Raw genomic sequence first — 55,628 nt, forward strand, 5'->3', positions numbered from 1 at the left:
CGCCCCTGGGCCTCAGGGGCGCGGGGAACTGCGCGCCCAGCCACGACGACAGCCGCGGACTGCGCAGCACGGCACGGGGCAGCCCCTGCCCAGCAGTCACGCCGGGCTAGGCATGGAAGGACGTCGTCGCGGCAAGGGGCGCCCGGCCGGAGGCCACGTGATTCACGGGGGCGCTCTCGTCGGCGTACCCGAAGGAGACGCCGACCAGCAGCTTGCCCTCGGTGACGCCGAGCTCGGCGCGGACGGTGTCGGCGTAGAAGCTGAGCAGGCCCTGGGGGCAGCTCGCCACGCCGTACGCGGCCATGGCCAGGAGCAGCGTCTGCATATAGGCGCCGACGTCGGCGGCCAGGCGGGGCCCGCCGTCGCCGGTGACGAAGAGGAACGCGGCGTGGGGCGCGCCGTAGAAGCGCAGGCTCTCCGCGTCGTAGGCGGAGCGGGCCGCGTGGTCCTCGGGGCCGATGCCCAGCGCCCCGTACAGGCCCGCGCCGAACTCGGCCCGCCGCTCCTGGTGGACGGGCGCGTACATCTCCTCGCGGTACGGGAAGTCGGCCGTCATGCGCTGCTCGGCGTGGGCGGCCACCAGCGCTTCGGCCAGGCGTTCGCGGCGCTCACCGCCGACGACCTCGACGCGCCACGGCTGCGCGTTGGAGTTGGACGGGGCGGCGCCCGCGAGGGAGAAGACCGCGCGCAGGGTCTCGTCGGGCACGGGTTCGGGGCGGAAGGCGCGCGTCGCGCGGCGGCCGCGTATCAGCTTCTCCGCGTAGTCGTGGTCCATGGGTCGCTCCTTACGATCGTCGACACAAGTAAACGGTAGCGTTTACCTACGGCGAGCCTAGCAAGCCGCCACCCCTTAAGTAAACGAGGGCGTATACTTCCCGCATGAGCGCGGAGCCGGAGACGGAGACGGAGAGGGGCGCGGAGACCACGGCGTCCCCGCGGCGCGGGCGCGGCGGACGCGGCGGGCGCGAGCGCGTCCTGGCCGCCGCCGCCCGCCTGTTCGCGGCCCAGGGGATCAACGCGACCGGCATGGAGCAGGTCGCCGAGCAGGCCCCGGTGTCCAAGCGCACGCTCTACGCGCACTTCCGGACCAAGGACGAGCTGGTCGTCGCCCACCTCCACGACCTCGCCGCGACGGGCCACACCCTGGAGAGCGCCCTGACCCGCGAGGACGTCCCGCCGCGCGAGCGGATCCTCGCGCTCTTCGGCCCGCCGCCCGCCACCGGGGCGGCGCCGGTGCGCGGCTGCCCGTTCATCGACGCGGCCGCGGAGTTCCCCGACCCGGACGGCGCCGTGCACTCCTACGCGCGCGAGCAGAAGCTGCTGATGGCACGGCTCGTGACGGAGCTGCTGACGGAGCTGGGCTGCCGCGAACCCGACGCGCTCGCCGAGCAGTTGGTCACCCTCGCGGACGGGGCCGCCAGCCGCGCCATGGTGCTGGACGACCCCGACTACGGACGGCACGCGCGGGCGGCGGCCGAGGTCCTCCTCGACCACGCGCCGCGGGCCTGAGAAGGGCGGCCTACGTCCGGCGGGCCACGAGGAGGAGGCGGGCGGTGGACTCGCCGTGCAGCCCGGACACCCGGTCGGCGCGCTCCTCCACCACCTCGAAGCCGTGCGCCCCCAGCATCGCGCGCAGATGCTCCGGCGGGTGGTGCCGGAAGTACCCGCCGTCCGGCGTGCCGAAGAGGCCGTACGGGGCGCTGCCGCCCGCCTCCCGCACGGAGCGCGCGTGCTCGACGTACCGCCGTACGTGGAAGTCGTCGCTCTGGAGCGGCACTTCGCTCACGTAGAGCACGCCGCCCGGCCGCAGGACGCGGGCCAGCTCGGCGAGGAGGGCGTGCTGCGCGGCGTCCGTGGGGATGACGTTGAGGATCACGAAGAGCAGCGCGGCGTCGAAGTGCCCTTCCCCGTACGGCAGCGGCAGCTCGGCGTGGTGGACGAGCGGCAGCCCGGGGTGCTCGCGGTGCCCGCGCGCGATCAGCGCCGCCGAGGGGTCGATGCCGACGACGTCGGGGTAGCCCAGCTCCGTCAGCTCGGCCGTGAGGCGGCCGTAGCCGCAGCCGTAGTCCAGGACCCGGGCCGTGCGCGGCACATGGGCCTCCAGCAGCGCGCGGTCGAGGGTGTGCGTGAAGGTGTGACCGGCCCCGGCGCCCGACCCCACCCAGAACGGGTGCGGCCGCACCGGCAGCACCGGCCGGGCCAACGCCTCGCGGAAGAAGTCCAGTTGGTGGGTGAGCAGCCGGGTGACGGCCGTCTCGTCCGTGGGCGAGTGCGCGGCGCCCGAGAGCGGCAGCACGCGGTGCGGGCGGCCCGCGGCGAGCAGCGCGGCGGACATCCGCAGGGTGTGAGCCGCCACCACGTTGTCGTCGGCGAGGCCGTGGACGAGGAGGAGCGGGCGGGTGAGCGAGGCGGCCTCGGTGATCGGCGACGAGCGCGCGTACGCCTCCGGGTTCTCCTCGGGGCGGCCGAGGAAGCGCTCGCGCCAGTGCGTGTCGTACAGCCGCTGGTCGCTGGGCGCGGCGCCCGAGACCGCCGCGTGGAAGACGTCGGGGCGGCGGAGCACGGCCGCGGCGGCGAGGGTGCCGCCGTAGCTCCAGCCCCGTATCGCGACCCGGCCCAGGTCGAGGTCCGGGCAGTGCGCGGCGGCGGCCCGCAACGCCTCGACCTGGTCCTCCACGACGGGCGAGAGGGTGTCGCCGTGCACCGTCTTCTCCCACGCGGGGCCGCGTCCGGGGGTGCCCCGGCCGTCGGCGATCACCACGGCGAAGCCGCGCTCGGCGAACCACTGCGCCTCGCACAGCCACCAGCCCCGGACCCGCAGCACGAGCCGCATCGCGGGCCCGCTGTACGGATTCATCAGTACGGGGAGTTTCCGCGCGCCCTCCTCGTACCAGGAGGGCAGGAGCAGCGCCGTACGGACGCCGTGCGGCCCGGCCTCCAGCCAGGTGACGCGCGGGGTGACGACCGGCTCGGCGTCGTACGAGGCGATCGGCGTCGCCGTGCCGTCCGGCCGTACGGCGGTGAAGCGGCGGCCGTCCTCCGTGTGCGAGGCCAGCACCAGCGTGCCGTCGGACGCGGGCGACGCGCGGTGCAGGCCGGGCCCCTCGCTGACCCGTACCGCCTCGTGCCCGGCCCCGCAGCGCCAGACGTGCTCCTCGGTCGGCTCGTCGCAGGCGGTCACGTACACGGACTCGCCCACGGCGCCCAGCACTTCGCGGACCTGGAGCCCGGCGGGCGTGACGGGCCGCCCGCCGACGGTCAGCGCGCGTGTCTCCCCGTCGTCCGCGACGTGGACGAGCGCGCCCGAGGCCGTGCGCAGCGGCGCGCCCGGCACCAGCTCGACCCACGCCGGGTCGCGCTGCTCGTGGAGCGTCTCCGTGGCGCCGGTGTCCGGGTCGGCGGCGAGGACGCGCAGCGTGCGCTGGTCGCGGGACTGGACGGAGAGCAGCGGGCCGTGCGCGTCCCACGCGGCCGAGACCAGGTACTCGAACGCGCCCCGGTCCCACACGACTTCGGTCCGCGCGCCGTCCGGAGTGCCCGGACCGGCCGGGCCGGCCGGGCCGACCGGGCCGACCGGGCCGACCGGGCCGCCTTCCACCGGGACGACGAAGAGGGACACGTCGGCGTTGGCCGTACCGGCGGCGGGGTAGCGGATCGCGCGCGGCGGCCGGTCCGGGTGGGCCGGGTCGGCGATCCACCAGCGCCCGACCGGCGCCTCGTCGACGCGCGCGACCAGCAGCCGCCGCCCGTCGGGCGCCCACCAGAAGCCCGCGTGCCGGTGCATCGACTCGGCGGCGACGTGCTCGGGCAGCCCGTACGTCACCTCGTCGTTCTCCGGGGCCGCGAGCACGCGCGTGGTGCCGTCGGCGAGTTCGGTGACGTGCAGCGCGCCGTCCGTCACGTACGCGACGCGGCTGCCCGTCGGATCGAGGCGCGGCGCGGCGACGGGCCCGTCGGTGGGCACGGGCCGCGGGCGGCCCCCGCCGACGTCCATGACCCACAGCCGCCCGTCGAGCGCGAAGGCGACGGTCGTCACGGCCGCGTCGGCCGAGTACGCGACGATCCCCGTGGCCTTCTCGCGGGCCCGCTCCCGCCGTACGCGCTCGGCCTCCGGCAGCTCGCCCCGCTCCTCCTCCGTCCCCGCCGGCCGCCCCGGATCGACGAGCAGCCGCTCCTCGCCGTCCGCGTCCAGGAGCCAGAGGCAGGAGACGGGGTCCTCGCCGTCGCGCGTGCGCAGGAAGAGCACGCGCGCGCCGTCCGGGGAGACGGTGAAGTCACGCGGGACGCCGAGCGAGAAGCGGCGCGTGCGCGCGAACTGCCGTGGAAACGCGGTCAGATCGGTGTCACTGTCCATGGGAAACATGGGCATACAGTCCTCCATCCATCCGTCATGTTCGTCGTCCAGGGCACGAAACGCGCCACCCGATCGGGCGAGCGCAGCGCCCCGTGGGGTGGGTACGGCCTCTGTGCGCGCGGGCGAAGACGTCCGCGCGATCACCGAGATGCTTCTGTGAGAAGCGAGAAGAGGCTCGATGTACCGCACAACCATTGCTGCCACGCTGCTGGCCGGTGCCGTCGCCCTCGGCGCCGCCGCGCCGGCCGTCGCCTGCCCGCCCGACCACCATCACCAGGGCAACCAGGGCAACCAGAGCGCCCCGGCCCACCAGGGACCGCAGGGACCCCAGGGCAACCAGGGCAACCAGGGCACTCCGCACTCCCACGGGAAGCAGAGCCCGCAGGAGAAGCCGGTCGCCCCGGGTCAGTCCGCCGAGCCCATCCAGGCGCACACGGACCCGCTGCACGTCTCGGAGCCGCTCGCGGGGATGCCGATGCCCCACTAAGGCATCACGAAGGGCGAAGGCGCGGCCAGGACGTCCTGCCGGCCGCGCCTTCCGCATGCCATGGCCGTACGCACGGTCGTACGCTGGAGGTATGACGCCTCCGATCGTCGTACATCCGCCCTCCCCCTCGGGCGAACGGCGGGTGACGGCGCACACCGAACTGCTGGGCATGGCCCGCAGCGCGCAGGACGTGGTCGATCTGCTCCGGCGCGCGGGGCTGAAGCCGGAAGACATCCAGATCGAGGACCCCGCCCTCGTCGAATGGCGCGGCGGCGGTCCCGAGACATGGGGTCCGGCGCCGGGCGGCTGAGCGGGCCCCGGCATGTTACGACGCCCCGGCGGGATTCCGCAGGCGTTCAGCGGGCCTCGACCACGGTGAGGTCCTCGGGCGGGCACTCCGCGGCCATGTTCTTCAGCGCCGCGATCTCCTTCTTGTCGGCGGTGAGACCCCAGCGGTGCTTCACGGCCGTCCACTCCGCGACGTAACGGCAGTCGGCGCCGTCGTCCGAGGGCTCCCAGCGCGCCGGGTCGCTCGTGTCGCCCTTCGCGCGGTGCTCGGCGGCGGTGACGGCGGCGAGCGTACGGGGATCGTCGACATCGTTCGCGTACGCCTCGCGCTCCTCGGGCTTCCAGGAGGCGGCGCCGCTCTCCCACGCCTCGCCGAGCGGCACCATGTGGTCGATCGCGAGGGCGTGCGCGCCGGTGTGGTCCTTCTTGTCGTAGTACGAGTGCCACTTGCCGCCTGTCACCACGCAGCGGCCGTCCACGCCGGGCGGCGTCGTCGCCTCCTCGATCAGGACCTCGGCGCGCGTGGAGCAGCCGTCCTGGTCGGGGTCGGACCAGTGCGCGAACTTGTCGCGCGCGAACCCGCGCGGTTTCTCCCCGGCGACGGGCAGCGTGGCGACGGCCCGCGCGAGCGAGACCGTACGGGAGTCGCCGGGCGCGGCGGTCGCCGCGGGCACGGGTCCCGCCACGAGCGCGGAGCCCGCCAGGAGCGCCGCCGCCGTCATCGTGATCGCCAGAGTGCCGGAGACATAACCGGAGACAGAGCCGGAGACAGAACCGGAGCCGGGTCCGCGCATGCCGGGACCTCCTCGCCGTAGGAGCCGCAGAACGGGACCAGTGGTAGCGGCACGGGGCGTGACCGGCGGCCCTGCCCCCCGTGGAGTTCACCCGCACGAGACCGGGTGTGCGGTGACGGAACGTGCCGGAGTACCGTCATACGGACCCTGGGGTCGCACAGTGAGGGAGTTTGATCGCCGATGCCGACGACGTCGCCGCAGGAGGGCCGCACAGCCCTCGTCGAGGACCTGATGGAGCGCTTTCCGCACATCCCGCGGGAGGCCGTCATCAAGGAGGACCTGCTCAGGGGCGGGATGGCCTTCGACGACTCGGCACTGAGCGACACCGCCGACGAGGCTTCCGGGGACGTCAAGCCGAAGTCGTACTTCATCTTCTCCTTCGACCACCGCACCCTGCCCGAGCTGGGCGAGGCCGCGCTCCGGCGGCCCCCGGAGGAGATCGTGCTCACGGGCGGCGCCTACGACCTGCGGCGCACGGTCGTCTCGGTGCGGGTCAACCCGGACTCGCCGTACCGCGTGCGGGCGGGCGAGGACGGCTCGCTGGGCCTCTACCTCGACGGACAGCGGATCGCGGACGTCGGCCTGCCGCCCATGCCGGACTACTACCGGCACACGCTCGCCAACGGGAAGTCGGTGATGGAGGTCGCCCCCACGATCCAGTGGGGCTACCTGATCTATCTGACCGTCTTCCGGGTGTGCCAGTACTTCGGCGCCAAGGAGGAGTGCCAGTACTGCGACATCAACCACAACTGGCGCCAGCACAAGGCCGCCGGGCGGCCGTACACCGGCGTGAAGCCGGTCGAGGAGGTGCTGGAGGGGCTCCAGATCATCGCCGACCACGACACGCTGGGCGCCTCCCGCGCGTACACCCTCACCGGCGGCTCGATCACCTCGCAGGTGCAGGGCAAGGACGAGGCCGACTTCTACGGGATGTACGCGAAGGCCATCGAGGAGCGCTTCCCCGGCCGGTGGACCGGCAAGGTCGTCGCGCAGGCCCTCCCGAAGGCGGACGTGCAGCGCTTCCACGACTACGGGATCAAGATCTACCACCCGAACTTCGAGGTCTGGGACAAGCGCCTCTTCGAGCTGCACTGCCCCGGCAAGGAGCGGTACGTGGGCCGCGAGGAGTGGCACCGCCGCATCCTCGACTCCCGCGACGTGTTCGGCGCCCGCAACGTGATCCCGAACTTCGTGGCGGGCATCGAGATGGCCGAGCCCTTCGGTTTCAAGACGGTGGACGAGGCCATCGCCTCCACGACCGAGGGCCTGGACTTCTTCATGGGCAACGGCATCACGCCCCGCTTCACCACCTGGTGCCCCGAGCCGACGACGCCGCTCGGCAGGACGAACCCGGCGGGCGCGCCGCTGGAGTACCACATCCGCCTGCTGGAGGCCTACCGCGACGCGATGGAGCGGCACGGCCTCTCCTCGCCCCCCGGCTACGGCCCGCCCGGCGCCGGGAACGCGGTCTTCTCGGTCAGCTCCTTCATGGACACGCTGCCCGCCGACGCGACGATCGAGGCGAACGCGGAGACGGCGGAGAGCGCGAAGGGCGTGCAGGGCGCACAGAGCGTGCGCGCGTAACGCCTGGCGCGTAGCGCGTCACGCGTTTTCTTCCGTCCGCCGATGAATTCCGGTCCCCGTCCGGGTCTGCCTCTGTGCAGCCCCGGACGGGGACCGACCTCGGAGGACGGAACCATGGCCAAGATCACGCTCACCACCTTCCTCACGCTCGACGGCGTCATGCAGGGGCCCGGCAGCCCCGACGAGGACACCAGTGGCGGCTTCGACCTCGGCGGCTGGCTCGTTCCGTACGCGGACGAGGGCATGGCACGCCACATCGCCGGCTGGTTCGACCGCGCCGACGCCTTCCTGCTCGGCCGCCATACGTACGAGATCTTCGCCGCGTACTGGCCCCATGTGAGCGACGCCGAGGACCCGGTCATCGCCAAGCGGCTCAACGGCCTCCCGAAGTACGTCGCCTCGACCACCCTCGACCGGCTCTCCTGGAACAACTCCACGCTGCTGAGCGGCGATGTCGCGGACGCGGTCCGCAAGCTGCGGGAGCAGCCGGGCCGCGAGATCCAGATCCACGGCAGCGGCGCCCTGGCCCGCTCCCTCATGGCCCACGACCTGATCGACGAGTTCCGCCTCCTCACCTACCCCGTCGTCCTCGGCAAGGGCCGCCGCCTCTTCGCCCCCGACGCCGTCCCCACGGCCCTCCGCCTCACGTCCTCCTCCACCACGGAGTCGGGCATCGCCATCCACACCTACGAACAGGCGGGCCGCCCCACGTTCGGCACGATGTGACCCGGCTGTGACCCTCCCCGGGGCAACCCGGAGATCAGTCCGGGTCGTCACCCCCGGTACGGGATCGGTGAGGGAGGCCGGTTCCGGGTCGTACGTGGGTGAGGGGAACGTCGGGGATGAGCGCGGTGTACGGGCGACGGGGGCTGGTGCGTGTGGGGATCGGGGCCGGGATCGCGGTCGCGGGAGGGGGTGCGGCCGTGTCGGGTTGGGCTGCCACCGGCGCGACGCGGGACTCCGCGTGGACCGCGCTCGGCAAGGGGCTGGACGGTTCGCTGGTGCGGCCGGGGGACGGGGACTACGGGGCGGCCAGCAGGCTGTTCAACCCCCGGTTCGACGGGACGAGGCCCGCGGGCGTCGCGTACTGCGCGGGGCCGCAGGACGTGCGCGAGTGCCTGGAGTTCGCGCGGCGGCACGGGATACCCGTGGCGATACGCAGCGGCGGGCACTCCTACGCCGGGTGGTCCAGCGGTCAGGGCAAGCTCGTCGTCGACGTGCAGCGGATGGCGAAGGTGAGCGTGTCGGGGCGGAGCGCGTCCGTCGGCGCGGGGGCCAAACTCATCGACGTGTACGACCGGTTGCACGACCGCCGCAGGACGATACCCGCCGGTTCGTGCCCGACCGTGGGCGTCTCCGGGCTCGCGCTCGGCGGCGGGGTCGGCGTCGTGGCGCGGGCGTACGGGCTGACGTCGGACAGCGTGACGGGCGCCCGGATCGTGACCGCCGACGGGAAGATCCGGGACGTGGACGGCGAGCGCGACGCCGACCTGTTCTGGGCGCTGCGCGGCGCGGGCAACGCGAACTTCGGGGTCGTCACCTCGCTGGACTTCCGTACGCACGTGGCGCCGTCCTGCGTCACCTTCTTCCTCTCCTGGCCCTGGTCGCGCGCCGAGGCGGTGCTGCGCGAGTGGCAGCGCTGGGCGCCCGTCGCGCCGGACGAGATCTGGGCGAACCTGCACCTGGCGGCGCCCGTCGGCGGGCGGCCGGGAAGCGTGCGGGTGGGCGGGCTGTCGCTGGGCTCCCGGACCGAGCTGGAGAACCAGCTCGACCGGCTCGCCGACCGGATCGGCGCCCCGGCGTCCTCGCTGTCGGTGCGCCCGCACGCGTTCCTGGACGCCATGAAGATCATGGGCGGCGTCTCCGGCTGGTCGGTCGCGCAGGCGCACCAGAAGGGCACGCTGCCGGGGCGTACGGCGCAGGGGAAGGTGGCCCGCGAGTCGTACACGGCGCGGTCCGACTTCTACACCCGCAACATCCCCGCCGACGGCATACGGACGCTGCTCGCGCGCGTGGAGCGGCTGGCGAAGCTGCGCGGCGGCGGCACGGGCAGCGTCGCGCTCGACGCGCTGGGCGGGGCCGTGAACCGGGTGAAGCCGGGCGCGACCGCCTTCGCGCACCGCGACGCGCGCTTCCTCGCCCAGTACCTCGTCTCGTGGCCGGACGGCGCCCCGGCGAAGACGGTCGCCGCGCACCGCGCCTGGCTCGACGACACGCACACGGCGATGCGCCGCTGGGCCAGCGGCGCCGCGTACCAGAACTACGCGGACCCGGCGCTGCGCGACTGGCGGCGGGCGTACTACGGGGAGAACGCCGCACGCCTCGCGGAGATCAAGAAGACCTACGACCCGAAGCGGCTGTTCTCCTTCCCGCAGGCCCTCTAGGGGCAAGCGGCGCGCACGCCCGCCCGGGACGCACGCGTACCCTTGCGGGCGCAGTCACCACACCGTGCGCCACTAGGAGAAACCCGTGCTCGTCCTCCTCCCCCCGTCCGAAGGGAAGTCCGCAGGCGGCCGGGGCAAGCCCCTCGACCTGACCGCGCTCTCCCTTCCCGAACTGGGCGCCGCCCGCGCGACGGTGCTGGACGAGCTGGTGGCCCTCTGCTCGGGCGACGAGGACGACCGGGAGAAGGCCCGCGAGGTGCTCGGCCTCAGCGAGGGGCTGCGGGGCGAGATCGCCAAGAACGCGGAGCTGCGCACGGCGCCCGCGCGCCCCGCCGGGGAGATCTACACGGGCGTGCTCTACGACGCGCTCGGCCTCGCCACCCTCTCCCCCGCCGCCAAGCGCCGGGCCGCGCGCTCGCTGCTCGTCTTCTCCGCGCTGTGGGGCGCGGTGGGGATCAAGGACCGGATCCCCTCGTACCGGCTCTCCGGGGGCGTGAAACTGCCGGGTACGGGCGCCCTGGGCACGTACTGGCGCGGGCATCTGGACGCCGCGCTGCCCGAGGCCGCGGGCGGCGGACTGGTGCTCGACCTGCGCTCGTCCGCGTACGCGGCCATGTGGAAGCCCAAGGGCGAGCTGGCGAAGCGTACGGCGACGGTCCGTGTGCTCCAGTCGAAGACGGTGAACGGGGTGGAGAAGCGCTCCGTCGTCAGCCACTTCAACAAGGCGACCAAGGGCCGCATCGTCCGCGCGCTGCTGGAGGAGGGCGCCGCGCCGCGTACGCCCGCGGCGCTCGCGGCGACGCTGCGCGACCTCGGGTACGCCGTCGAGGAGCCGTCCCCGACGGGGCTCGACGTGGTCGTCACGGAGTTGTGAGACCGGACCCGCGGTGTGAACCTGGAGGAGTCTCGGGGACGCCGTCACGCCCAGGAGCCGCACCGTGAGCACCTCCGTCCTCCGCCCCTCGCACCCCGCCGTGCGCGCGTTCGTCACGGCCGTCAACGCCCACAACAGGGACGCGTTCCGCGCGGCCCTCACGCCGGACGCGACGATGTCCGACGACGGCTCGGAGCGCGACCTGAACGAATGGACCGAGCGCGAGATCTTCGCCTCCAACGGCCAGATGGACGTCCAGTCCGAGTCGGCCGACGGCCTGTCCCTCACGGTGCTCTACAGCAACGACACCTGGGGCGCCATGCCCACCGCCTGGCGCTTCACGGTCGACGAGAGCACCGGCAGGATCAGCCGCTTCGAGACCGGCCAGGCCTCCTGACGGATCCGCATTGCAGCATGCGCAACGCCCGTTGCGCATGACATGGCCGCCCGGCAGGATACGGGCATGACCTCCTCCGTGCTCGCCCTCGCGCCCGTCGTCCCCGTCGTCGTGATCGAGGACGCCGCGGACGCCGTGCCGCTCGCGCGGGCACTGGTCGACGGCGGGCTCCCCGCCATCGAGGTCACGCTGCGCACACCCGCGGCCCCCGACGCGATCCGGGCCGTCGCCGCCGAGGTGCCGGACGCCGTCGTCGGCGCCGGCACGGTGATCTCGCCCGAGGGCGTACGGACGGCCGCCGACGCGGGGGCCCGGTTCCTGGTCAGCCCCGGCTGGACGGACACGCTGCTGGACGCCATGCGGGACTCGGGGCTGCCGTTCCTGCCCGGCGTCTCCACGACCTCCGAGGTCGTGGCGCTGCTGGAGCGGGGTGCGACGGAGATGAAGTTCTTCCCGGCGGAGGCCGCCGGAGGCGTCCCGTACCTGAAGTCGCTCGCCTCGCCGCTCCCCGGGGCCCGGTTCTGCCCGACCGGCGGCATCGGCGCGGCCAACGCGCCCGCGTACCTCGCGCTGCCCAACGTCGCCTGCGTGGGCGGCACCTGGATGCTTCCGCAGGACGCCCTGGCCGCGCGCGACTGGGACCGGGTGCGCCGCCTCGCCGCCGAGGCCAAGGCGCTGGGCGAGGCGTGATCGCCACCCGCTAGCGTGCCTCCATGGCAACTGATGAGACGGCGCGGCCCGTTGGGGTGATATGTCCGCGCTGCGGGAGTTCCGAGGCGCGTACGGTCGACGAGGCGCGCGTCGGCAAGGGCGCGCTGCGCAAGGAGCTGAACTCCCGGCTCCAGAAGGGCCCGGAGAAGTCCGGCGACGGCTGCGTCCACTTCATCGAGGGGATGGTCCTCACCGGCATCGGCGCCGCCCTCGCCTACACGGGCGTCGACCAGGACAAGCCGCTCTATCTCGCGGGCGGCGTGGCGCTGGCGCTGATCTGCTTCTTCGGCACGATCGCGGTCGTACGCGGTGACCGGCGCGAGAAGAGTGCCGAGGAGGACGGGCTCGCCAAGGCCGACTGGCTCTGGCGGCCCGCCCATTACTGCTACGCCTGCGAGGGCGTCTTCTGCCCCGGCGGCACGCCCTGGCCGGGTGTGCTGACGCCGGACCAGTTCAAGAAGATGGTCTGGACGGAGGCCGGTTACGGCGACCAGCTCACCGACAAGGCCAAATCCGCCGAAATCCCTCCGGGCACCTTGCCCTGGTATTGAGGCCCGTCAGGGGCGCGGGGCACCCCGAACCCGGCCCCGTAGTGCACGCACCCGGCGCAGAGGGCTGCGCTTGCCAGCCCTGCGCCTCCGCGCAGACCTCCCAAGCGCAAGGGGAGAAGGGCGCACCCCCTCCTGGCGGGGCGCAGACCTCCCAAGCTTCGCGGGAGGGAGAAGCGGGGGCCCTCTCCGGGTCAGCGGAGGTGGGCTGTGTCGTTGAGGAGGCGGAGGGACGCGTTGCCGTCGGCGTAGTAGGCCACGGCCGACAGCGAAGCTGCCGACAGCTCCATGCGGAACAGCGATTCCGGCGGAGCCCCGAGCGCCAGCCGGACCAGGGTCTTGACCGGGGTCACATGTGTGACGAGCAGCACCGTGCGGTTGGCGTAGCGCGCGAGGATCTTGTCGCGGGCCACCGCGACCCGGTGCGCGACCTCGGCGAACGACTCGCCGCCGCCCGTAGGGCGCGCCTCCGGCGAGGCCAGCCACGCGGCCAGGTCCTCCGGATACCGCTCGCGGGCCTCGGCGAACGTCAGCCCCTCCCAGGCCCCGAAGTCCGTCTCGCGCAGCCCCTCGTCCGTACGGACGTCGAGGCCGAGGCGGGCGGCGACGGCGGCGGCGGTCTCCTGGCAGCGCCGCAGCGGCGAGGCGACGATCGCCTGCACGGTGCCGCGCGCCGCGAGGGAGGCGGCGACGGCCTCGGCCTGCTTGCGCCCGGCGGGGGAGAGTTCGGGGTCGGTGCCCGAGGCGCCGCTGCCGGAGAACCGCTTCTCGGGCGTGAGCGCCGTCTCCCCGTGCCGGAGGAGCACGAGCGTGGTGGGCGTACCGAGATCGGCGGCCCAGCCCGCGGCGGGCGCGGCCGGGGCGGGGGCCAACTGCTCGGGCCCGGAGTCCGGTTCGGCCTCCGGCCCGGCCTCCAGCTCAGCCGTCGACGCGCCCGCCTCCCACTGCTTGCCGGCCTTGCCCGCGTCCATGGCCTCGTTCGCGAGCCGGTCCGCGTGCTTGTTCTTCGCGCGCGGGATCCACTCGTACGAGACGGACCCGGGCGGGAAGATCCCCTGGGCCTCCGTCGCGAGCGGGCGCATGTCCGGGTGCTTGATCTTCCAGCGCCCGGACATCTGCTCGACGACGAGCTTGGAGTCCATGCGGACCCGCACGAGGGCGTCGGGGTCGAGCGCGTGCGCGGCGCGCAGCCCCGCGATCAGGCCCTTGTACTCGGCGACGTTGTTGGTGGCGTGGCCGATGTACTCGGCGGTCTCGCGCAGCGTCCCGCCGTCGGCGTCCTTGACGACCGCCCCGTACCCGGCGGGCCCGGGGTTGCCGCGCGAGCCGCCGTCGGCCTCGACGACGAACGTACGGGTCACAGGCCGGACTCCGGCGTACGGACGAGGATGCGGCGGCAGTTCTCGCAGCGGAGGACGGCGTCGGCGGGGGCCTCGCGGACGTCGTTCATCTCGGTGATGTTCAGCTCCAGGCGGCAGCCCTCGCAGCGGCGCTGGTAGAGCTTGGCGGCGCCGACGCCGCCCTCGCGCTCGCGGATCTTGTCGTAGAGCTTGAGGAGGTCGCCGGGGACCGCGCCCGCGATCGTCTCGCGCTCGCGGCGCACGGACTCGGCCTCGCGGTCGATCTCTGCCAGCGCCTCGTCCCGGCGCACGGTGGCGGCCTCGGCCTTGGCACGTACGGACTCGACGCGCTCGGTCAGCTCGGCGGCGCGCTCCTGCGCGGACTCGCGGCGCTCCATGACCTCCAGGACCACGTCCTCCAGGTCACCCTGGCGCTTGGCCAGCGAGGCGATCTCGCTCTGCAGGCTCTCCAGGTCCTTCGGATTGGTGACGGCGCCCGAGTCCAGGCGCTTCTGGTCGCGCGCCGCGCGCTGGCGCACCTGGTCGACGTCCTGCTCCGCCTTGGTCTGCTCGCGGGCGGTGTCGCTGTCCTCGGTCTGGGCGGCCACGAGCAGGTCGCGCTGCTGCGCGAGGTCGGCCTCCAGCCGGGTGATCTCCTCGTGCTCGGGCAGGTTCTTGCGCTTGTGCGCGAGCTGCGTCAGGCGGGTGTCGAGGGCCTGGACGTCGAGAAGTCGGATCTGGTCGGCGGGCTCGGCGTTCAGTTGGGGGCTCCCGGGGTCATGTCGGTGTCGGAAAGGGAAGTCGAGGGGGCGGCGGCGGCCGGGGCGTGCGCGGTCCACGGGTCGGTCACCGTGCGGGAGACGTGGGTGCGCAGGTCCCAGCCGTTGCGCTCGGCGACGGCGTCGAGCTGGGCCGCCGCCTGCTCGCACCACGGCCACTCGGTGGCGTAGTGCGCGGCGTCGACCAGGGCCAGCGGGGAGTGCTCGCGGGCCTCGGAGGCGGGGTGGTGGCGCAGGTCGGCGGTGAGGTACGCGTCCACACCCGCCGCCCGTACGTCCGCGAAGAGGCTGTCGCCCGAGCCGCCGCACACGGCCACGGTGGAGATCCGCGCGTCCGGGTCCCCGGCGACGCGGACGCCCTGCGCGGTGGCGGGCAGCCTCGCCGCTGCGCGCTCGGCGAACTCGGCGAGCGTCAGCGGCTCGTCGAGCGCGCAGATACGGCCGAGGCCGCGCCGCCCGTCGGGGTCGGTGGGGTCGGCGGCGTCCGGGACGAGCGGACGCAGGACGCGCAGCCCGAGGGCGCCGGCGAGGGCGTCGGAGACGCCGGGGTCGGCACGGTCGGCGTTGGTGTGCGCGACGAGCAGCGCGACGTCGTTCTTGATCAGCGTGTGCACGACGCGGCCCTTGAAGGTGTCGGCCGCGACGGTCGTGGTGCCGCGCAGATAGAGCGGGTGGTGCGTGACGAGGAGGTCGGCGCCGAGTGCGACGGCCTCGTCGGCGATCTCCTGGACGGGGTCGACGGCGAACAGGACGCGGCCGACGCGCGCCTCGGGGTTCGCGACGTCGCCGCACACCGGGCCGACGGCGTCCCATGCCTCGGCGCGGTCGCGCGGCCACAGGGTGTCCAGGGCGGCGATGACATCGGGGAGCGTCGGCATTACGAGCACGCCCGCAAGGCTACCTGGGCCCACCCACCGAAAGACCTCGCCCCTTTCCAGGCGAAAGAGCTCGCCCCTCCAGGGGCGCGAGGAACTGCGCGCCCAGCCCCGACGCGGCCGCACCCCGCAAACCACAGCCCGGGGCACCCCGAACCGGCTCTGTACGCGGGACACCCGGCGTGGGGGGCTGCGCTTGCCAACCCTGCGCCTTGCGCAGACTTCCCAAGCACAGTGGGGTTGAGGGCGAGGCGAAGGTGCCCCGTCAGGGGCGCGGGGAACTGCGCGGCAAGCCACAGCGCGGCGGCAGCCCGCAAAGCACAGCCCGGGGCACCCCGAACCCGGCTCTCGTTACTTCGTGAGGTGACCTCGCAGGTCGTCGAGGACGACGTTGGCGGCGGTCACGCCGAGGCCCAGGTACCAGGTCTCGTCGTCGACGTCCTTCGCCTGGCCGTCCTCGACGGCCCCCAGCTTCTTCCAGAGGGGGCTGTCCTGTGCCTTGGCGCGGTCCGTCTCCTTGGGGTCGCCGTAGGCGCCGGTGAAGATCCAGTCCGCGTCGGCCTCGTCCATCCGCTCGGGGCTGATCTCCGTCGCGAGGTCGTTGACCTGCTGGTTCTTCGGGCGCGGGACTCCGACGTCCTGGAGGATCGTGCCGATGAAGGACGCCTTGGCGTAGAGCCGGATGGTGTCCGGCATGTAGCGGACCATGGAGACGGTCGGCTTCTTCTTCCCGAGGTCCTCGCCGAGCTTCGCCGCCTTCTCCTCGTACGCGCCGAGCGAGGCCTTCGCCTGCTTCGTACGGTCGAGGGCCGCGGCGTTCAGGAGGTAGTTCTCCTTCCAGGTGAAGCCGGGGCGGATGGAGAAGACGGTCGGCGCGATGGCCGAGAGCTGCTTGTACTTGTCGGCGGCGCGGAGCTGGCTGCCCAGGATCAGGTCGGGCTTGAGCGCGGCGATGGCCTCCAGGTTGAGGTTGTTGATCGTGCCGACGTTCTTCGGGTGGCCCGCCTTCTTCTTCAGGTAGGAGGGGATCCCGTTGTCGCCCTCGGTCGGGGCGAGCCCGACGGGCTTGAAGCCGAGCGAGACGGCGTTGTCGAACTCGCCGACGTCGAGGACCACCACGCGCTTGGGCTGCTTCTTCAGTTCCGTCTTGCCCATGGCGTGCGTGACGGTGCGGGGCCACTCCCCCGGCTTCGCGTCCGTGCCGAAGGAGGCGGTCTTCTTCGCGGCGCTCGCGAAGCCCTCGCCGCCCTGGGCGACCTTCTCCTTCGCCTTGCCGCCGCCCTTGCCGCCGGATCCTTCGTCGCCGCCGTCGGAGGAGCCGCAGGCGGAGAGGGCCAGCGCGGCGGCGAGCGGGAGGGCGACGGCTGCCGTCGCGCGCTGTCCGCGACGGCTCGGGCGTATCGACATGTGGAGCTCCGGGTTCCGATGAGGAGGACTTAGGCGAACCTTACTTCACTTTCCGGCCGCCCCCTCGGCCGGATTCAGACGCTGAACGCGTTCCTCGACCGGGGCCGGGCCGAAGGGACCGTACGGGCCGACGTCAACGCCACCGACGTCATCGTCTTCACCGCGCTCCTCACCCAGACACTCCCCCACGGCCCGCTCGGCGTCCCCGGCCCGGCGGTCACCCAGCGCGACATCGAGGAGTCCTTCGCGGCCCACGCCGGGCCCGGTTCCGCGTAGCCGGGGCCCGGCCAGACGCCCGGTCCGGGCCCCGCGAAGCCGCCCGGCAGCACACCGGAGCGCCCGCGTCCGGCGATTCCGGGGGGTCGTCACCCGTACGCGTGAAGCGCTTCAACTCGCGTTGTTCGTCTGCGAGTACGAGCCCTAGCTTCGTCACTGGAGGTGATCGTGGCATGACCGGCTGTGCCATGGATGACGGCTTCACGGTCGCGGCGGACGGTTCGTACGCGGCGCGGCTCAGCTCCGCTCCGGGCTCCGGCGGCCCCGCCTGGTTCCCGGAGCGCTGGACGCTGGAGGGCCCCGAGCCGTACGCGGTTCCGCTGCCCGGCGGGCAGCCCGAGGAGCCCGACAGCCAGGTGCTGCCGCTCGCCGACGGGCGCGTGCTGATCGCGCGCCGCTCCGGCGAGCGCCAGTTGCTCGCGCTGCTCTATCCCTCGGGCCCCGACACGGGCGAGCTGCACCTCGGTTCCGTGGAGGCCGAGCGGCTCACGCTGCTGCCGCCCGCCCCGTGCGGCACCCGTGCGTACGGGACTGCACCGGCCGGGGACGGGCGTTCGACCGGGATCTGGCTGCTCGCGGGCGGCACCTCCGGCGCCCCCGAGCGCGTCGCGGTCGTGGACGGCCGCTGCGCGGGGGGCGCCTGGCTGGACCGCGAGGGACGGCTGCTGGCCGTGGACCGTACGGAGGCCGGGGAGGCGGGGCGCACCAAGACCGTCGTGGTGGACCTCGGCCGGGGCGGCGCGGTCTCCCCGCTGCTCCAGATCACCGAGGAGAGCAACGACCGTCTGCTGCGGGCCGATCCGGACAGCGGGCTGCTGCTCGTGCGCTCGGACGCGCCGGGCGACGACCGGCTGGGCTGGGGCGTGCTGGGCAGCCACCGCCCGGTCCGCTTCCCGGAGGTGCTGCACCCGGCGCAGACGCGGCTCACGCCGTTCGCCGTGCAGCCCCGGCAGATGCTGCTGCCCGAGAACTGTGCCGTCGCGCTGCGGGTGGACGGGGCACAGGGCGCCTGGATCGCCGTGTGGCGGCCCGGACTGCGGGAGTTGCTGCACCTCGCGGCGCCGCCGGGCTGGCTGCTGGGCAACGGGCTGTGGACGGAGGACGGCGAACTGCGCGTGCCGTACTCGACGCCGGGCACCCCCTGCGGCCTGGCCCGGCTGCGGGCCCCTCTCCCCGAACCGGACCACCCGGCGCCCCCGGCCCCGGCCCCGGCCCCCGCCCCGGCGGCGCAGTCCGCACCGGCCGCGCCGCCCGCGCCCCGGTCCCCCGCCCCGGAGGAGCAGAAGCGCCCCGCGCGGGAGGAGCCGGTGCGGGAGGAGCCCGTACGGGAGGAACCGGCTCGGCACGAGCCCGTACGGCAAGAGCCCGTGCGGCACGAGCAGTCCGGGAAGCCCGAGGTGCCTCCGGCGCGCAGGCCCGACCCCCGGGCCGCCTTCGAGCGGGGCGCCACGGCCGCCGACACTCCCGCCGACGTCACGTCTGTGCAACATCGCGGTCACGCCGCACGGCCCTCCGCTTCCGAGCCCGCGCCGCCCCGTCCGGCGGCTCCGCCCGCTGGTGGCGGCTTTTCCGCAGGCAGTACGGGGGTGTTCGGAGGCCTCGCCGACCCGGGGTCGAAACCGGTGCCTCTGCAGCAGGCTCCGCTCGCCAGCGGAACGGCGTGATCCGTGTCTCGAACCCCGTGATCGTGGATCCGTATCGTCGTTAAACTCCGCCGGGTACGACGGCAGCAACAGATTCACGGAGTTACTTCGCGATGTCCGACACCCAGACCGAGACGCCCAGCGACGAGCAGACGGCCGGCCAGGGGACAGGGGGGAAGCACAGGGGGCAGGCAGCCGTCTCCGAGGAGAACAAGGTGCCGGCGCAGGGGCGCCACCGCCGCCCGACCGGTGACTGACCAGCCCTGACCAGGCCGGTACCGAGGGAATCCGTACATGCGTACAGGGGCTCCCCTCCCGCCGGGGAGGGGAGCCTCACCCCTTCTTGAGGCCCAGCACCTCGCTCGCCGCGAAGCCCTCCTGGCGCGAGCGCTCCGCGAAGTACGGGGTGAGCGCGCCGTCCAGCTCCTCCACGGTGAAGAAGTCCTTGGCCGTGTCGAACTTCGCGGCCACGCGCGGACGTTCCATCAGTGCGACCATCCCGCCGTGGACCACGAAGAGCTGTCCCGTGATCCGTTCGGCCTCCGGTCCCGCGAGATAGCCGACCAGGGGCGCGACATGCTCGGGCGCGAGCGGGTCGGGGCCCTCCTCCGGCGCGGCGAAGCCCTGGAAGACGTCCTCGGTCATGCGCGTACGGGCACGGGGGCAGATCGCGTTCGCGGTGACCCCGTACTTGGCGAGGGCGAGGGCCGTCGAGGTCGTCAGGCCGACGATGCCGCCCTTGGCCGCCGCGTAGTTGGGCTGGCCCGCCGAGCCCGCGAGGAAGGACTCCGAGGACGTGTTCACGATCCGCCCGTGGACGGGCCCGCCCTCGCGCTTGGACCGCTCGCGCCAGTGCGCGGCGGCGAAGCGGGTGGTGTTGAAGTGGCCCTTGAGGTGGACGCGGACGACGGAGTCCCACTCCTCCTCGCTCATCGAGAAGACCATCCGGTCGCGCAGGATGCCCGCGTTGTTGACCAGGACGTCGAGCGAGCCGTACGTGTCCACGGCGAGCCGGACGAGCCGTTCGGCCTCGCCGAAGTCCGCGACGTCGCCCGGGACGGCGACGGCTTCGCCGCCCTCCGCCCGGACGGCCTCGGCGGTGGACTCGGCCTCCGCGTCGAGGTCGTTGACGACGACGCGCGCGCCGAGGCGTCCCAGCTCCAGGGCTTCCGCCCGTCCCAGCCCACGGGCCGCACCGGTGACGAGTGCTGTCTTGCCGTGCAAGGTCATAAGGGCGTACCCCTCTTCTCGGGGGCTGCGCTTGCCCACCCTGCGCCCCTGGCGCAGACTGCCCAAGCCCAGCGGCATGAAGTGGCTACAGCGAGATACAGGTCCTCAGGGCTTCGCCCGTACGCATCTGGTCGAGGGCCTCGTTGATCTCCGGGAGCGTCACCCGGTGGGTGATCAGGCCCTCCAGGTCGATACGGCCCGCGCGCCACAGGGCGATGGCGCGGTCGTACGCGCGGAGCACGTCCCCTCCGCCGTAGAGCGAGGGCAGGATGCGCTTCTCGTCGAAGAACAGCTCGAACATGTTGAGCTGGAAGTGGTCGTCCATGGCGCCCGCGCCGACGACGCAGAGCGTGCCGCCGCGCCGCGTGGCGTCGTACGCGGTGCGCGCGGTCGCGGACTTGCCGACGACCTCGAAGACGTAGTCGAAGCCCTCGCCCGCCGTGAGGCGCTGCTTCGCGTCCTCCAGGCCGTCGGGCCCGACGGCCTCCGTGGCGCCGAACCGCAGCGCGGACTCGCGGCGCCCGGCCACGGGGTCGACGGCGACGATCTGCGCCGCGCCGCAGGCCCGCGCGCCCTGGATCGCGCTGACACCGACACCGCCGCAGCCGAGGACGGCGACCGAGGAACCGGCCTCCACCCTCGCGGTGTTGAAGGCCGCGCCGAGGCCCGTCGTCACGCCGCAGCCGATGAGCGCGGCGATCTCGAACGGCACGTCGTCGGGGATCGGCACCGCGCAGGGCGCGTCGACGACGGTCTCCTCGGCGAAGGTGCCGGTGCCCGCGAAGCCGAAGACGTCGGTGCCGTCGTCCGTGCGGGCGAAGTTGGGGGTGCCCGCGTTCATGAAGCCCGTGAGGCACAGGTGGGGCTGGCCCCTGCGGCAGGACGGGCAGGCGTTGCAGGCCGCGAGCCAGCAGATCAGCACCCGGTCCCCCGGCTTGACGGAGGTGACGCCCTCGCCGGTCTCCAGCACCTCGCCCGCGCCCTCGTGGCCGGGGATGAACGGCGCGGGCTGCGGCAGCACCCCGCTCATGGCCGACAGGTCGGAGTGGCACAGCCCGGTCGCCCGGAGCCGGATGCGGACCTTGCCGGGGCCGAAGCCCGTCGCCTCGATCCCGTCGACGACATCGAGCTTGTCCTGCCCTGTCTCGTGCAGTACGGCGGCGCGCATGTGCGGACTCCTCTCGGAGGGTGCCAGCGGATCAGGGGGTCAGGGGAGTGAGGGGGTCAGGTGTGCTGGACGAGGGCGTCGGCCAGTACGGGCGCGTCGTCGCGCTCCGCCGCCGACGCGGTGAGCTGGAGCGTGCCGTCGTCGAGGCGCCACATCCGCACGCGCAGCGTCTCGCCCGGATAGGCGACGCCCGCGAAGCGCGCGCTCCAGCGCCTGACGCGGCCGACGTCCCCGTCGAGCGCGGTGTCGACGGCGGCCTTGAGCACCATCCCGTACGAGCACAGGCCGTGCAGGATGGGGCGGTCGAAGCCCGCGAGCTTCGCGAAGTCGGGGTCGGCGTGCAGCGGGTTCCAGTCGCCGGAGAGCCGGTAGAGCAGGGCCTGGTCCTCGCGGATGGGGCGCTCGGCGGTGAGGTCGGGCGCGCGGCCGGGGAGTTCGAGCCGGGCGGAGGGGCCGCGCTCGCCGCCGAAGCCGCCCTCGCCCCGGACGTAGAGCTGCGCCTCGCTCGTCCAGAGCGGTCCCTCGGCGTCGGCGACGTCGGTGCGCAGGACGAGGATCGCGGCCTTCCCCTTGTCGTACACGGCGGAGACGCCGGAGGTGGACGTCGCGCCGCCGCTGACGGGGAGGGGGCGGTGCAGCTCGATCGTCTGGCTGCCGTGCAGCACGGCCGCGAGATCGACCTCGATGCCGGGCGCGGAGAGCCCGCCGACCACGCCCATGCCCGCGCCCGCGACGGTGGCGAAGGAGGGGAGGACGTGGAGCCTGCTCTCCAGCGTGTACCGCAGCTCGGCCGGGTCGGTGGCGGGGGTCCCCGCGCCGATCCCCAGGTGGTAGAGCTGGACGTCCTTGTGGTCCCAGGCGATCTCGGTGCTGCGCGGCTCGGCGGCAAGGGCCTTCCGGGCGTCGATGGGCATGGGGCTGTGGCTCCTCGGGTGCCGGGGCGGACGGGCGTACGTCGCCGGTGAAGACCCCGGCCCGGCCGTCCGCACCGTCGGCCGGACCAGGGTCGCCTGGCGACCGGCCGAACGGAGTGGAATGAGAACACGTTCTAACCGATCGGCTACCTGTATAACGCACGCCCCCGCACATGGGAAGTCCCCTGACGCCGCGTCAGATCGGCCTCCCGGGACCCGGCGCACACGGCGCGTACCCGTGACATTTGTCCTGCCGCACTGCCCACATCCGCCCCTGCCGGGGCGGCGGGCGCCGGTCCTACCGTGAGACGCATGTCAGTGAGCAAGCACGTGAAGCAGGCGGCCGGCCGGCGGGGCCACTGGTACGGCCGGGGCAAGTACGCCTTCCTGCCCTGGCTCATCATGGGCGCGGGCGCGTTCTCCCACGTGCTCCAGGGCAAGGCGGGCAACCCGTGGCTGAGCAGCGCGGCCCTGCTCGTCTTCAACTCGCTCTACATCTCGGTCGTCTTCTCGGCCTTCGCCCCGCGCTTCCCCCGCCACCGGCTCCCTCCGCTGCTCGCGCTCGCGGGCATGACGGCGGTGTCCTTCGCGGTGGCCCTCGCGTACGGGAGCACCTGGACGCTCTTCTTCCCGCTCCTCTCCCTCGCCTCGGGGACCGTACGGCAGCTTCACGGCAGGCCCTTCTTCATCTGGCTGGCCGCGCTGACCGTCGCGGCGGGCCTGGTCTCCTCCTGGCAGAACAGCGCCTGGTACGGCTTCAGCATCGCCTACGGCACCCTCATCTCCGGCCTGGTCGCCGCGGCGGTGCTCAGCCTCTTCGACACGGTCGGCGAGCTGGGCGAGGCCCGCGAGGAGCTGGCGCGGGCCGCCGTGGAGAAGGAGCGGCTGCGCTTCTCCCGCGACCTGCACGACCTGCTCGGGCACACCCTGTCGGTGGTCGTGGTCAAGGCCGAGGCCGTACGCAGGCTGGCGCCCCGCGACCCCGACGCGGCGCTCGCGCAGGCCGCCGACATCGAGGCCGTCGGGCGGCAGGCGCTCACCGAGATCCGCGAGGCCGTCACCGGCTACCGCGAGGACAGCCTCGCCACCGAACTGGACCGCGCCCGCTCGGTGCTGGAGGCCGCGGGCATCGAACCGGTCGTCCGCCAGTCGGGGCCCCCGCTGCCGCCGCAGACCGAGGCACTGCTGGGCTGGGTCGTGCGGGAGTGCTCGACCAACACCGTCCGCCACAGCGAGGCCTCGCGCTGCGAGATCGACGTCCACGCGGCCGACGACCGGGTCCGCCTCGCCATCACCGACGACGGACGCGGCCCGGGCCCGTCGGGCGCGTACGGGGGTACGGCCGACGCCGTACGGGCACTCGGCGGCACCGGCCTCAAGGGGCTCGGCGAGCGGCTGGCCGCGACCGGCGGCACGCTGGACCACGGACCCGACGGGCGGCGCGGCTTCCGGGTCGTGGTGGAGTTGCCGGTGGACACTCCCCCGGGCCCGCCGCAGCCCGCGGGCTGCACGGAGGGCGGGAGCCCCGCGTCGGACACGAAGGAGGCGGCCCTGTGATCAGGGTCCTGCTGGCCGAGGACCAGGGCATGATGCGCGGCGCGCTGGCGCTCCTGCTGGATCTGGAGGACGACATGGAGGTCGTCGCCCAGGTCGCGGCGGGCGACGAGATCGTCCCCGCGGCGCTGGAGCACACCCCCGACATCGCCCTGCTCGACATCGAACTCCCGGGCCGCAGCGGCCTGGACGCCGCGGCGGAGCTGCGCCAGAAGCTGCCGGGGTGCGCGGTGCTGATCCTCACCACGTTCGGCAGGCCCGGCCATCTGCGCCGGGCGATGGAGGCCGGGGCCTCCGGCTTCCTCGTCAAGGACCGTCCCGTCGAGGAGCTGGCCGTCTCGATCCGCCGCGTCCGGGACGGCGAGCGCGTCATCGACCCGGCGCTCGCGGCGGCGGCGCTCAGCGCGGGGCCCAACCCGCTGACGCAGCGCGAGCGCGAGGCGCTGAACGCCGCGGTGGACGGCGCGACGGTCGCCGACATCGCGGACCGGCTGAGCCTCTCCCGCGCCACGGTCCGCAACTACCTGTCCTCCGCGATCGGCAAGACCGGCACCCGCAACCGGATGGAGGCCGTGCGCGAGGCCCGCCGGAACGGCTGGCTGTAGGCGCTATTTCCGCCCCGTGGAACGCGGCAGCGCGACGAGCATGAACAGCACGCAGACCGCCAGCACCCCGGCGCCCACCTGGAACGCCCGGGCGTAGCCCGCCGCCAGGGCCTCCGGCGTCTCCTCCCCCGCGATACGGGAGGCCGCCGCCGTCGACAGCACGGCCAGGCCGAGGGCGCCGCCCATCGTGCGGGCCGTGTTGAACAGCCCCGAGACCAGGCCCGCGTCCCCCGGCTCCGCCCCCGCCGTGGCGATCGACGCCAGCGGCGTCGCCGCGAGCCCGGCGCCGAGCGCCATCACGATCCCGGGGCCGAGCACGGACCCCGCGTAGCCGCCCGAGGCGTCCATCGTGCCCTGCCACAGATAGCCGAGCCCGGCGAGCGCCGCGCCGGTCATCGCGAGCGAACGGGCGCCGACGCGGGCCATCAGCCGGGGCGCGAGCTTGGAGCCGAGGACGATGCTGAGCGAGTGCGGGACGAGGGCGAAGCCGCCCTGGAGCGGGGTGTAGTCGAGGACGTTCTGGGTGTAGAGCGCGAGGAAGTACCACATCGCGAACATCGCGAGGCCGTTCACGAAGATGGCCACGTTCGCGGCGGAGACCGTGCGGCGGCGGAAGAGCCGCAGCGGCACGAGCGGCGCGGCCGTACGGGCCTCGACGGCCACGAACAGGCCCAGCAGCGCGAGCCCGCCGAACAGCGGCAGCAGCGCGTCCGGCGCGGACCAGCCCGCCGACTCGGTCCGCACGATGCCGTACGCGACGCAGCCGAGCCCCGAGGTCACCAGCAGCGCGCCGGGCACGTCGAGGCGGCGCCGGGCCCCGCCGTCCCGGCTCTCCGCGAGCCACAGCGCGGCGCAGACCAGCACGAGCGCGCCGACGGGCACATTGATGAGCAGGACCCAGCGCCAGGAGAGCGTGTCGGTCAGCACGCCGCCGACGAGGCCTCCGGCGGCGCCGCCGCCCGCGCCGACGGCGGTCCATGTCCCTATGGCCCGCGTCCGCGCGGGGCCCTCGGGGAACGAGGTCGTCAGGATCGTCAGCGTCGCGGGCGCCAGCACGGCGGCGCCCATGCCCTGCACCGCGCGGGCCGCCAGCAACTGCCAGGGCTCCTGGGCGAGCCCGCCGGCCAGGCTGGCGGCGGTGAAGAGGGAGAGGCCGACGAGGAACATCCGCTTACGGCCGTAGAGGTCCGCGGCTCTGCCGCCGAGCAGCATGAAGCCGGAGAACGCGAGGGTGTACGTGTTCACCACCCACTGGAGCCCGGTGCCGCTCAGGCCGAGGTCCTCCCGCATCGACGGGAGCGCGACGTTGACGACGGAGACGTCGAGCACCACGAGGAACTGGCCGGCGCAGGCCGCCAGCACGACTGCCCATAGGCGGGGTGTCTTGGCTTCGCCGGATATACCGGTCTCCGAGGCGACGGGGGCAGTCATGCCCGCCATAATCCCACCACGGATACGAACACTTCTGGGCTCGCCCCTTCAGGGGCGAGCCCGATGTCGGGGCTTGCCCCTTAACGGGCGCGGGGAACTGCGCGCCCAGCCACGGCGCAGCGGCAGCCTGCGAAGCACAGCCCGGGGCAGCCCGAACCCGGCCCTCATATCCGCGCGCCCGGCGAAGAGGGCTGCGCTTGCCAACCCTGCTCCCCCAAGCTCTTCGAGCAGGGGGCACCCCCAGTGGCAGACTTCCCAAGCACAGTGGGGCGAAGGGCGAAGCAGTTACGCCCTCCTCAGCACAGTCACTATCGCCGCGCCGCCCAGGCCTATGTTGTGGGCCAGGCCCACACGCGCACGCGGCACTTGGCGGGGGCCCGCCTCGCCGCGGAGGTGCCAGGTCAGTTCGGCGCACTGGGCGATGCCGGTCGCGCCCAAGGGGTGGCCCTTGGAGATGAGGCCTCCGGAGGGGTTGACGACCCAGCGCCCTCCGTACGTCGTCGCTCCCTCCTCCACGAGCTTGCCCGAGGCACCCTCCTCGCACATGCCGAGCGCCTCGTACGTCAGGAGTTCGTTGACCGAGAAGCAGTCGTGCAGCTCGATGACGTCGACGTCCTCGATGCCGAGCCCGCTCTCCTCGTACGCGGCACGCGCCGCCGCACGCGACATCGGGCGGCCGACGACATCGACGCACGAGCCCGAGGCGAACGACTCCGCCGTGTCCGTCGCCATCGCCTGCCCGGCGATCTCGACGGCCCGTTCCTCCAGGCCGTGCGCCCGCACGAAGCGTTCGGAGACGACGACGGCCGCCGCGGCGCCGTCCGAGGTCGGCGAGCACTGCAGCTTGGTGAGGGGCTCGTGGATGGTCCTGGACGCGAGGATCTCCTCGCGGGTCCACACGTCCTGGAACTGCGCGTAGGGATTGGCCGCCGAGTGCCGGTGGTTCTTCTCGCCCACGGCGGCGAGCTGCTCGCGCGTCGTCCCGTACCGCTCCATGTGCTCGCGGGCGGCGTTGCCGAAGATCTGCGCGGTGGGCGGCGTCATCTCGAAGCCGTGCCGGGCCGCCATCACGCCGTAGTGCCGCGCCACGGGCGACGTGGAGAAGTCGCCGTCGCCCGAACCTCCGCCCAGCGCCCCCTTCTTCATCTTCTCGAAGCCGAGCGCGAGCACGCAGTCGTTGAGCCCCGAGGCCACGAACTGGCGGGCCATCATCAGGGCCGTGGAGCCGGTGGCGCAGTTGTTGTTGACGTTGTAGACGGGGATGCCGGTGAGGCCCAGCTCGTAGACGGCGCGCTGGGCGGCGGTCGAGGCCTGGTGGCAGTGGCCGACGGGGGCCTGTTCGACCAGGCCGTACGGGATCCCGGCGTCGGCGAGCGCGGCCTCGCCCGCCTCCCTGGCCATGTCCCAGTACTGCCAGTCCCGGGACTCGGGCTTCTCGAACTTCGTCATGCCGACGCCTACGAGGAATGCCTTGCCGGTCATCCGTACCTCCGGGGTGGGGAGTGCGGGTCAGTCGATCAAGGGGCGGGGTTCAGGGTCCCTGGGGAGGCCCAGGAGGCGTTCGGCGACCACGTTGCGCTGGACCTGGGTCGTGCCGCCCGCGATCGTCAGGCAGCGGGACATCAGGAAGCCGTGCAGGGCGCGTTCGCCGGGGCCCTCGCGCAGGGCGCCCTCGGGGCCGAGGAGTTCGAGCGTCAGCTCGGCGAGCTTCTGCTGGTGCGGGGTCTGGACGAGCTTGCGGATGCTGGCCCCGGCGCCGGGGTCGAGGCCCTCGACGCGCTGGAGCGTGGTGCGCAGCCCGACGCAGGCGACGGCGTGGGCTTCGGCGGCGAGGCCGCCGATCCGCTCGCGCACCGTGTCGTCCACGGCCGCGTCCACGCCCGCGTCCGCGTCCCGCGCGCGGGCGATGAGCGCCTCCAGGCCGGTGTCGAAGGCGACCTGGTCGGCCATGTGGACGCGCTCGTTGCCGAGGGTGTGGCGGGCGACCTTCCAGCCGTCGTCGACCTCGCCGACGACCGCGTCGGCGGGGAGCAGGACGTCGTCGAGATAGACCTCGTTGAAGAGCGCGTCGCCCGTCATCTCCTTGAGCGGGCGCACGTCCACGCCCGGGGTCTTCATGTCGAGCAGGAAGAAGGTGAGGCCCTTGTGCTTCGGCGCCCCGGGGTTCGTACGGGCGAGGAGGATGCCCCAGTCCGACCACTGGGCCGCCGACGTCCACACCTTCTGTCCGTTGATCCGCCAGCCCCCGTCGTCCGTGCGCTCGGCGCGCGTACGGAGCGAGGCGAGGTCGGATCCGGCGCCGGGCTCGGAGAAGAGCTGGCACCACAGGACGTCGCCGCGCAGGGTGGGGCCGAGGTGGCGGTCGCGCTGGGCCACGGTGCCGTAGGTGATCAGCGAGGGCACGACCCAGGTGGCGATGCCGAGGTCGCTGACCTTGATCCCGGCGTCCCTCATCTCCTGCTGGACGGCGAGCTGTTCGACGGGCCCGGCGCCGAGGCCGTAGGGGGCGGGGAGGTGCGGGGCCGCGTAGCCGGTGGGCGCGAGGGCGCGGCGCGCGGCGCGGGGGTCGAGGCCGCGCGCGGGGGCGAGGGCCTCGCGGGCCCGTTCGCGGTACGGCTCGGCGGCGGGCGGCAGCTCCATCCGCAGCTCGCGACGGGCGCCTGAGGCGGCGAGGCGGGCGGCACGCAGCCGGTGCGCGGCCCCGGTGCCGAGGAGCTGCCGGGCCACCAGGGCACGGCGCAGATAGAGATGGGCGTCGTGCTCCCAGGTGAAGCCGATGCCGCCGAGGATCTGCACGCAGTCCTTGGCGCACTCGTACGCCGCGTCCAGCGCGGCGGAGGCGGCGAGCGAGGCGGTCAGCCCGCGCGCCCCCTCGGCCCCCGCCCCTTCCGTCCCGGGCCCGGCGTCCCCGGCCCCCTCCTCGCCTGCCGCGCGGGCGGCATCCCAGGTGAGGGCGCGGGCCTGCTCGACGCGGACGAGCATGTCGGCGCACAGGTGCTTGACCGCCTGGAACTGCCCGATGGGGCGCCCGAACTGCTCGCGCGTCTTCGCGTACTCGGTCGCGGTCTCCAGCGCCCAGGCGGCGACGCCGCAGGCCTCGGCGGAGAACAGGACGGCGGCGAGGTCCCGTACGAGCGCGCTGTCCACCCCGGAGCCGTCGAGCACCCGCCAGGAGGGGACGAGGGTGCCGTCCGCGCTCACCTCGGCGGTGGGGCGCAGCGGGTCGGCGGAGCCGTGGGCGCGGACGGTGAGCCGGCAGGCGTCGGGCGCGAGCCAGACCGTGCCGTCCGGGGTCGCGGCGGGGAGGATCACGAGTCCCGCCTGGGCCGCGCCGAGCACGGGCGGGGACGTGCCGTCGAGCACATAGCCGCCCTCCTCCCCCGCGACGCCCGTCGGGGTGGCGGGCACGGCGGTCAGCTCGCCGGGCTCCAGGGCGACGGCCCCGACCGACCCGCCGCACGCGAGGTCGACGGCCGGTCCGTCCAGGCCGCCCCTGTGCGCGAGTTCGGCGGCGAGGACGTGCGGGAGGAAGGGGCCGGGCAGCGCGGCCCTGCCGGTCTCCTCCAGGACGACGGCGAGGTCGAGCAGCGAACCGCCGCCCCCTTGGGAGTCCTCGGGGACGTGGAGCCCGGCCAGCCCCTGCTCGGCCAGCGCGTCCCAGTACGCGGGCCGCTCCCCGTCCAGGGGCCGCTCCTGGTCCGCGGGCGGCTCCCCGGGGGCGCCGGACGGGGCGTCCAGCAGCTTGCGCCTCTCCTCGGGCGGCACGGCGCGGGCCAGCCATCCGCGCACCGACTCGGCCAACTCCCGCTGCTCCTGCGTGATCCCGATGCCCATGCGGGGCACAGTAGAACACGTTTCAGTAAGAGGGAACCCGCGTCCTCGGCCGGGCGCGCGCGGGTGGGCCTCCGGAGACCGGCGGCGTGGCGTTCTTCACACGCCGGAGGTCTCCGGAGGCCCGTACCCCCGGGGACCGGCGGCCGGGGGAGCGCGTCCGGCGCGCCTTCCGGCACGATGACTCCCATGACGACGACTGCATCCGCCGCACGCGCCGAGGGGCCCGGCGAGCCCGGACCCGGACCCGATCCCGCCACGTTCGCCGCGTTCGAGAAGGCGAAGGGCTTCATGCCCGTCGACGAGGGCCTGGCCCTGTATGCGGCGGCGCGGCAGGCGGGGGCGCTGGGGCTGCCGCTGCTGGAGGTCGGCACGTACTGCGGACGTTCGACACTGCTGCTCGCGGACGCGGCGCGCGCCGCGGGTGTGACGGCTCTCACCGTCGACCACCACCGGGGCAGCGAGGAGCAGCAACCGGGCTGGGAGTACCACGATCCCGAGGTCGTCGACCCGGAGGTGGGCCGGATGGACACGCTGCCGACGTTCCGCCGCACGCTCCACGCGGCAGGCCTTGAGGAGCACGTCGTCGCGCTCGTCGGCCGTTCGCCGCAGGTCGCGGCCGTGTGGGGCGGGCGGCTCGGGCTCGTGTTCATCGACGGCGGACACACCGACGAGCACGCCACCGGCGACTACGAGGGCTGGGTGCCGCATCTCGCGCCGGGCGGGCTGCTGGTGATCCACGACGTGTTCCCCGATCCGGCGGACGGCGGACAGGCGCCGTACCGGATCTTCCTGCGTGCCCGGGAATCCGGTGATTTCGAGGAGACATCCGTCACGGGCTCGCTGCGCGTGCTCACCCGCAGGCCCTAGCATCGCCACTCGTGTTCAACGGAAGCCGTCTCGGCGGAACCCTGATCGTCGTCCTCGCCGCACTCGTCCCCACGTGTTTCGCGGGGTGGCTGGTGTGGCAGTCGCTGAACGGCTCGGGAGAGCCCTCGGAGAAGACCTCGGCCGCGCCCGCGCGCTCGGGAGAAGGAAATGGAGAGGACGCGGGGGACGGGGAGAAAAGGGACGGGAAGCCGGGCGGGAAGTCCGGCGGTAACGGCCGGCACAAGGAGCCCCCGGAGAGCGAGGAGCCCCTCACGGGGATGACCGTGGTGCTGGACCCCGGTCACAATCCCGGTAACAGCGAACACGTGGACAAGATTTCGCGCCGCGTCGATATCGGCACGGCGAAGAAGGAATGCGACACCACGGGCACAGCCACCAATTCCGGTTATCCGGAGGCGAAGTTCACGCTGGACCTCGCGCGCCGCGCCCGTACCGCGCTGGAGGCCCGCGGGGCCCGGGTGAAGCTCACCCACGAGGGCGACGTGCCCTACGGGCCGTGCGTGGACGAGCGGGCCCGGAAGGGGAACGAGGCGAAGGCCGACGCCGTCGTCTCGCTCCACGCGGACGGGGCGCCGAGCGGGAGCCGGGGATTCCATGTGATCCTTCCCGCGTCGGTGCGCGAGGGGGAGGCCGACACGCGCCGCATCACCGCCCCCTCCCGCCGCCTCGGCGGTGACCTGCGCGACGCCTTCCGCGAGGCGACGGGCGAGCGCCCCGCCAACTACCTCGGCGACGGCGAAGGGCTGGACACGCGCGGCGATCTCGGCGGTCTCAATCTGAGCAAGGTCCCCAAGGTGTTCCTCGAATGCGGCAATATGCGGGACGCGCGGGACGCTTCCCGGCTCACTTCCGCGAAGTGGCGTACGAAGGCGGCAGACGGGATCACCCGGGGGATCGAGGCTTTCCTGACGGCGAACCGGTGAGAATCGGTGAGATCCGGTGAACAGGAAACCAAGAAGCGAACCCGCCGGACCGGCCCGTAGTGTCATCCGTACGATGGGGTGCTCACCCCCGGCAGACCATGACCATGACGAGACCGACTAAGGACCCCACGTGAACATCCGCTCGCTCACGCGAGGCGACGGCGCGGTGATTGGAGCAGCGGTGCTGCTGTTCATCGCCTCGTTCCTCGATTTCTACTCCGCCGACTGTGACGGCGCCCCGTCGGACATCTGCGACAAGATCGAGATGCCCAACGCCTGGGACACGGACAAGCTGCAACTGGTTCTGCCGTCGGTGTTCCTCATCGGCATCATCGCCGCCGGCCTCATCGTCGGGGGCCGCTTCCTGCCGGAGGGCCGCAAGGCCGGCGCCCTGACGCTCCCGCAGTGGGGCACCGCGCTCGCGGTGGCCTCCTTCTGGTCCGCCGTGTGGGCCCTGATCGTCACGCCGGAAGGCGGCGGTGTCGGTATCGGCGCGATCCTCGCGCTGCTCGCCACCCTCGTCCTCGGTGCCGCGGCGGCCGCAGGCCCGCTCATCCCCGCCCTCGCCGCGCCGCTGCTGGGAGCGGGGGGCCCGCAGCCTGCGCCCGGTCCGTTCCAGGGCGGCCCGCAGCAGGGTGGCTACGGCTACCCGGGTCCGCAGCAGGGCCAGCAGCCGGGTCCGTTCGGCGGCCCGCAGCAGGGTCAGCCGGGCCAGCCCGGCCAGCCCGGCCAGCCCGGCCCGTTCGGCGGTCCGCAGCAGGGCCAGCCGCAGCCGCAGCAGGCCCAGCAGCCGCAGCCGGGTCAGCCCGGTCCCGGCGCCCCGGGCCCGCAGGACGCGAACTTCCAGCCGTTCTGGTTCGCCGTCCCGGTCGCCCGTCCGCTCTTCGCCGAGGACGGTTCGCCGCAGCCGGTGGCCGAACTGGCGCCGGGCACCTGGTACCTGGCGGTCGAGCAGCGCGGTCAGGCACTGGTCGCCCAGACGCAGGACGGCCGCCGCGGCGTCCTGCAGGACACCTCGGGCATCCAGCGCGGCTGACGCGCACGGAGTCCCCGCTCGGCCCCTCGCCCTTCCGGGCGGGGGGCCGTTCCCGTACGCTGACGCCCCGTCAGCCACCGCCGAAGGGACCCGGCATGCGACTCGGCCTCGCGCTCGGCTACTGGGGCCGCGGCCCCGACCCGCGCCACCTCGACCTCGTCCGCGAGGCGGAGGACCTCGGGTACGACTCGGTGTGGACCTCCGAGGCGTGGGGCTCCGACGCCTTCACGACGCTCACCTGGATCGCCGCGCACACCTCCCGTATCCGGCTCGGCACGGCGATCGTCCAGATGGCCGCGCGCACGCCGACGGCCACCGCGATGCACGCCCTCACCCTCGACCATCTCTCGGGCGGGCGGCTCCTGCTGGGCATGGGCCTGTCGGGCCCGCAGGTCGTCGAGGGCTGGTACGGCCGCCCGTTCCCCGCCTCGCCGCTCACCCTCACCCGGGAGTACGTCGAGGTCGTACGCCAGGCCCTGCGCCGCGAGGCCCCGGTCTCGGTGTCGGGGCGCTACCACTCGCACCCGTACGAGGGCGCCGACGGCACGGGCCTCGGCAAACCGCTGAAGCCGATCACGCATCCGCTGCGGCCCGACGTCCCCGTCCTGCTCGGTGCGGAGGGGCCGAAGAACATCGCCCAGACCGTGCGTATCGCCGACGGCTGGCTCCCCCTCTACTGGTCGCCCGAGCGGGCCCACCTGTACGAGCCGGCGCTGGCCGAGGCGGCGCCGGGCTTCCTGGTCGCGCCCCTCGTCCGCGCGGCCGTCTGCGACGACGTCGCGGAGGGGCTGCTGCCGGTGAAGGCGATGCTCGGCTTCTACGTGGGGGGCATGGGCCACGCCACGCGGAACTTCCACGCCGACCTCATGGGGCGCATGGGGTACGCGGAGGAGGCGGGCCTCGTCCAGCGGCTCTTTGCCGAGGGCCGCCGGGATGAGGCGATACGTGCCGTGCCGGATGCTTTCGCGGACGAGATCTCTCTGGTGGGGCCGAGGGGGCGCCTCGCGGAGAAACTGACCCACTGGCGAGCGGGCCCCGTAACAGACCTCCTGGTAACCTCCCCGGACCCCAAAACGCTCCGAGTCCTGGCAGACCTGAACTAAGCCCGCCCAATACGCCGGGGCTTGGCCCCCTCAGGGGCGCGAGCCTGTATTCGATGTGCGGCTCCACCTCACATCGGGCCTTGCCCCTTCAGGGGCGCGGGGAACTGCGCGACAAGCCACGGCGCAGCCGCAGCCTGCAATGCACGCAGCGGGGCAGCCCGAACCCAGCCCAGAAGTCCGGGGCACCCGGCATGGGGGCTGCGCTTGCCGGCCCTGCTCCCCCAAGCTCTTCGAGCAGGGGGCACCCCCAGTGGCAGACCTCCCAAGCTTCGCGGGAGGGAGAAGCGCAGACCTCCCAAGCGAAGCAGGGAGAAGCGGGGAGAAGCAGGGGCCTGCCCCGGCTGGGGCGCGCGGACCTCCCAAGCGCAACAGGAGGAGGGGCGGAGAGAGGTCAGCAGCAGGATGGGGTGAGGCCTGGGGGGAGGGCCGTGCCGGTGAAGACTTGGGCCGTGGCATCGTCTCCGCCGAGCGCGGCAACCGCGAGAAGGAGGGACCCGGCGGTCCAAGCCGTACGCTCGCGGGGCCAGATCGCGTCGTCCTCGAAGACGTACCCCGTCCAGTACATGCCGTCGTCGGCGCGCAGGTGCTGGATCCACTGGAGGATGGACAGCGCGCGGTCCGACTCGCCCACGGCCCACAGCGCGAGGGCCAGCTCCGCGCTCTCGCCGCCCGTGACCCAGGGGTTGGGGACGACGCAGCGCACCCCCAGCCCCGGTACGACGAAGCGGTCCCAGCCCTCCTCGATGCGGGCCTTGGCCGCGGGGCCGCGCAGGGCGCCGCCGAGGATCGGGTAGTACCAGTCCATCGAGTAGCGGGACTTGTCGAGGAAGCGCTCGGGGTGGTGGCGGATCGCGTGCCCGAGGAGACCGACGGCCAGCTCCCAGTCGAGCTGCGGCTCCTCCCGGTGCTCGGCGAGCGCCAGTGCGCACCGCAGCGCCTGGTAGACGGAGGACGAGCCGGTCAGCAGCGCGTCCTCGCAGGCGGTGCCGTCGGGCTCGCGCTTCCAGCCGATCTGCCCGCCCGGCTGCTGGAGGCGCAGCACGAACTCGACGGCGGCCACGACCATGGGCCACATGCGGTCCGCGAACGCGTCGTCGCCCGTGGAGAGGTAGTGGTGCCAGACGCCCACCGCCACGTACGCGCAGAAGTTGGACTCGCGGGCCCTGTCGGTCGGCGCCGACGCGTCGCCGTCCGCGTAGGCCGCGTACCAGGAGCCGTCGGGCAACTGGTGTTCGGCCAGCCAGCGGTAGGCCGCCTCGGCGCGGGCGTGCTCGCCCGCGGCGTCGAGCGCCATCGCGGCCTCGACGTGGTCCCAGGGGTCGAGGTGGTGGCCGCGGAACCAGGGGATCGCGCCGTCCTCGCGCTGCTCGGCGGCGATCCCGGCGACCGTACGGGCCGCTTCCTCGGCGGTGAGGACACCGGCCAGGACCAGCCGCTCCGTCCTGCCGGGGCTGGTCACTTGGCGTCCGGGGCTGCGGACGCGGGCAGGTGCGGCTTCGTCGCGTACGCCACGAAGCTCTTGCCTATCAGCGGGTCGAGCGCCCGCTCGGCGAGCCGCGTGGCCAGGGGCTTCTTCATGATGTCCCAGACGAGCAGCTTGTGGTACGCCTTGACCGGCAACGCTGCGTCCTCACCGTCACGGTCCACGCCGAACGCGCACTTGAGCCACCAGTACGGGGAGTGCAGTCCGTGCGCGTGGTGCGTGCCGTACGGGCGGAGCCCGGCCTCGCGCATCTTGCCGAGGAGTTCGTCGCCCCGGTAGATGCGGATGTGGCCGCCCTCGACCTCGTGGTACGCGTCGCTGAGGGCCCAGCACACCTTCTCGGGCCCGTAGCGCGGGACGGTCACGGCGATGCGGCCGCCCGGCCTGAGGACGCGCACCATCTCGGCGAGGACGCCCTTGTCGTCGGGGATGTGCTCCATGACCTCGGAGATGATCACGACGTCGAAGCTGTCGTCGGGGAAGGGCAGGGCGAGGGCGTCGCCCTCCATGGCGGTGGCGGTGGCGCCCTCGGGAGCCTCCCCCGCCTCCTCCATCGCGGCGAACCAGGTGGCGACCTCGCGGATCTCCTCGCTGTTCCGGTCGAGGGCGACGACGCGGGCGCCGCGCCGGTAGCACTCGAAGGCGTGCCGCCCTCCGCCGCACCCCAGGTCGAGGACGCGGTCGCCGGCGGCGAGCGGGAATCGGGCGAAGTCGACGGTCAGCACGGGGGTCAGCCTTCCGGAGGGAGCCAACGAGGGGCGGGGCGGGGCGGGGTGGGGTGGGGGGCGTACGGGCGGTCGTTCGGTCAGCGGCCTTCGGCCACGGCGGGGGCCACGTCGGCCGCGGCCGGTGGCCGCGCCACCGGAGCGGGCGCGGGGGCCACGCCCCCGGCGGCCATCGCGGCGCGATACCGCTCGACGGTCCCGATCGCGGCCCGCTCCCATGTGAAGCGGGACAGCACCCGCTCCCGCCCGGCGGCCCCCAGCCGCGCCCGCAGGCCGTCGTCCCCCAGCAGCCGTACGAGCCCGGCGGCGAGCGCGCCCGCGTCGCCGGGCGGCACGGCGAGGCAGGTCTCGCCGTCGGGCCCCGCGACCTCGGGGATGGCGCCGCCGGTGGTGGCCAGCAGCGGGGTGCCGGTGGCCATGGCCTCGGCGGCGGGCAGCGAGAAGCCCTCGTAGAGCGAGGGGACGCAGGCGACCTGGGCGCCGCGCACGAGGGAGGCCAGCTCCGCGTCGCTGATGCCCTTGACGAACTCGACGGCGCCGCCGAGCCCGTACTCCTCGATCGCCGTCGCGACCGGCCCCTCCTCGGGGCGCTTGCCGACGACGACGAGATGGGCCCCGGGGTGCTCGGCGCGGGCCTTGGCGAGCGCCTCGATCAGGTGCACGAGGCCCTTGAGCGGGACGTCGGCGCTGGAGGTCGTCACGATCCGGCCGGGCACCTCGGGCACGGCGGGGTCGGGCGAGAACAGCTCGGTGTCGGCGCCGATGGGCACCACGTGGACCCGGTCCGGGCGCACTCCGAGGTCGTCGACGATCTCCTGGCGGGAGGAGCCGGAGACCGTGAGGACGCTGGGCAGGCGCCGCGCGACGCGCTTCTGCATGCGCGTGAACCCGTACCAGCGGCGGACGGAGGAGCGGCGGCGCCAGCCCTCCGCGGCGTCGAGTTCGAGGCGGCGGTCGACGGTGATGGGGTGGTGGATGGTCGTGACGAGGGGCGCGCCGAGCACGCGTGCGCCCCCGAGCAGTCCGTACCCGAGCGTCTGGTTGTCGTGGACGACGTCGAACCGGCCCTTGCGCGCGGCCAGGTGGCGGCGGGCGCGCAGCGAGAAGGTCAGCGGCTCGGGGAAGCCGCCGGTCCACATGGTGCCGACCTCCAGGAGATCCACCCAGTCGCGGTACTCGTGCGGCTTGGGGGTGCGGAAGGGGTCGGGCTGCCGGTAGAGGTCCAGGCTGGGCAGCTCGGTCAGGGTGACGCCCTCGCCGACCGCGTCCAGCACCGGATACGGCTGCGCGCCGATGACCTCGACGGAGTGTCCGAGCCGGGCCAGCTCGCGGGAGAGATGGCGGACGTAGACACCCTGGCCGCCGCAGAAGGGGTTGCCCTTGTACGTCAGCAGCGCGATACGCAGCGGACGTTCGCGTACGGCCTCTGCGGTCACTCGCGGCCCCCTTCATCACTGCGCTTCCGGCGGAGCGTAGCCGCTCGCGCTAACCTAGAACAAGTTTCAGGATTGACAAGGCTCACCAGCGCTCACGGGGTCTTGCCGTCCACCGGCTAAGAATTTACCGGCCAGTCACTTCCGGCGAGCGGCCGGAAGCGGTGATTCGCGCCACCCCGGGGCCGACTGCCACAATGCACGGCTCTCGGCAGGCTGAACCCCGCAGAGCCAGTCACGGAACGGGACCTATGAGGACAGACTCGACACCGTCGGTACAGCCGGCCTCCCCGCCGCTGACCGAGCGGCAGGAGGCGCGCCGCCGCCGCATCCTGCACGCGAGCGCGCGGCTGGCCCGGCGCGGCGGCTTCGACGCCGTGCAGATGCGCGAGGTCGCCGAGACCTCGAACGTCGCGCTCGGCACGCTCTACCGCTACTTCCCCTCCAAGATCCATCTGCTGGTCGCCACCATGCAGGACCAGCTCCAGCAGATGCACGAGACCCTGCACAAGCGCCCGCCGTCCGAGGAGGGCGCGGCGGCCCGGGTCGCCGAGACGCTGATGCGCGCCTTCCGCGCGATGCAGCGCGAGCCGCATCTCGCCGACGCGATGGTGCGGGCGCTGACCTTCGCCGACCGCTCGGTGAGCCCGGAGGTCGACACGGTCTCGCGGCTGACGACGACGATCATCCTGGACGCGATGGGCCTGGAGTCGGCGCCGACTCCCGAGCAGCTCTCCGCGGTCCGCGTCATCGAGCACACCTGGCACTCGGCGCTGATCACCTGGCTCTCGGGGCGGGCCTCGATCGCACAGGTGAAGATCGACATCGAGACGGTGTGCCGCCTGATCGACGTGACGGATCCGCGCGGCTGAGCGAAGCAGGGGCGTGGGGCGTGCCGCACGCCCCTCACGCGCGCCCCTCGTGCTCCCCCGTGGCCGGTTCTCGGCCCTCGCGCGACCCTTCCCCGCCCGGTATGAAAGACAGGTACTGAGCGCGCGTCCATAGGCCGGGGGAGGCCGCGGAGGGATGGAAAGCGTGATTCGGGTGCTCATCGTGCACGACCTGAGGCTGCTCAGATTCGGCCTGGCCGAACTGCTCGGCAAGGCCCCTGACATGGCGATCAGGACCACCCCCTGGAGAAAGGCGCTGACCAGCATGCGGGCCTCGCCCGCCGACGTCTGCGTGGTGGACGTCGACTCGGCCGACGGGGCCGAGCTGGAGGAACTGGCCGTGCCGAGGCGCACGGCGCAGGCTCCGCCCGGCAGACTGCTGGCGCTGGCCAGCGCGGACCACCCCGGGGCACTGCGCCGGGCGCACGCGGCGCGGGCCCTCGGGTACGTCGACAAGAACGCCACACCCGAGGTGCTGCTCACCGGCGTGCGCCAAGTGGCGCGCGGCGAGCGGTTCGTGGACGACGCGCTGGCCGTGGCGTTCCTGCGGGCCGAGGACGTGCCGCTCACGCCGCGCGAGCTGTGCGTCTTATCCGTCGCCGCCGAGGGGGCCTCGATCGCGGAGATCGCGGACAGGCTCAGCCTCTCCGACGGCACGGTGCGGAACTACATGTCGGCCATCACCCGCAAGACCGGGGCCCGCAACCGCATCGACGCCATCCGTATCTCCCAGGGGGCGGGCTGGCTGTGACGATCCCTGGCCGGGAGAGCCCGGCCGTGAAGACCAGATTCCGGTCAAGTCGCGGTAGAGGGGGGAATGTTCGGCCACCTCCCGGTGCGTGCCCGTGACGGCGTGCGTCCCGTCCAGGACCAGCACCCGGCCGGCCCGGCGCGCGGAGCTGAGGCGGTGCGCGACGACGATCAGCGTGCCGCCCTCGCGCCGCGCGAAGGCCCGTTCGGCGCGCTCCTCGGCGGCCGGGTCGAGGTGGCAGGTCGCCTCGTCCAGCACGGCGAGGGGCGCGGGCGCCAGGTGGGCCCGGGTGAGCGCGAGCAGTTGGCGCTCACCCGCCGACAGGGCCCGGGGATCGACCTCGGCGTCCAGTCCGCCGAGCCGGGCGACGAGCGCGTCGGCGCCGACGGCTCGCGCCGAGGCGTGGACCTCGTCGTCGCCGCGCGGCCCGTAGTACGTGAGATTGTCGCGGACGCTGCCGCCGAACACGTACGCCTCCTGCGGGATCAGCACCCTGCTCGCCGCGGGCGCCGGCGCGGCGGGCACGCCGCCGACGAGGATCTCCCCGTCGCGGGGCTCCAGCAGCCCGGCGGCGAGCAGTGCGAGCGTCGACTTGCCGATGCCGCTCGGCCCCACGACGGCCAGCCACCCGCCGTGCGGGACGACGAGATCGAGCCCTTCGAGAACGGGCTGAGCGCCGGGCCCGTACGCGAAGGAGACCCCGCGTGCCTCAAGTGCGGGGACGTCGGCGCGTCCGGCGTCCCGGCGAGGCGCCCGCGGCTCCGGCGAGGTGGCGGCCGTTCCCGCGCCCGGGTCGGCGATCCGGGCCGCGCCCGGGTCCGGGGCTGCGGGGTCCGGGGCCGAGTCCGGGGCTGCCGGGCCCTCCCCCGGGCCCGGAGCCGAAGGCGTTCCGGACGTTCTCTCGTGCGTGGGGGCGCCCGTGTCGCGGGTCAGGCGGCCGATGACGACCGTCAGCCGGGCGCCCGCGCTGCCGAAGCCGTGGACGAGGCTCTGGAGCGCGGGCAGCAGCGCCTGCGTGAGGTACGTGAGCGCCGCCGCCAGGGCCCCGGCGGTGACGCCGCGGTCGAGGAGCCAGGGGGCGAGCACCACCAGCAGCACGACGGGGAGGCGGCCCCCGATGCCGACCGCGAGCGCCCGCGAGACGCCCCAGCGGGCGAGCGAGTCGGCCGCCCGGCGCTCCGCGTCGATCCGCGCCCCGGCCCTGTCCCGTACGGACTCCTGCGCGCCCGCCGCCGCGACGTCCCGCAGCCCGCCCGCCGTCACGCCCAGCTCCTCCGCCAGCTCCTCGTCGGCGACCAGGAGTTCGCGCTGGCGGCGGGCGAGCGGGCGGAGCGTGCCGAAGAAGAGCGCGAGGCCGAGGAGCAACGGCGGCAGGACGACCAGGAGCAGGGGCGGGGCGAGGGAGGCGAGGCCGACGAGCGCGCCGAGCGCCGTGAAGACGAAGGAGCGGGCGACCATCACGACACCGGCGAAGCTGTCGCGGGCGATCTCCACCTGGTGCGTCAGCCGCGAGACGACGGCGGTGTCGCCCGTGCCGTCGCGCAGCGCGGCGCCCAGGCCGCGCGCGACGACCCGGCGTACGAGCAGGTCCCGGAACGGCTCGGCGAGCGCCGCCAGCGCGCGGTAGACGCGGGCCGTGCCCAGCGCGCCCACCAGGGCGCCGAGACCGGCGACGCCCAGCCAGGCGAGCCCGGTCGCGGTACGGCCCGCGAGGAAGCCGTCGTCGAGGGCCCTGGCCAGCGCGTATCCCAGGGCGAAGGTCTGCACCGACTCCAGCAGCGACCACCCCGCCAGCGCCGCGACCGCCCGGCGCCGCCCCCGCAGAAAGCGGAACCCGGCCCTGACCGTGCCGCCGCCGCGCGTGCCGTCAGCGTCAGCCATGCGTGGCTAGCCCTCCCCGTTCGAGGCGGGCTCCCCGTCCGAGGCCCGCTCGGCGGGCTCGGCGGGCTCGGCGGGCTCGGCGGCGAACAGGCGGCGGTAGGCGGGGTGTTCGGCCCACAGCACCGCGTGCGGCGCGAGCGCGCGGACGTGTCCGGCGTCGAGCCAGGCCGTGAGGTCGGCGCGGGCGGCCGTGGAGGCGCGGTGGGCGATGACGAGGCGGGTGCGGCCGGTGCCGGGGGCCAGGAGGCTCTCGGTGACGCGGAGTTCGGTGGCCGTGTCGAGGCTGGAGGTCGCGTCGTCGAGGATCAGCAGCCGCCCGTCGTGGGCGAACGCGCGGGCGAGGCCGAGGCGTTGGACCTCTCCCCCGGACAGCCGGGCGCGGGCGCAGGGCGTGGCGTAGCCCTCGGGGAGCGTGCGGACGAAGCCGTCGGCGCAGGCCTCGCGGGCCGCCCGCCGGATCCGTCCGGGGCCCGGGTCGCGGGGCCCGAGCCCGATGGTGCCGGCGAGGGTGCCGCCCAGCAGCGCGGGGCGCTCGAAGGCGTAGCCGACGGCGCGGCGCAGTGCCGGGCGGTCGAGTGCGGCGAGGTCCACGCCGTCGAGCAGCACGGTGCCCTCGTCCGGGTCCTCCAGCCGCCCGGCGAGCGCCGCGAGCAGGGACTTGCCCGCGCCGGACCGTCCGACGACGGCGACGGTCGCGCCGCCTGGCACGGTGAGGTCGATACCGTCGAGCACGGCCGTGCCGCCCCGGACGGCCCGTACACCGCGCAGCTCCAGCCGCCCGGGCCCCTCGGGGAGTTGCCCGGTGCCGTAGGGGAACGGCGGTTCGGCGTGCACCTCCTGGAGGCGGCGTGCCGCGCCCGTGGCGCGGACGAGCCCTTCGAGGTGGCCGACGAGCCCGCCGATGCCCGCGGCGAGGACGGCGTAGCGCGCGGCGGCGACGAGCCCGCCCACGCTCAGTTCCTCCCGGGCGACGAGCAGTCCGCCCACCGCGACGACCCCGATCTGCAGCAGCGGCACCAGCACCGCCGCCTGCCCGGTGGAGCGGCCCTGGACGCGCCACATCCGGTGGCCCTGCGCGCTGAGCGCGGGCAGCGGCCCGAGGACCCGGTCGCGCTCGCGCCCGTAGGTCCGGGCCGCCGCGACCGTACGCGCGCCGCCCAGCACCTCCACCAGCCGCCCGGCGATACGGCCCTGCTCCTCCTGGTAGCGGGCGACGCAGTCGGAGGTGGTGCGCAGGAACGCCCGCAGCACCAGGCCGAGCAGCGGCGCGCCCACGAGGAAGACGGCGGCGAGGCGGAGGTCGAGCAGGGCGAGCGCGACGATGCCGCCGACGGGCAGCGCGAGCGCGGCGAGGGTGGAGGCGGCGGCACTCGGCGCGTTCCCGGCGTGGGCGGCGTTGGCGGTGCCGCGCGTGACGAGGTCGCCGTCGCTGAAGCGGCGGGCGCGGGCGGGCGCGAGGGAGAGCAGGTGGTCGACGAGCCGGGCACGCAGCCAGGCGGCGGTACGGGAGTTGAGCGTGCCGGTGAGGACGGTGTCGGCGGCGTCGAGCAGCACGGCGGCGACGGTGAGGACGGCGCTCAGCACCAGCCAGCGGCCCGCCCCCTCCTCCCCCGCGAGCAGCACGTCGAGGGCGCGGCCGAGGACGGCGGGGAGCAGCAGCGTGGCCGCGGCGGCGGAGGTGCTGACGAGGCCGAGGGCGAGGGTGCGCGGGGTGCCGTGCCGGGTCGCGGCCAGCAGGAGTCGCCGGGCCTCCTTCGCCGTGCTCGTCACGTGGCTCGGTCTCCTCACGCGAGGGGTGCGGCCCCGGGGCAGTGATGGCTCTCCCCGGGGCCGCGGGTCATCCGGTCACACCTCTCAGCAGGTGATGACGCTCAGACCGCTGTTGCCGCAGAGGAGGAGGCTCGCGTAGCTGACGTCGCCGCCGCCACCGGTCATTTCCTCTTCGGCTTCCATCGTCTGAAGGTCGAGGAGTGCCATGTCGGTGTCCTTTCGCTCGGATGTGGGGACTGTGTGGTGCTGTTCTTACTCACGACCCCGCGAGGGGGCCGGTCTCTGGGCTGCCGTCCAGGGGGGACGCGGGGTCCACGGGGGACGGCAGGAAGGGGAGGGCCGGGTGCGGCCCCCCGTCGCGCGGGCCGTGCTCGGCCGCCGCGGCGGCGCCCGCCGCCAGCAGGCAGCCCGCCGTGCCGGTGGCCAGGTCCATGGAGAGCCGCATCATCTGCTCGCCGGGGAAGGCGAGCCGCCCCCGGTGGTCGATGCCGTACCAGGACAGGCCGTCGAGCTGCGCGGCGAGGTCGGCGCCGGTGACGCCGGGCGTAGCCGTGCGGGCGAGGTGCAGCAGCAGTCCGGCGCGTCCCCGGAAGAGCCCGGGCTGCGCGCAGTAGCGGACCTCGGCCGCCGGGAGGATCGCCGTACGGGCCTCGGCGAGGTCGTCGTCGAGCGGCGCGTGGCGGGCGTACTCGTCGAGGACGGCGGCGATGCCGACGCTGCCCTCGCCGAGGTACGGCATGAGCCGCCGCCCCTCGTCGACCAGCAGCGTGCCCGCGCGGTCGCGGACGCAGCGCGCGAGGTCGGCACGCAGGGCTCCGGCCGCCGCCTCGCGCAGGGCGGCGTCGCCCGTACGCGCGTGGAGCCGCAGGAAGAAGAGGGCCTCGCCGGACGAGCCGTGCAGCAGTCCGGCGCGCGGCTTCTTGCCGTTCGCGGGGGTACGGGGCGCGGCGAGGAGTTCGAGGGCGCGGGCCGCGCCGTCGCGGAACGCCGTCTCGCCCGTCGTGGTGGCGAGGTGGTCGAGCGCGAGGCCGATGCCCGCCAGGCCGCCGTGCAGGGCGGGGCCGAGCCGCCGCCAGTTCTCGTGCTCGTCGGTGACGATCCCGGCGAGCGCGACGGCCCGCTTGGTGTGGCCGAGGCGGTCGAGGACGCAGGCGGCGCCGAGGAGCCCGTCGTAGAGGCCGAGCGGGGTGCCGCGCGGCGGCGGGTCGGTGCGGCGCAGCAGCCACTCCTCGCCGTCGGGGTACGGGCCCGCGCCGGTCTCGGCGAGGGCGTGCAGCACCCCGGCCGCGCCGTGCGCGAGCCCGATCCCGCCGCCGGGTCCGAACTGGGCGATGTCGCCCGGGAAGAGCCGGTCGTCGCGCTCGGGGGTGGCGGAGGCGAGGATGGCCCCGGCCATCGCGTCGCGGGAGCGCGGCCAGTCGGCGGGCTCGGCGGGGAGATGACGGGTGCGGGCTTTGCGGGTGGGGCGGGCGCGGGGAGCGTCCGGGGCCTCGGCGTCGTCCCCCTCGATCGTGGCGACGGCCCGTGCGAGGAACTCCCCGGGCACGTCGGGGAACTGGTCCGCGGCGATCTCCGCCAGGTGCGCGGCCTTGCCGCGGTCGATGGCGAGGACCGTCGTCATCGGGATGAAGAGCGCGAGCCGCAGACAGGCCAGCGCGTAGTGGTCGACGGCGAAGCCGGTGCGGTCGGGCGGCGCCATGAAGCCCGGGTGGGCGACGATCTGGCGCGGGTTGTCGACGGCGCGGCCGGCGGCCTCGAAGTCGAGGAGGGCGACGGACTGTTCGTCGGGGGCGACCATGATGTTGTACATGTGCAGGTCGTTGAAGACGATGCCGCGCCCGTGGACGGCCGCGACGGCCTCCTCGACGAGGTGGTGCATCCGCAGCGCCCAGCGCGTGTAGTCGGCGACGGCCACGGGGTCGGGGTCGGCGGTGAGCAGCGGATGCCGCTGGGCGAAGAAGGAGTTGAGGGTCTGGCCCGGTAAGTGGTCCATGACCAGGAAGCGGTGCCCGTCGAGAGTGAACCAGTCGCGCACACCCGGCGCGCAGTCCAGCCCCTCCAGCGCTTCGAGCGCGGCCTTCTCCCGCTCCAGGCGGGCGACGGCGTCGGCGCGGTCGGCGGCCAGCCCGGCGTGCGGCCTGCCCTCCTTGAGGACGACGCGCTCCCCCGTACGGGAGTCGGTGCCGCCGTAGACGCCGCCGCCGTTGGAGAAGTGCAGGGCACGCTCGATGCGGTACGGGAGGTCGCCGACGGTCGAGGCGGAGCGGGCCGCCAGGTGCGGGCGGAGGAACGCGGGGAGCGTCACCCAGTCGGGGACGTGGAACGCGGGGTCCTTGCGGTCCGGGACGAGTTCTCCCTCGGCGTTCGCGACGGCGGGGACGAGGGTGCCGTCGGACGTCGGGACGTAGCGCGGGGCGAAGCCTCCGTAGCGGACATAGAGGGGCCCTTCGCGCCAGCGGAGGTCGGTGAGAACGTACGGTCCCGCTTCTCCGGCGAGCTGGTCGCCGAGCTCGGTGAGAATTGTGTGAAGTTGGTCTTCACCGCCCGGATAGAGGGTGGCGAATTTCCCGCTCATCGCGCGGGAGGCGTATTTGGCATTGCGCAGGTAGAGCAGCGTGCGGGCCGGGACGAACTTGAAGGGAATGCCACGCGGAATGCAGTGGTCCCATACGGCCGCGGCTATCCGGTCGGCGTTCTCCAGGCAGGCGGAGACATGGATCTTCCAGCCCTGCTCGGGGAATTCGCCCTGATCAGGGCGGTGTTCGAGCCAGTCACCGGTGCGGGAGCGGCGCCACCCCGAGGGCACGGGGCGCTGCGCGGTGGCCAGGGTGTCGGCGTCCCGATTCCCTCGCGGTTCCGCGGACTCCGCCCGTTCGGACAAATGTTCCGGACTCTCGTAGAAGAACTTGTCGGCAAGGCAGAAAACCTCGTACCGCTTGTCCATCGTCCCCCCTCGGAAGCACGGCAATGAGGCTGCCATGCCGTTCGCACGGGGAACAGTCATGATTGTCACGAGGCGGGTATGAGAAATGCATGCCCCGCTCGTGAAGTCCGGTCCGGACCAGGCGCGTTACCGGGCTCGTTGCCAGGCATTTTCCCGGACCCGTTCCCTGACTCGTTCCCGGCGCGCTCACGCAGGGGTGAAACGCACCGGTGTGCCCGGAGGGGCCTGGGCCGCGGCGGCGAGCGCCCGCTCGGGCACGACGCCGACGACCGGATAGCCGCCGGTCGTCGGATGGTCGGCGAGGAAGACCACCGGGCGCCCCTCGGGCGGCACTTGGAGGGCGCCGAGCGGCATGCCCTCGCTGGGCAGCTCGCCCTCGACCGCGCGCTCCAGGCGCGGCCCCTCCAGGCGCAGGCCGATCCGGTTGCTCGCCGGGGAGACGCGGAAGGTGCCGGTGGTGAGGGTCCGCAGCGCGCCGGGCGTGAACCAGGCGGTGCGGGGCCCGGGGACCACGGGCAGCACGAGTTCGCGGGGCGGCGCGGGCCAGGGGGCGGCATCGGGGCCGGGCCCCGGCCCTCCCCCCGTACGGGCGGCGTCGCCGAGCGGCAGCGTGCAGCCGTCGCGCAACGGGTCCGGGCCGAGCCCGGACAGCAGGTCGGTGGCCCGGCTGCCGAGCACGGGCTCCACGGCGATGCCGCCCGCGACGCCCACGTACGAGCGCACCCCGTACGTGGCGGTCCCGGCCTCCAGCACCGACCCGGCCGGTACACGTACGGGCACGCCCCATGGCGCGGGACGGCCGTCCAGCGAGACGGGGCAGGGCGCGCCGGTGACGGCGGCGGTCACGGCGCCGCCCTCGGCGCGCAGCGCGCAGCCGGTGACGGTGGTCTCCAGGGTGGCCGCGCCCTCGTCGTTGCCGAGCAGCCGGTTCGCGAGCCGGTGCGCGGCCTCGTCCAGCGCGCCGGACCGGGGCACGCCGAGGTGCGCACGCCCGCCCCGCCCGAGGTCCTGGACGGTGGTCAGCGCCCCGGCCCGCACGACGGAGAGCGCGGGGGTGACGGGGGTGGCGGGGGCGGCGGTCCCTCCCGGCCCCGTGGGCGGCTGAGGCGTCATCGGGGCTCCTCCAGGGGGACGAAGCGGACGCGGGTACCCGGGGCGAGGAGCGCCGCGGGGGTGCGGTCGGGGTCCCAGAGCACGGTGTCGGGCGCGGTGCCGATGAGCTGCCAGCCGCCCGGCGACGAGCGCGGGTAGACCCCGGTGTAGCCGCCCGCGAGCCCTACCGCGCCGACCGGGACCTTGGTACGCGGGTTCGCGCGGCGCGGTACGTGATACTTCTCGTCGAGCCCGGTGAGATAGCCGAAGCCGGGCGCGAACCCGCAGAAGGCGACCCGGAACTCGGTGGCGGCGTGCACCCGCGCGACCTCGGCGGGCGCCACGCCCCACAGCGCGGCGACCTCGGCCACGTCGGGCCCGTCGTAGCGGACGTGGATCTCGATCGCGGTGTCCGTGCCGCCGGTGAGCGGCGGTATCCGCCAGTGCGGCAGCTCGCGCGCGAGCCGGGCGGGGGCGTCCGGCTCCCCGGGGCCGCCGAGCCCGTCGAGCAGCACGGTCCTGGCGCCGGGCACGATTTCCCGTACGGGCGGCAGGCTGCCGTCGGCGCGGCGGCGCAGCACCTCGGCGTGGAAGGCCTCCGTGGTCTCGGCCGTGGGGAGTTCGACGAGCAGCCCGTGCCGTCCCACGGGCAGGACGACGAGGTCCCGTCCCTGCGGCCCCCCGGCGCTCATGCGAACGCCCGGACGCCGACCCCGGCGGCGGCCAGCTCCTCCCGTACGCGACGGGCGAGCCGCGCGGCGTCGGGGGTGTCGCCGTGCACGCACAGGGAGCGGGCCCGCACGGCGATCGTGCGGCCGTCGGCGGCGGTCACCTCGCCGTCGCGCGCGAGCCGTATGGACCGCTTGACGACCTGGTCCGGCTCGGTGAGCACCGCATCGCGCTCGGAGCGCGGTACCAGGGTTCCGTCCGGCTGGTATCCCCGGTCGGCGAACGCCTCCTCCACGCACGGGAGTCCGGCCTCCGCCGCCGCGGCGTGCAGCTCGGAGCCGGGCAGCCCGAGCACGGGCAGCGCCCGGCCGGCCGCGGCGCCCGCGAGGCGGACGCCCTCGGCGACGGCGGCGGCCTGCGCCGCGTCGCGGACGGTGCGGTTGTAGAGCGCGCCGTGCGGCTTGACGTACGTCACGGCGGCCCCGGCGGCGCGGGCGAAGACCTCCAGGGCACCGATCTGGTACGCGACTTCGGCGGCCAGCTCGCCGGACGGCACGTCCATGGCGCGGCGGCCGAAGCCGGCCAGGTCCCGGTACGAGACCTGGGCACCGATCCGTACGCCGCGCTCGGCGGCCAGCTCGCACACGCGGCGCATCGTCGCGGGGTCGCCCGCGTGGAAGCCGCAGGCGACGTTGGCGCTGGTGACCGAGGACAGCAGGGCCTCGTCGTCGGTGAGGCGCCACCGCCCGAAACCCTCGCCGAGGTCGGCGTTGAGGTCGATCACGGGAGCGACCGCGGGGGAGCCGGGGGAGGTCGTGGGATCGGTCTTCTGGTCCATCGGCAGCAACGTACGGGATTGTTCAACAATCCGGCAAGACCGCCCTTGATCCCGATTCCCTTTCCCCGGATTCTCGGATTGACTGGGCACACCACTCACACCGGGGGGAGAGCACGATGACCGCGGACACGTCCCTCGCGCTGACCGACGCGCTGTCCGAACTCGCGGCGGACCGCGCGCTGCTCGGCCGGACGAGCACGGCGGAGCGCGTCGCGGCCATCCTGCGCGAACGGATCGCGCGGGGCTCCTTCCGGCCCGGCGTCCGCCTCTCCGAGGAGCGCATCTGCGGCGCGCTCGGCGTCTCGCGGAACACGCTGCGCGAGGCGTTCCGCCTCCTCACCCACGAGCGGCTGCTCGTTCACCGGCTCAACAAGGGGACGTTCGTCCGGGTGCTCACCGCGGCGGACATCATGGACATCTATCGCGTAAGGCGCCTCGTGGAGTGCGCGGCGCTGCGCGAGCTGGGCGAGCCGCCGTACCGGACGGGCGAGGTCAGGGCCGCCGTGGAGGCCGGGGAGAAGGCCGCGGCTGCGGGCATCTGGCACGACTGCGCGACCGCGAACATCCGCTTCCACCAGGCCCTCGCCGGACTGGCCGAGAGCCCCCGCACCGACGACCTGATGCGCGGCGTGCTGGCCGAGCTGCGGCTGGCGTTCCACATCATGGACGACCCCCGCCGCTTCCACGAGCCGTATCTCGCCCGGAACCGGCAGATCGTCCGCACCCTGGAGGCCGGGGACCCGGCGGGCGCCGAGCGGCTCCTCGGCTTCTACCTGGAGGACTCCCGGCGGCAGTTGATCGAGGCGTACCCCGAGCAGCCCACCCGCTGACTCGCCCCTTAATTCCCGTTTCGCCCCGCTCTGCCGCTCCTCATGCAGCGGCACAGCGGGGCGTTTTCTCTGCTGCCTACACCCTTGTCGGATCGTTGAACGATCCTCTAACCTCCCGTGAAACTCGCTTCACGGGAGACCGGCTCCGCCCCGCGGACACGGAGACCCCTGACGCTCCCCTCTCGCACAGGCACAGAAGGCGGAGACGACATGATCGTTCTGCTCGGCGTCCTCGTGGTGGTCCTCGGATTCGCGACGCGCCGCAACCCCCTGCTCGTGGTCGGGGTGGCCGGGATCGCCACCGGACTGCTGGGCAAGCTCTCCCCCGTCGAGATCCTCAGGACCTTCGGGGAGAGCTTCGCGTCCAGCCGTTCGGTGACGATCTTCGCCATCACCCTTCCCGTGATCGGCCTGCTGGAGCGCAACGGCCTCCAGCAGCAGGCCCGCACCCTCATCGGCAAGTTCGGCACCAAGCTGACGACCGGCCGCTTCCTCACGCTCTACCTGCTGCTGCGCCAGCTCACCGCCGCCGTCGGCCTCCAGACGATCGGCGGCCCGGCCCAGAGCGTCCGGCCGATGATCGCGCCGATGGCCGAGGCCGCGACCGAGCGCGCCAACGGCGGGCGCCCCCTCCCGGAGAAGGTCCGCGAGAAGGTCCGTTCGCACTCGGCGGGCACCGACACCGTCGGGCTCTTCTTCGGCGAGGACTGCTTCCTCGCCATCGGCTCCATCCTGCTGATCACCGGCCTGGTGAACAGCACGTACGACACCCACCTGGAGCCCCTGCACCTCGCGCTGTGGGCGATACCCAGCGCGGTCTGCGCCTTCTTCATCCACGGCGGCAGGCTGCTGCGGCTCGACCGGCAGCTCGAACGCGAGCTGGTCACCGGCAACGCGGAGATGGCCGTCGCGGCCGACGGCAAGGACGGCAAGGGCGGCAAGGGCGGCAAGGGCGCCAAGGACGCGCAGAACGAGGCGGGTGCCAAGTGATCAAGTCCGAGTGGTTCTTCTGGCTGGTCGGCGCCGTCTTCCTCCTCATGGCGCTCCAGATGGTGAACGACCGCAGCAACCCCAAGCGGCTCGGCACCGCCTCCTTCTGGGGTCTCCTCGGGGCCTGCTTCTTCTACTCGACGTGGGTCGTGGACAAGTCCCTGCCCGCCGAGCCCCTCGGCGTCGCCGTCCTCGTCCTCATCTGCATAGGCGGCTTCAACCGCACCGGCAAGGGCGTCCCCGGCACCACCACCGAGAAGCAGCGCTCCGCGCTCGCGACCCGCTTCGGCAACAAGCTCTTCGTCCCCGCGCTGACGATCCCGGTCGTCGCCATGCTCTGCGCCGTCCTCGTCTCCAAGTGGAAGATCGGCGGGACGCCCGTACTGGAGAAGGACAGCGAGACCATCCTCGGGCTCGGCCTCGGCGCGATCGTCGCGCTCGGCGTCGGCATGTGGATCCTGCGCGAGCGCAAGGTGAGCGTGCCGCTGCACGCCGGGCGCGGGCTGCTGGAGTCGATGGGCTGGGCCCTGCTGCTGCCGCAGCTCCTCTCCGTGCTCGGCGCGATCTTCCAGGCGGCCGGCGTCGGCACCCAGGTCGGGAAGATCACCGAGCAGATCCTGCCGGACGGGCAGCGGCTCGCGGCCGTCGCGCTGTTCTGCGCGGGCATGTTCGTCTTCACCCTGATCATGGGCAACGCCTTCGCGGCCTTCCCCGTGATGACCGCCGCCGTCGGCTGGCCCGTCCTCGTCGAGCAGATGGACGGCAACGCCGCGGCGATCCTCGCGATCGGCATGCTCGCCGGGTTCTGCGGCACGCTGTGCACCCCGATGGCGGCCAACTTCAACATCGTGCCCGCCGCGCTGCTGGAGCTGAAGGACCAGTACGGCCCGATCAAGGCCCAGGCCCCGACCGCCGTCGCGATGCTCGGCTGCAACATCGCGCTGATCTACTTCTTCGCCTTCTAGGGAGGGGCCGCCCATGCCTGACGCCACGAAAGTCCTGCTGACCGGCTTCGAGCCGTTCGAGGGCTATGGGGACAACCCCTCCTGGACCGCCGCCGAGCGGCTCGCCGCCGAGCCGCCGAAGGGGCTGGAGGTGAGCGCCGTCCGGTTGAGCTGCGTCTACCGCAGGTCGCTGGAGGAGCTGCGTACGGCCGTGGCGGAGCACCGCCCCTCGCTCGTCCTGGCCCTGGGCCAGGCGGGCGGGCGCCCCGACCTCACCGTCGAACGCGTCGCGATCAACGTCGACGACGCCCGCATCCCCGACAACGCGGGCCAGGAGCCCATCGACGAGCCCATCGTCCCGGACGGGCCCGCCGCGTATTTCTCCACGCTCCCCGTCAAGGCGTGCGTGGCCGCGTCCCGCGCCGCCGGAATCCCGGCCTCCGTCTCCCAGTCGGCGGGCACCTTCGTCTGCAACCACGTCTTCTACGGCCTCGCGCACCTCCTCGCCACCGAGCACCCGGATGTACGCGGCGGCTTCGTCCACGTCCCCTTCGCCCCGCACCAGGTGGTGGAGCGGGACAGGGCGGGCGCGGCCTCGATGTCCGTACGGGACATGGCCACGGGCCTCGCCGCGATGCTGGAGGCGGCGGCCACGACGACGACCGACATCCGCGAAACGGGAGGGGCGACACATTGAGTTCCGTACTGGCTGACAGGGCGGGGACCTTCGCGGAACTGGCCCGCGCGAACGTCGTACGCGAGTATCCGAACGCTCCGCAACATCTGCTGGCGGGCCCGGACGAACTGGTCGCCCCGCGCACGTACCACCCCGCGTTCTACGGCGCGTACGACTGGCACTCGTCGGTCCACATGCACTGGCTCCTGGTCCGCCTGCTGCGGCGCTACGGCTCCGCGTTCGACACGGGCGCGGTGGTGGAGACCCTCGACACGCACCTCACCCCGGAGGCGCTGGCGACGGAGGCCGACTACCTCCGCCGCCACCCCTCCTTCGAACGCCCCTACGGCTGGGCCTGGCTGCTGGCGCTCACGAGCGAAACCGCCGCCGCTCCGGCTTCGGGCCGGTGGTCCGAGGCCCTGCGCCCCGCCGCCGAGGTCGTGTCCGAACTGACGCTCGCCTGGCTGCGCAAGGCCACCTACCCCGTACGCCACGGCACGCACGCCAACAGCGCCTTCGCGCTGGGGCTGATGCTCGACAGCGCGGAGGGCGCAGGCGTACCGGAGCTGCGCGAGCCCGTCGCCGCGAAGATCCGCCAGTGGTACGTCCCCGACCACGGCGCGGCGACCCGCTGGGAGCCCTCGGGCCAGGACTTCCTCTCCCCGCTCCTCTCCGAGGCGGACGCGGTGCGCCGCGTGCTGCCGCCGGGCGAGTTCGCGTCGTGGCTGACGGCGTTCCTGCCCGAACTGGACGCACCGGAGGGGGACTTCCTGCCCCCGCCGCGCATCTCCGACCCCGCAGACCCCCAGATCGGCCACCTCTTCGGCCTCTGCCTCAGCCGGGCCGCCGCGCTCCGCGACCTCGCCGGGGCCCTCCCGGAGACGGACCCCCGCGTCCGCCCCCTCACCGCGTCCGCCGAGGCCAACCTCCACGCGGCCCTTCCGGCCACCACCTCGGGCGACTTCACCACCGACCACTGGCTGGCGACCTTCGCCGCGCTCGCGCTGGACGGTGGAGTGGGGGGCGCTGACGACTGACGTCAACTCCCGGTCCGAACAGACGGTTTGGGGCTACGCATCGGGCCTCACCGACTTGGGACACTGCCGGGGCCGGGGCTGACGCTCCCGTTCGGACAGCCGGGCGTTACGCAGCGCGAGGGCGACGGCGTCCGACGGATCGTCCGCCAGGCTGCCGGCCGCGGCGCCGAGGGCATACGCCTGGGCCTGTAGTGCGCGCTCGGCGACCGGCTCCGTGTCCCGCTGGGCCATACGGAGCCTCAGCCGTTCCCCGATCGGCAGCGTCTCGTCAGGGGGCTGGCAGCGCCGCCAGCGCATCACCAGCACCCGGCGGGACAACTCCAGCGCCAGGTCGGCGAGTTCGTCCCTGCGGCGAGCGCGCTCCCGTTCGTCCAGCGCGGCGGCGTCCGCCTCCAGGAGGCGCAGCGCCGCCGTCCCGGTCACACCGGCGTCGCGGCAGGCACCGGCCGCGGCCTCGGCGGCGGTCGCGTACCGCTCCGTCGCGCCGAGGCCGGGCAAGGAGGCGGCCACCTCCGGTGCCGCCGCGTCCAGCCAGGTGCGGGGGAAGGCGGGCTCGAACGCGTCACGCGCGACGAGCGCCGCCGCCCGGTGCCTCTCCCCGATCCACTGCGCGGTGATACGCACGCCGCTCACCCGCTCGATGAACACCAGCAGCGCGGCCTCCTCGCCTCCGGGGACGTCGAAGTCCAGCCCTGTCACGAACGGGGCCACAGCATCCGGATCGGGCCCTTCCGGCGCGGTGCCGCGATCGGACGCGAAGCCCGCCAGCACGCGACCGTCCACGGCGAGAGCCAGGCTGCTCTCCTGGTCGATGTCGCCCCATTCCACGGAGGCGGCGACAGTGCCCGCCGACAACCGGTCCAGCCCTTCGGCGGCGGTGCCGTGTGCCCCGTCGGGCTCCAGCAGCAGCGTCCAGCCGTCCTGCTCGTCGGCGACAACGACGGGCAGCGTGTCCGGGTAGGCGTTGATCCCGCACTCGCGGACATGTGCCACCGTGGCCGTGCCGACGTCGGTCCCGCCGCACCGGGCCAGCGCCTCCCCCACCGGCACACCGCGCACCACGCTCAGGCGGCCGAACCACACGCCGCACTCCCGCACCAGAGCCGTGTGGTGCTCGCGCGCGTCAGCCCGGACGGTCGGTTCAGGAACCAGCATCCGCGCATCGTAGCGACGCGCACGGACGCTCATCCGGCGTGCCCCGCCCGGGAGTTGACCTCCGGTTAACCCCACCCCGGTCATGACGCTGCCCGGATGGCCTCACGAGGGGCCGTGCCGGGACGCTCGTGCGCATGACCATCACCACACCTGCATCACGGGCCCGCGTCGTCGTCACCGGCTGTGCGCTGGCGGCGGCGCTGGCGGGGCTCGTCGGCGCGGCACCCGCGCCCACCGCATCGGCCCAGCAGAACGACAGGCACGAGCGGCACGACCAGCTCCAGCGCACCGTCGAACAAGCGCGCAAGGACGCGGGCTTCGTGGGGCTCTCCGTCGAGGTGCGGGACGGTGAACGCCGGGACTGGGCCGGAGCCGGGCAGGCCAAGCTCGGCACGGGGAAGCCCGTACCGAGGAACGGGTGGCTACGGGCGGCCAGCGCGACGAAGAGCTTCACGGCGGTCGTCGTGCTCCAGCTCGTCGCCGAGGGTGAGCTGTCGCTCGACGACACGGTGGAGAAGTGGCTCCCCGGGGTCGTCTCGGGCAACGGCAACGACGGCAGCCGGATCACCGTGCGCCATCTGCTCCAGCACACCAGCGGCATCCACAACTACGACATCCTCGACGACATCGAGGACGGCGACACGAAGAAGGCGTTCGAGCAGACCCGCTTCAACCGCACCACCCCCGAGCAGGGCGTCGCCGGTGCCATGCGCCACAAGCCCGACTTCCCGCCCGCCGACCCGGACGACCCCGAGCCCGACTGGAACTACTCCAACCCCAACTTCCTGCTCGCCGGAATGCTCATCAAGAAGATCACGGGGAACGAGTGGGACGACGAGGTACGGACCCGGGTCACCCGGCCGCTGAACCTGCGCCACACCTACGCCCCGGCCCCCGGCGACGCGTCCCTCCCGGAGCCGCACGCCCGTACGTACCAGACCTTCCGCGACGCCAAGGGCTGGACGGACACCACGGTGCGCACCGTCGGCCACGGCGGCGCGGCGGGCTCGCTCATCAGCACCGAACGCGATCTGGAACGCTTCTACACCGCGCTGATCCGCGGCCAGCTCCTCCCGCCGCGCCAGATGGCGGAGATGCGCCGCACGGTGCCGGTGAACGAGAGCTTCCAGAAGATCTTCCCCGGCATGGAGTACGGGCTCGGCCTGATGCGCAACAACCTGAGCTGCGGGGAGCGTTACGTCGGCCACGGCGGCGACGTCGAGGGGCTCTACGTCTGGAACGGCGTCACCGAGGACAGCCGCCGCTCCCTCGTCATCAACGCCACCGGCAAGACGTACGAGGAGAAGAAGGACCTCAAGGCCCGCCACGTCCTGCGCGACCTCACGGACGAGGTGCTGTGCGGGAAGCCCTCCGGGCGCCGGTGACCGTAGCCCCGTGCCGGTCCGGCCGAGGACCGGGGGCTCCTCACTCCTCCGGAGGGAAGACCGGCTCGCCCGTCTCCACGAGGGTGATGGTGATCGCCTCGACCGGGCAGCCCTCGGCGGCGTCCATGACCGGTTCGGACGGGTCGCGTTCGGGGGCGGCGGGGTGCGACTGGCGTGCCGCGTCCAGGGTGAAGTCACCCGGCGCGGTGCCCACGCACATGCCGGAGCCGATGCAGACGCTCCGGTCCACCTCCACGTGCCAGCGGTCGCCCATCTCCCTCTCCTCACCCTTCGGCCGGCAGGTGGATCATCTTGTGCTCCATGTACTCGCCGTACCCCTCGGGGCCGAACTCGCGGCCGATGCCGGAGTTCTTGTACCCGCCGAAGGGGCCGAGCATGTCGAGGCTGAAGGTGTTGACCGAGTATGTGCCGGTGCGGACGCGGCGGGCCACCTCCACACCCCGCTCGACGTCGGACGTCCAGACGCTGCCCGACAGGCCGTAGTCGGAGTCGTTCGCGAGGCGGACGGCCTCCTCGTCGCCGCCCGCCCCGTCCTCGTACGGGATGAGGCAGATGACGGGGCCGAAGATCTCCTCGCGGGCGATCCGCATCCCGTTGTCGACCTCGCCGAAGAGGGTCGGCTCGACGTACCAGCCCGTGGGCTGGGACTCCGGACGGCCGCCGCCCGCGAGGATCTTGGCGCCCTCC

General features: G+C 73.8%; 51 protein-coding genes and 1 pseudogene (1 of these 52 cut by a window edge). 26 read left to right on the forward strand and 26 right to left on the reverse strand.

The window, feature by feature from the left end:
• Nucleotides 1–106: 106 nt before the first annotated feature.
• Entirely contained in the window at nt 107–775 is a 669-nt protein-coding gene (locus ABD343_RS24800; protein ID WP_344531533.1) for a nitroreductase, read from the reverse strand.
• 104 nt (nt 776–879) lie between these two features.
• Here ABD343_RS24800 and ABD343_RS24805 point away from each other — a divergent pair, with 104 nt between their 5' ends.
• On the forward strand, nt 880–1,509 hold the full coding sequence (locus ABD343_RS24805) for a TetR/AcrR family transcriptional regulator (protein WP_344531534.1): 630 nt from the start codon (nt 880–882) through the stop codon (nt 1,507–1,509).
• A 10-nt stretch (nt 1,510–1,519) separates the two neighbouring features.
• Here ABD343_RS24805 and ABD343_RS24810 read toward each other — a convergent pair whose 3' ends face one another.
• Nucleotides 1,520–4,369: a prolyl oligopeptidase family serine peptidase gene (locus ABD343_RS24810; RefSeq protein ID WP_344531535.1), complete on the reverse strand. Its 2,850-nt coding sequence runs from the start codon at nt 4,367–4,369 to the stop codon at nt 1,520–1,522.
• A gap of 163 nt (nt 4,370–4,532) precedes the next feature.
• On the opposite strand from ABD343_RS24810, the gene ABD343_RS24815 reads away from it, so the two are divergent.
• Nucleotides 4,533–4,841: a hypothetical protein gene (locus ABD343_RS24815; protein WP_344531536.1), complete on the forward strand. Its 309-nt coding sequence runs from the start codon at nt 4,533–4,535 to the stop codon at nt 4,839–4,841.
• Nucleotides 4,842–4,932: 91 nt separating this feature from the next.
• Nucleotides 4,933–5,151 (forward strand): hypothetical protein, encoded by a 219-nt coding sequence (locus ABD343_RS24820; protein WP_344531537.1) that lies wholly within the window; start codon nt 4,933–4,935, stop codon nt 5,149–5,151.
• A gap of 46 nt (nt 5,152–5,197) precedes the next feature.
• On the opposite strand, the gene ABD343_RS24825 is transcribed toward ABD343_RS24820, so the two are convergent.
• Nucleotides 5,198–5,923 (reverse strand): HNH endonuclease family protein, encoded by a 726-nt coding sequence (locus ABD343_RS24825; RefSeq protein WP_344531538.1) that lies wholly within the window; start codon nt 5,921–5,923, stop codon nt 5,198–5,200.
• Between the two features lie 180 nt (nt 5,924–6,103).
• Between ABD343_RS24825 and ABD343_RS24830 the strand changes: the two genes are divergently transcribed.
• From ABD343_RS24830 to ABD343_RS24860, 7 genes are all read left to right on the forward strand, one after another.
• Nucleotides 6,104–7,507 carry a radical SAM protein gene (locus ABD343_RS24830; RefSeq protein WP_344531539.1) on the forward strand — a complete coding sequence of 468 codons (1,404 nt, stop codon included), beginning with the start codon at nt 6,104–6,106 and terminating at the stop codon, nt 7,505–7,507.
• 114 nt (nt 7,508–7,621) lie between these two features.
• The gene (locus ABD343_RS24835) at nt 7,622–8,233 is read left to right on the forward strand and encodes a dihydrofolate reductase family protein (RefSeq protein WP_344531540.1); all 612 of its coding nucleotides are present in this window, start codon (nt 7,622–7,624) and stop codon (nt 8,231–8,233) included.
• A gap of 116 nt (nt 8,234–8,349) precedes the next feature.
• The gene (locus ABD343_RS24840) at nt 8,350–9,891 is read left to right on the forward strand and encodes an FAD-binding oxidoreductase (RefSeq protein ID WP_425578261.1); all 1,542 of its coding nucleotides are present in this window, start codon (nt 8,350–8,352) and stop codon (nt 9,889–9,891) included.
• An 85-nt stretch (nt 9,892–9,976) separates the two neighbouring features.
• On the forward strand, nt 9,977–10,765 hold the full coding sequence (yaaA, locus tag ABD343_RS24845; protein ID WP_344531542.1) for a peroxide stress protein YaaA: 789 nt from the start codon (nt 9,977–9,979) through the stop codon (nt 10,763–10,765).
• 64 nt (nt 10,766–10,829) lie between these two features.
• Nucleotides 10,830–11,162, forward strand: coding sequence for a nuclear transport factor 2 family protein (locus ABD343_RS24850; RefSeq protein WP_344531543.1), 333 nt, complete (start codon nt 10,830–10,832; stop codon nt 11,160–11,162).
• Nucleotides 11,163–11,228: 66 nt separating this feature from the next.
• Nucleotides 11,229–11,852, forward strand: a complete 624-nt coding sequence (eda, locus tag ABD343_RS24855) for a bifunctional 4-hydroxy-2-oxoglutarate aldolase/2-dehydro-3-deoxy-phosphogluconate aldolase (RefSeq protein ID WP_344531544.1) — start codon at nt 11,229–11,231, stop codon at nt 11,850–11,852.
• Between the two features lie 23 nt (nt 11,853–11,875).
• Nucleotides 11,876–12,424, forward strand: a complete 549-nt coding sequence (locus ABD343_RS24860; protein WP_344531545.1) for a hypothetical protein — start codon at nt 11,876–11,878, stop codon at nt 12,422–12,424.
• Nucleotides 12,425–12,615: 191 nt separating this feature from the next.
• Here the strand turns inward: ABD343_RS24860 and ABD343_RS24865 are convergent, their stop codons facing one another.
• The 4 genes from ABD343_RS24865 to ABD343_RS24880 all read right to left on the reverse strand — a co-directional run bounded on the left by ABD343_RS24865 (nt 12,616) and on the right by ABD343_RS24880 (nt 16,822).
• A complete protein-coding gene (locus ABD343_RS24865) occupies nt 12,616–13,782 on the reverse strand; it encodes a bifunctional RNase H/acid phosphatase (protein WP_344531546.1) in 1,167 nt (388 codons plus the stop codon).
• Complete coding sequence (locus ABD343_RS24870; protein ID WP_344532230.1) at nt 13,779–14,522, reverse strand: zinc ribbon domain-containing protein; 744 nt, start codon at nt 14,520–14,522, stop codon at nt 13,779–13,781. The genes ABD343_RS24865 and ABD343_RS24870 overlap by 4 nt, the downstream gene beginning before the upstream one ends.
• Nucleotides 14,519–15,418 carry a Nif3-like dinuclear metal center hexameric protein gene (locus ABD343_RS24875; RefSeq protein ID WP_344532231.1) on the reverse strand — a complete coding sequence of 300 codons (900 nt, stop codon included), beginning with the start codon at nt 15,416–15,418 and terminating at the stop codon, nt 14,519–14,521. Before ABD343_RS24875 ends, ABD343_RS24870 begins: the two co-directional genes overlap by 4 nt.
• A gap of 348 nt (nt 15,419–15,766) precedes the next feature.
• Complete coding sequence (locus tag ABD343_RS24880; RefSeq protein WP_344531547.1) at nt 15,767–16,822, reverse strand: ABC transporter substrate-binding protein; 1,056 nt, start codon at nt 16,820–16,822, stop codon at nt 15,767–15,769.
• A 449-nt stretch (nt 16,823–17,271) separates the two neighbouring features.
• On the opposite strand from ABD343_RS24880, the gene ABD343_RS24885 reads away from it, so the two are divergent.
• Nucleotides 17,272–18,762 carry a hypothetical protein gene (locus tag ABD343_RS24885; protein ID WP_344531548.1) on the forward strand — a complete coding sequence of 497 codons (1,491 nt, stop codon included), beginning with the start codon at nt 17,272–17,274 and terminating at the stop codon, nt 18,760–18,762.
• Nucleotides 18,763–18,854: 92 nt separating this feature from the next.
• Complete coding sequence (locus ABD343_RS24890) at nt 18,855–18,998, forward strand: hypothetical protein (RefSeq protein WP_344531549.1); 144 nt, start codon at nt 18,855–18,857, stop codon at nt 18,996–18,998.
• A gap of 76 nt (nt 18,999–19,074) precedes the next feature.
• Here ABD343_RS24890 and ABD343_RS24895 read toward each other — a convergent pair whose 3' ends face one another.
• The 3 genes from ABD343_RS24895 to ABD343_RS24905 all read right to left on the reverse strand — a co-directional run bounded on the left by ABD343_RS24895 (nt 19,075) and on the right by ABD343_RS24905 (nt 22,053).
• The gene (locus ABD343_RS24895; protein ID WP_344531550.1) at nt 19,075–19,971 is read right to left on the reverse strand and encodes a 3-oxoacyl-ACP reductase; all 897 of its coding nucleotides are present in this window, start codon (nt 19,969–19,971) and stop codon (nt 19,075–19,077) included.
• A gap of 85 nt (nt 19,972–20,056) precedes the next feature.
• Nucleotides 20,057–21,139, reverse strand: a complete 1,083-nt coding sequence (locus ABD343_RS24900; RefSeq protein ID WP_344531551.1) for a Zn-dependent alcohol dehydrogenase — start codon at nt 21,137–21,139, stop codon at nt 20,057–20,059.
• Nucleotides 21,140–21,195: 56 nt separating this feature from the next.
• On the reverse strand, nt 21,196–22,053 hold the full coding sequence (locus tag ABD343_RS24905) for a MaoC/PaaZ C-terminal domain-containing protein (protein ID WP_344531552.1): 858 nt from the start codon (nt 22,051–22,053) through the stop codon (nt 21,196–21,198).
• Nucleotides 22,054–22,365: 312 nt separating this feature from the next.
• Between ABD343_RS24905 and ABD343_RS24910 the strand changes: the two genes are divergently transcribed.
• Both ABD343_RS24910 and ABD343_RS24915 read left to right on the forward strand, forming a co-directional pair.
• Nucleotides 22,366–23,610, forward strand: a complete 1,245-nt coding sequence (locus ABD343_RS24910) for a histidine kinase (protein WP_344531553.1) — start codon at nt 22,366–22,368, stop codon at nt 23,608–23,610.
• Nucleotides 23,607–24,212 carry a response regulator gene (locus ABD343_RS24915; protein ID WP_344531554.1) on the forward strand — a complete coding sequence of 202 codons (606 nt, stop codon included), beginning with the start codon at nt 23,607–23,609 and terminating at the stop codon, nt 24,210–24,212. The genes ABD343_RS24910 and ABD343_RS24915 overlap by 4 nt, the downstream gene beginning before the upstream one ends.
• A 3-nt stretch (nt 24,213–24,215) precedes the next feature.
• Here ABD343_RS24915 and ABD343_RS24920 read toward each other — a convergent pair whose 3' ends face one another.
• The 3 genes from ABD343_RS24920 to ABD343_RS24930 all read right to left on the reverse strand — a co-directional run bounded on the left by ABD343_RS24920 (nt 24,216) and on the right by ABD343_RS24930 (nt 29,477).
• Nucleotides 24,216–25,643, reverse strand: a complete 1,428-nt coding sequence (locus tag ABD343_RS24920) for an MFS transporter (protein WP_344531555.1) — start codon at nt 25,641–25,643, stop codon at nt 24,216–24,218.
• 285 nt (nt 25,644–25,928) lie between these two features.
• Nucleotides 25,929–27,125 carry a lipid-transfer protein gene (locus ABD343_RS24925; protein ID WP_344531556.1) on the reverse strand — a complete coding sequence of 399 codons (1,197 nt, stop codon included), beginning with the start codon at nt 27,123–27,125 and terminating at the stop codon, nt 25,929–25,931.
• Between the two features lie 27 nt (nt 27,126–27,152).
• Nucleotides 27,153–29,477 carry an acyl-CoA dehydrogenase family protein gene (locus ABD343_RS24930; RefSeq protein ID WP_344531557.1) on the reverse strand — a complete coding sequence of 775 codons (2,325 nt, stop codon included), beginning with the start codon at nt 29,475–29,477 and terminating at the stop codon, nt 27,153–27,155.
• Between the two features lie 186 nt (nt 29,478–29,663).
• Between ABD343_RS24930 and ABD343_RS24935 the strand changes: the two genes are divergently transcribed.
• From ABD343_RS24935 to ABD343_RS24950, 4 genes are all read left to right on the forward strand, one after another.
• Entirely contained in the window at nt 29,664–30,344 is a 681-nt protein-coding gene (locus tag ABD343_RS24935) for a class I SAM-dependent methyltransferase (RefSeq protein WP_425578262.1), read from the forward strand.
• Between the two features lie 11 nt (nt 30,345–30,355).
• A complete protein-coding gene (locus ABD343_RS24940) occupies nt 30,356–31,288 on the forward strand; it encodes an N-acetylmuramoyl-L-alanine amidase (protein ID WP_344531558.1) in 933 nt (310 codons plus the stop codon).
• A 130-nt stretch (nt 31,289–31,418) separates the two neighbouring features.
• Complete coding sequence (locus ABD343_RS24945) at nt 31,419–32,324, forward strand: DUF5336 domain-containing protein (RefSeq protein ID WP_344531559.1); 906 nt, start codon at nt 31,419–31,421, stop codon at nt 32,322–32,324.
• Nucleotides 32,325–32,419: 95 nt separating this feature from the next.
• A complete protein-coding gene (locus ABD343_RS24950; protein ID WP_344531560.1) occupies nt 32,420–33,427 on the forward strand; it encodes an LLM class F420-dependent oxidoreductase in 1,008 nt (335 codons plus the stop codon).
• A 391-nt stretch (nt 33,428–33,818) separates the two neighbouring features.
• Here the strand turns inward: ABD343_RS24950 and ABD343_RS24955 are convergent, their stop codons facing one another.
• From ABD343_RS24955 to ABD343_RS24965, 3 genes are all read right to left on the reverse strand, one after another.
• Entirely contained in the window at nt 33,819–34,886 is a 1,068-nt protein-coding gene (locus ABD343_RS24955) for a prenyltransferase (protein ID WP_344531561.1), read from the reverse strand.
• Nucleotides 34,883–35,635, reverse strand: coding sequence for a class I SAM-dependent methyltransferase (locus ABD343_RS24960; RefSeq protein ID WP_344531562.1), 753 nt, complete (start codon nt 35,633–35,635; stop codon nt 34,883–34,885). Before ABD343_RS24960 ends, ABD343_RS24955 begins: the two co-directional genes overlap by 4 nt.
• 80 nt (nt 35,636–35,715) lie before the next feature.
• Nucleotides 35,716–37,071, reverse strand: a complete 1,356-nt coding sequence (locus ABD343_RS24965; protein ID WP_344531563.1) for a glycosyltransferase family 4 protein — start codon at nt 37,069–37,071, stop codon at nt 35,716–35,718.
• A 248-nt stretch (nt 37,072–37,319) separates the two neighbouring features.
• Between ABD343_RS24965 and ABD343_RS24970 the strand changes: the two genes are divergently transcribed.
• On the forward strand, nt 37,320–37,940 hold the full coding sequence (locus tag ABD343_RS24970) for a TetR family transcriptional regulator (RefSeq protein WP_344531564.1): 621 nt from the start codon (nt 37,320–37,322) through the stop codon (nt 37,938–37,940).
• Between the two features lie 283 nt (nt 37,941–38,223).
• Nucleotides 38,224–38,625 (forward strand): annotated as a pseudogene (locus ABD343_RS24975) (LuxR C-terminal-related transcriptional regulator); the annotation flags it as partial.
• On the opposite strand, the gene ABD343_RS24980 reads toward ABD343_RS24975, so the two are convergent.
• From ABD343_RS24980 to ABD343_RS25010, 7 genes are all read right to left on the reverse strand, one after another.
• Complete coding sequence (locus ABD343_RS24980; protein WP_344531565.1) at nt 38,548–40,590, reverse strand: ATP-binding cassette domain-containing protein; 2,043 nt, start codon at nt 40,588–40,590, stop codon at nt 38,548–38,550. The pseudogene ABD343_RS24975 and the gene ABD343_RS24980 sit on opposite strands and share 78 nt — an antisense overlap.
• Nucleotides 40,591–40,596: 6 nt before the next feature.
• Nucleotides 40,597–42,360 (reverse strand): ABC transporter ATP-binding protein, encoded by a 1,764-nt coding sequence (locus ABD343_RS24985; RefSeq protein WP_344531566.1) that lies wholly within the window; start codon nt 42,358–42,360, stop codon nt 40,597–40,599.
• Nucleotides 42,361–42,444: 84 nt separating this feature from the next.
• Entirely contained in the window at nt 42,445–42,567 is a 123-nt protein-coding gene (locus ABD343_RS24990) for a SapB/AmfS family lanthipeptide (protein ID WP_344531567.1), read from the reverse strand.
• Between the two features lie 49 nt (nt 42,568–42,616).
• Nucleotides 42,617–45,304 (reverse strand): class III lanthionine synthetase LanKC, encoded by a 2,688-nt coding sequence (gene lanKC / locus ABD343_RS24995; RefSeq protein WP_344531568.1) that lies wholly within the window; start codon nt 45,302–45,304, stop codon nt 42,617–42,619.
• Between the two features lie 186 nt (nt 45,305–45,490).
• The gene (locus tag ABD343_RS25000) at nt 45,491–46,417 is read right to left on the reverse strand and encodes a 5-oxoprolinase subunit C family protein (protein ID WP_344531569.1); all 927 of its coding nucleotides are present in this window, start codon (nt 46,415–46,417) and stop codon (nt 45,491–45,493) included.
• On the reverse strand, nt 46,414–47,088 hold the full coding sequence (locus tag ABD343_RS25005; RefSeq protein WP_344531570.1) for a 5-oxoprolinase subunit B family protein: 675 nt from the start codon (nt 47,086–47,088) through the stop codon (nt 46,414–46,416). The genes ABD343_RS25000 and ABD343_RS25005 overlap by 4 nt, the downstream gene beginning before the upstream one ends.
• Nucleotides 47,085–47,903, reverse strand: a complete 819-nt coding sequence (locus tag ABD343_RS25010) for a LamB/YcsF family protein (RefSeq protein WP_344531571.1) — start codon at nt 47,901–47,903, stop codon at nt 47,085–47,087. Before ABD343_RS25010 ends, ABD343_RS25005 begins: the two co-directional genes overlap by 4 nt.
• Before the next feature lie 116 nt (nt 47,904–48,019).
• On the opposite strand from ABD343_RS25010, the gene ABD343_RS25015 reads away from it, so the two are divergent.
• The 5 genes from ABD343_RS25015 to ABD343_RS25035 all read left to right on the forward strand — a co-directional run bounded on the left by ABD343_RS25015 (nt 48,020) and on the right by ABD343_RS25035 (nt 52,380).
• The gene (locus ABD343_RS25015; protein WP_344531572.1) at nt 48,020–48,733 is read left to right on the forward strand and encodes a GntR family transcriptional regulator; all 714 of its coding nucleotides are present in this window, start codon (nt 48,020–48,022) and stop codon (nt 48,731–48,733) included.
• A gap of 210 nt (nt 48,734–48,943) precedes the next feature.
• Nucleotides 48,944–49,723 (forward strand): DUF969 domain-containing protein, encoded by a 780-nt coding sequence (locus tag ABD343_RS25020; protein ID WP_344531573.1) that lies wholly within the window; start codon nt 48,944–48,946, stop codon nt 49,721–49,723.
• The gene (locus tag ABD343_RS25025) at nt 49,720–50,688 is read left to right on the forward strand and encodes a DUF979 domain-containing protein (RefSeq protein ID WP_344531574.1); all 969 of its coding nucleotides are present in this window, start codon (nt 49,720–49,722) and stop codon (nt 50,686–50,688) included. The genes ABD343_RS25020 and ABD343_RS25025 overlap by 4 nt, the downstream gene beginning before the upstream one ends.
• A 13-nt stretch (nt 50,689–50,701) precedes the next feature.
• Nucleotides 50,702–51,364 (forward strand): pyroglutamyl-peptidase I, encoded by a 663-nt coding sequence (gene pcp / locus ABD343_RS25030; protein ID WP_344531575.1) that lies wholly within the window; start codon nt 50,702–50,704, stop codon nt 51,362–51,364.
• Nucleotides 51,361–52,380 (forward strand): DUF2891 domain-containing protein, encoded by a 1,020-nt coding sequence (locus ABD343_RS25035; protein WP_344531576.1) that lies wholly within the window; start codon nt 51,361–51,363, stop codon nt 52,378–52,380. Before pcp ends, ABD343_RS25035 begins: the two co-directional genes overlap by 4 nt.
• 33 nt (nt 52,381–52,413) lie before the next feature.
• On the opposite strand, the gene ABD343_RS25040 is transcribed toward ABD343_RS25035, so the two are convergent.
• The gene (locus tag ABD343_RS25040) at nt 52,414–53,535 is read right to left on the reverse strand and encodes a DUF6461 domain-containing protein (protein ID WP_344531577.1); all 1,122 of its coding nucleotides are present in this window, start codon (nt 53,533–53,535) and stop codon (nt 52,414–52,416) included.
• 134 nt (nt 53,536–53,669) lie between these two features.
• Here ABD343_RS25040 and ABD343_RS25045 point away from each other — a divergent pair, with 134 nt between their 5' ends.
• Nucleotides 53,670–54,920 carry a serine hydrolase domain-containing protein gene (locus ABD343_RS25045; RefSeq protein ID WP_344531578.1) on the forward strand — a complete coding sequence of 417 codons (1,251 nt, stop codon included), beginning with the start codon at nt 53,670–53,672 and terminating at the stop codon, nt 54,918–54,920.
• Between the two features lie 40 nt (nt 54,921–54,960).
• Here the strand turns inward: ABD343_RS25045 and ABD343_RS25050 are convergent, their stop codons facing one another.
• A complete protein-coding gene (locus tag ABD343_RS25050; RefSeq protein WP_344531579.1) occupies nt 54,961–55,194 on the reverse strand; it encodes a ferredoxin in 234 nt (77 codons plus the stop codon).
• A 10-nt stretch (nt 55,195–55,204) separates the two neighbouring features.
• Nucleotides 55,205–55,628, reverse strand: partial view of an aldehyde dehydrogenase gene (locus ABD343_RS25055; protein WP_344531580.1) — the end only. 1,082 nt of this gene lie beyond the right edge of the window; the window shows 424 of its 1,506 coding nt (coding positions 1,083–1,506); its start codon lies beyond the right edge, outside the window; its stop codon occupies nt 55,205–55,207.

The sequence above is a fragment of the Streptomyces albiaxialis genome, from assembly GCF_039530985.1.
In the GTDB taxonomy this organism is placed as follows: domain Bacteria; phylum Actinomycetota; class Actinomycetes; order Streptomycetales; family Streptomycetaceae; genus Streptomyces; species Streptomyces albiaxialis.

What these genes read in the sequence shown, in the direction of transcription:
- ABD343_RS24800 (WP_344531533.1), bottom strand. Translation starts at nt 775, where the DNA reads ATGGACCACGACTACGCGGAGAAGCTGATACGCGGCCGCCGCGCGACG.
- ABD343_RS24805 (WP_344531534.1), top strand. Translation starts at nt 880, where the DNA reads ATGAGCGCGGAGCCGGAGACGGAGACGGAGAGGGGCGCGGAGACCACG.
- ABD343_RS24810 (WP_344531535.1), bottom strand. Translation starts at nt 4,369, where the DNA reads ATGCCCATGTTTCCCATGGACAGTGACACCGATCTGACCGCGTTTCCA.
- ABD343_RS24815 (WP_344531536.1), top strand. Translation starts at nt 4,533, where the DNA reads ATGTACCGCACAACCATTGCTGCCACGCTGCTGGCCGGTGCCGTCGCC.
- ABD343_RS24820 (WP_344531537.1), top strand. Translation starts at nt 4,933, where the DNA reads ATGACGCCTCCGATCGTCGTACATCCGCCCTCCCCCTCGGGCGAACGG.
- ABD343_RS24825 (WP_344531538.1), bottom strand. Translation starts at nt 5,923, where the DNA reads ATGCGCGGACCCGGCTCCGGTTCTGTCTCCGGCTCTGTCTCCGGTTAT.
- ABD343_RS24830 (WP_344531539.1), top strand. Translation starts at nt 6,104, where the DNA reads ATGCCGACGACGTCGCCGCAGGAGGGCCGCACAGCCCTCGTCGAGGAC.
- ABD343_RS24835 (WP_344531540.1), top strand. Translation starts at nt 7,622, where the DNA reads ATGGCCAAGATCACGCTCACCACCTTCCTCACGCTCGACGGCGTCATG.
- ABD343_RS24840 (WP_425578261.1), top strand. Translation starts at nt 8,350, where the DNA reads ATGAGCGCGGTGTACGGGCGACGGGGGCTGGTGCGTGTGGGGATCGGG.
- eda (WP_344531544.1), top strand. Translation starts at nt 11,229, where the DNA reads ATGACCTCCTCCGTGCTCGCCCTCGCGCCCGTCGTCCCCGTCGTCGTG.
- ABD343_RS24860 (WP_344531545.1), top strand. Translation starts at nt 11,876, where the DNA reads ATGGCAACTGATGAGACGGCGCGGCCCGTTGGGGTGATATGTCCGCGC.
- ABD343_RS24875 (WP_344532231.1), bottom strand. Translation starts at nt 15,418, where the DNA reads ATGCCGACGCTCCCCGATGTCATCGCCGCCCTGGACACCCTGTGGCCG.
- ABD343_RS24880 (WP_344531547.1), bottom strand. Translation starts at nt 16,822, where the DNA reads ATGTCGATACGCCCGAGCCGTCGCGGACAGCGCGCGACGGCAGCCGTC.
- ABD343_RS24885 (WP_344531548.1), top strand. Translation starts at nt 17,272, where the DNA reads ATGACCGGCTGTGCCATGGATGACGGCTTCACGGTCGCGGCGGACGGT.
- ABD343_RS24890 (WP_344531549.1), top strand. Translation starts at nt 18,855, where the DNA reads ATGTCCGACACCCAGACCGAGACGCCCAGCGACGAGCAGACGGCCGGC.
- ABD343_RS24895 (WP_344531550.1), bottom strand. Translation starts at nt 19,971, where the DNA reads ATGACCTTGCACGGCAAGACAGCACTCGTCACCGGTGCGGCCCGTGGG.
- ABD343_RS24900 (WP_344531551.1), bottom strand. Translation starts at nt 21,139, where the DNA reads ATGCGCGCCGCCGTACTGCACGAGACAGGGCAGGACAAGCTCGATGTC.
- ABD343_RS24905 (WP_344531552.1), bottom strand. Translation starts at nt 22,053, where the DNA reads ATGCCCATCGACGCCCGGAAGGCCCTTGCCGCCGAGCCGCGCAGCACC.
- ABD343_RS24910 (WP_344531553.1), top strand. Translation starts at nt 22,366, where the DNA reads ATGTCAGTGAGCAAGCACGTGAAGCAGGCGGCCGGCCGGCGGGGCCAC.
- ABD343_RS24920 (WP_344531555.1), bottom strand. Translation starts at nt 25,643, where the DNA reads ATGACTGCCCCCGTCGCCTCGGAGACCGGTATATCCGGCGAAGCCAAG.
- ABD343_RS24925 (WP_344531556.1), bottom strand. Translation starts at nt 27,125, where the DNA reads ATGACCGGCAAGGCATTCCTCGTAGGCGTCGGCATGACGAAGTTCGAG.
- ABD343_RS24930 (WP_344531557.1), bottom strand. Translation starts at nt 29,477, where the DNA reads ATGGGCATCGGGATCACGCAGGAGCAGCGGGAGTTGGCCGAGTCGGTG.
- ABD343_RS24935 (WP_425578262.1), top strand. Translation starts at nt 29,664, where the DNA reads ATGACGACGACTGCATCCGCCGCACGCGCCGAGGGGCCCGGCGAGCCC.
- ABD343_RS24950 (WP_344531560.1), top strand. Translation starts at nt 32,420, where the DNA reads ATGCGACTCGGCCTCGCGCTCGGCTACTGGGGCCGCGGCCCCGACCCG.
- ABD343_RS24970 (WP_344531564.1), top strand. Translation starts at nt 37,320, where the DNA reads ATGAGGACAGACTCGACACCGTCGGTACAGCCGGCCTCCCCGCCGCTG.
- ABD343_RS24980 (WP_344531565.1), bottom strand. Translation starts at nt 40,590, where the DNA reads ATGGCTGACGCTGACGGCACGCGCGGCGGCGGCACGGTCAGGGCCGGG.
- ABD343_RS24990 (WP_344531567.1), bottom strand. Translation starts at nt 42,567, where the DNA reads ATGGCACTCCTCGACCTTCAGACGATGGAAGCCGAAGAGGAAATGACC.
- lanKC (WP_344531568.1), bottom strand. Translation starts at nt 45,304, where the DNA reads ATGGACAAGCGGTACGAGGTTTTCTGCCTTGCCGACAAGTTCTTCTAC.
- ABD343_RS25000 (WP_344531569.1), bottom strand. Translation starts at nt 46,417, where the DNA reads ATGACGCCTCAGCCGCCCACGGGGCCGGGAGGGACCGCCGCCCCCGCC.
- ABD343_RS25005 (WP_344531570.1), bottom strand. Translation starts at nt 47,088, where the DNA reads ATGAGCGCCGGGGGGCCGCAGGGACGGGACCTCGTCGTCCTGCCCGTG.
- ABD343_RS25010 (WP_344531571.1), bottom strand. Translation starts at nt 47,903, where the DNA reads ATGGACCAGAAGACCGATCCCACGACCTCCCCCGGCTCCCCCGCGGTC.
- ABD343_RS25015 (WP_344531572.1), top strand. Translation starts at nt 48,020, where the DNA reads ATGACCGCGGACACGTCCCTCGCGCTGACCGACGCGCTGTCCGAACTC.
- ABD343_RS25020 (WP_344531573.1), top strand. Translation starts at nt 48,944, where the DNA reads ATGATCGTTCTGCTCGGCGTCCTCGTGGTGGTCCTCGGATTCGCGACG.
- pcp (WP_344531575.1), top strand. Translation starts at nt 50,702, where the DNA reads ATGCCTGACGCCACGAAAGTCCTGCTGACCGGCTTCGAGCCGTTCGAG.
- ABD343_RS25040 (WP_344531577.1), bottom strand. Translation starts at nt 53,535, where the DNA reads ATGCTGGTTCCTGAACCGACCGTCCGGGCTGACGCGCGCGAGCACCAC.
- ABD343_RS25045 (WP_344531578.1), top strand. Translation starts at nt 53,670, where the DNA reads ATGACCATCACCACACCTGCATCACGGGCCCGCGTCGTCGTCACCGGC.
- ABD343_RS25050 (WP_344531579.1), bottom strand. Translation starts at nt 55,194, where the DNA reads ATGGGCGACCGCTGGCACGTGGAGGTGGACCGGAGCGTCTGCATCGGC.